General features: G+C 60.0%; 81 protein-coding genes and 3 tRNA genes (2 of these 84 only partly in view). 7 read left to right on the top strand and 77 right to left on the bottom strand.

Annotated elements, in window-relative coordinates:
• The 4 genes in view from AB0J29_RS19650 to AB0J29_RS19635 are tightly spaced (at most 30 nt apart) and all read right to left on the bottom strand, a layout consistent with a single transcriptional unit that may run on beyond the window.
• Window positions 1-192 carry the 5' portion of a hypothetical protein gene (locus AB0J29_RS19650; RefSeq protein ID WP_364787737.1) on the bottom strand. 150 nt of this gene lie to the left of the window's left edge, so the window shows 192 of its 342 coding nt (coding positions 1-192); it begins with the start codon at window positions 190-192; its stop codon lies off the left edge, out of view.
• Between the two features lie 30 nt (window positions 193-222).
• The gene (locus AB0J29_RS19645) at window positions 223-1,956 is read right to left on the bottom strand and encodes a glycoside hydrolase domain-containing protein (RefSeq protein ID WP_364787734.1); all 1,734 of its coding nucleotides are present in this window, start codon (window positions 1,954-1,956) and stop codon (window positions 223-225) included.
• Window positions 1,956-2,636, bottom strand: coding sequence for a DUF2744 domain-containing protein (locus tag AB0J29_RS19640; protein ID WP_364787731.1), 681 nt, complete (start codon window positions 2,634-2,636; stop codon window positions 1,956-1,958). The genes AB0J29_RS19645 and AB0J29_RS19640 overlap by 1 nt, the downstream gene beginning before the upstream one ends.
• Window positions 2,637-2,643: 7 nt before the next feature.
• Complete coding sequence (locus AB0J29_RS19635; RefSeq protein ID WP_364787728.1) at window positions 2,644-4,353, bottom strand: phage tail protein; 1,710 nt, start codon at window positions 4,351-4,353, stop codon at window positions 2,644-2,646.
• Between the two features lie 57 nt (window positions 4,354-4,410).
• On the opposite strand from AB0J29_RS19635, the gene AB0J29_RS19630 reads away from it, so the two are divergent.
• Window positions 4,411-4,941 (top strand): NUMOD4 motif-containing HNH endonuclease, encoded by a 531-nt coding sequence (locus tag AB0J29_RS19630; RefSeq protein ID WP_364787808.1) that lies wholly within the window; start codon window positions 4,411-4,413, stop codon window positions 4,939-4,941.
• Here the strand turns inward: AB0J29_RS19630 and AB0J29_RS19625 are convergent.
• The 17 genes from AB0J29_RS19625 to AB0J29_RS19545 form a co-directional block, all read right to left on the bottom strand.
• Window positions 4,938-5,864, bottom strand: coding sequence for a hypothetical protein (locus AB0J29_RS19625; RefSeq protein ID WP_364787725.1), 927 nt, complete (start codon window positions 5,862-5,864; stop codon window positions 4,938-4,940). The two genes, AB0J29_RS19630 and AB0J29_RS19625, sit on opposite strands and share 4 nt — an antisense overlap.
• Entirely contained in the window at window positions 5,865-10,844 is a 4,980-nt protein-coding gene (locus tag AB0J29_RS19620) for a transglycosylase SLT domain-containing protein (protein ID WP_364787722.1), read from the bottom strand.
• 14 nt (window positions 10,845-10,858) lie between these two features.
• On the bottom strand, window positions 10,859-11,140 hold the full coding sequence (locus tag AB0J29_RS19615) for a hypothetical protein (protein WP_364787719.1): 282 nt from the start codon (window positions 11,138-11,140) through the stop codon (window positions 10,859-10,861).
• A gap of 173 nt (window positions 11,141-11,313) precedes the next feature.
• Complete coding sequence (locus AB0J29_RS19610) at window positions 11,314-11,691, bottom strand: hypothetical protein (RefSeq protein WP_364787715.1); 378 nt, start codon at window positions 11,689-11,691, stop codon at window positions 11,314-11,316.
• Window positions 11,692-11,716: 25 nt separating this feature from the next.
• Window positions 11,717-11,926, bottom strand: coding sequence for a hypothetical protein (locus tag AB0J29_RS19605; protein ID WP_364787712.1), 210 nt, complete (start codon window positions 11,924-11,926; stop codon window positions 11,717-11,719).
• A gap of 85 nt (window positions 11,927-12,011) precedes the next feature.
• Window positions 12,012-12,926: an IPT/TIG domain-containing protein gene (locus tag AB0J29_RS19600; RefSeq protein WP_364787709.1), complete on the bottom strand. Its 915-nt coding sequence runs from the start codon at window positions 12,924-12,926 to the stop codon at window positions 12,012-12,014.
• Between the two features lie 78 nt (window positions 12,927-13,004).
• A complete protein-coding gene (locus AB0J29_RS19595) occupies window positions 13,005-13,352 on the bottom strand; it encodes a hypothetical protein (RefSeq protein ID WP_364787706.1) in 348 nt (115 codons plus the stop codon).
• Window positions 13,353-13,393: 41 nt separating this feature from the next.
• Window positions 13,394-13,690: a hypothetical protein gene (locus AB0J29_RS19590; RefSeq protein ID WP_364787703.1), complete on the bottom strand. Its 297-nt coding sequence runs from the start codon at window positions 13,688-13,690 to the stop codon at window positions 13,394-13,396.
• Window positions 13,671-14,000: a hypothetical protein gene (locus tag AB0J29_RS19585; RefSeq protein ID WP_364787700.1), complete on the bottom strand. Its 330-nt coding sequence runs from the start codon at window positions 13,998-14,000 to the stop codon at window positions 13,671-13,673. The genes AB0J29_RS19590 and AB0J29_RS19585 overlap by 20 nt, the downstream gene beginning before the upstream one ends.
• A gap of 32 nt (window positions 14,001-14,032) precedes the next feature.
• On the bottom strand, window positions 14,033-14,452 hold the full coding sequence (locus tag AB0J29_RS19580) for a hypothetical protein (protein ID WP_364787698.1): 420 nt from the start codon (window positions 14,450-14,452) through the stop codon (window positions 14,033-14,035).
• Between the two features lie 327 nt (window positions 14,453-14,779).
• A complete protein-coding gene (locus tag AB0J29_RS19575; RefSeq protein ID WP_364787695.1) occupies window positions 14,780-15,001 on the bottom strand; it encodes a hypothetical protein in 222 nt (73 codons plus the stop codon).
• Window positions 15,002-15,003: 2 nt separating this feature from the next.
• Window positions 15,004-15,930, bottom strand: coding sequence for a P22 phage major capsid protein family protein (locus AB0J29_RS19570; protein ID WP_364787692.1), 927 nt, complete (start codon window positions 15,928-15,930; stop codon window positions 15,004-15,006).
• 24 nt (window positions 15,931-15,954) lie between these two features.
• Window positions 15,955-16,710, bottom strand: a complete 756-nt coding sequence (locus AB0J29_RS19565; RefSeq protein WP_364787689.1) for a hypothetical protein — start codon at window positions 16,708-16,710, stop codon at window positions 15,955-15,957.
• Window positions 16,711-16,847: 137 nt separating this feature from the next.
• Entirely contained in the window at window positions 16,848-18,506 is a 1,659-nt protein-coding gene (locus tag AB0J29_RS19560; RefSeq protein ID WP_364787686.1) for a phage portal protein, read from the bottom strand.
• 57 nt (window positions 18,507-18,563) lie between these two features.
• The gene (locus AB0J29_RS19555; protein WP_364787683.1) at window positions 18,564-19,706 is read right to left on the bottom strand and encodes a hypothetical protein; all 1,143 of its coding nucleotides are present in this window, start codon (window positions 19,704-19,706) and stop codon (window positions 18,564-18,566) included.
• Between the two features lie 319 nt (window positions 19,707-20,025).
• Window positions 20,026-21,327, bottom strand: coding sequence for a PBSX family phage terminase large subunit (locus AB0J29_RS19550; RefSeq protein WP_364787680.1), 1,302 nt, complete (start codon window positions 21,325-21,327; stop codon window positions 20,026-20,028).
• Window positions 21,324-21,830: a hypothetical protein gene (locus tag AB0J29_RS19545; protein ID WP_364787677.1), complete on the bottom strand. Its 507-nt coding sequence runs from the start codon at window positions 21,828-21,830 to the stop codon at window positions 21,324-21,326. Before AB0J29_RS19545 ends, AB0J29_RS19550 begins: the two co-directional genes overlap by 4 nt.
• 221 nt (window positions 21,831-22,051) lie before the next feature.
• Here AB0J29_RS19545 and AB0J29_RS19540 point away from each other — a divergent pair, with 221 nt between their 5' ends.
• A complete protein-coding gene (locus tag AB0J29_RS19540) occupies window positions 22,052-22,327 on the top strand; it encodes a hypothetical protein (RefSeq protein ID WP_364787674.1) in 276 nt (91 codons plus the stop codon).
• Between the two features lie 186 nt (window positions 22,328-22,513).
• On the opposite strand, the gene AB0J29_RS19535 is transcribed toward AB0J29_RS19540, so the two are convergent.
• The 56 genes from AB0J29_RS19535 to AB0J29_RS19260 form a co-directional block, all read right to left on the bottom strand.
• Window positions 22,514-22,696, bottom strand: coding sequence for a hypothetical protein (locus tag AB0J29_RS19535; RefSeq protein ID WP_364787671.1), 183 nt, complete (start codon window positions 22,694-22,696; stop codon window positions 22,514-22,516).
• A 31-nt stretch (window positions 22,697-22,727) separates the two neighbouring features.
• The gene (gene nrdH / locus AB0J29_RS19530; RefSeq protein WP_364787668.1) at window positions 22,728-22,985 is read right to left on the bottom strand and encodes a glutaredoxin-like protein NrdH; all 258 of its coding nucleotides are present in this window, start codon (window positions 22,983-22,985) and stop codon (window positions 22,728-22,730) included.
• A complete protein-coding gene (locus tag AB0J29_RS19525) occupies window positions 22,985-23,617 on the bottom strand; it encodes a cutinase family protein (RefSeq protein ID WP_364787665.1) in 633 nt (210 codons plus the stop codon). Before AB0J29_RS19525 ends, nrdH begins: the two co-directional genes overlap by 1 nt.
• Window positions 23,618-24,144: 527 nt before the next feature.
• Complete coding sequence (locus AB0J29_RS19520; protein ID WP_364787662.1) at window positions 24,145-24,423, bottom strand: hypothetical protein; 279 nt, start codon at window positions 24,421-24,423, stop codon at window positions 24,145-24,147.
• Window positions 24,424-25,293: 870 nt separating this feature from the next.
• The gene (locus AB0J29_RS19515; protein ID WP_364787659.1) at window positions 25,294-25,482 is read right to left on the bottom strand and encodes a hypothetical protein; all 189 of its coding nucleotides are present in this window, start codon (window positions 25,480-25,482) and stop codon (window positions 25,294-25,296) included.
• A gap of 15 nt (window positions 25,483-25,497) precedes the next feature.
• Entirely contained in the window at window positions 25,498-25,716 is a 219-nt protein-coding gene (locus tag AB0J29_RS19510; RefSeq protein WP_364787656.1) for a hypothetical protein, read from the bottom strand.
• A gap of 46 nt (window positions 25,717-25,762) precedes the next feature.
• Window positions 25,763-25,836, bottom strand: a tRNA-Gly gene (locus tag AB0J29_RS19505).
• A gap of 53 nt (window positions 25,837-25,889) precedes the next feature.
• Window positions 25,890-25,962: transfer RNA gene (locus AB0J29_RS19500), tRNA-Ile, on the bottom strand.
• A gap of 387 nt (window positions 25,963-26,349) precedes the next feature.
• Window positions 26,350-26,415: transfer RNA gene (locus AB0J29_RS19495), tRNA-OTHER, on the bottom strand.
• A 289-nt stretch (window positions 26,416-26,704) separates the two neighbouring features.
• The gene (locus tag AB0J29_RS19490) at window positions 26,705-27,046 is read right to left on the bottom strand and encodes a DUF6378 domain-containing protein (protein ID WP_364787653.1); all 342 of its coding nucleotides are present in this window, start codon (window positions 27,044-27,046) and stop codon (window positions 26,705-26,707) included.
• Window positions 27,046-27,735, bottom strand: coding sequence for a tRNA(His) guanylyltransferase Thg1 family protein (locus AB0J29_RS19485; protein ID WP_364787650.1), 690 nt, complete (start codon window positions 27,733-27,735; stop codon window positions 27,046-27,048). The genes AB0J29_RS19490 and AB0J29_RS19485 overlap by 1 nt, the downstream gene beginning before the upstream one ends.
• Before the next feature lie 271 nt (window positions 27,736-28,006).
• Complete coding sequence (locus AB0J29_RS19480; RefSeq protein WP_364787647.1) at window positions 28,007-28,264, bottom strand: hypothetical protein; 258 nt, start codon at window positions 28,262-28,264, stop codon at window positions 28,007-28,009.
• Window positions 28,265-28,568: 304 nt separating this feature from the next.
• Window positions 28,569-29,123, bottom strand: a complete 555-nt coding sequence (locus tag AB0J29_RS19475; RefSeq protein ID WP_364787805.1) for a hypothetical protein — start codon at window positions 29,121-29,123, stop codon at window positions 28,569-28,571.
• Window positions 29,124-29,164: 41 nt separating this feature from the next.
• A complete protein-coding gene (locus AB0J29_RS19470) occupies window positions 29,165-29,344 on the bottom strand; it encodes a hypothetical protein (protein ID WP_364787644.1) in 180 nt (59 codons plus the stop codon).
• On the bottom strand, window positions 29,331-30,284 hold the full coding sequence (locus AB0J29_RS19465; RefSeq protein WP_364787641.1) for an AAA family ATPase: 954 nt from the start codon (window positions 30,282-30,284) through the stop codon (window positions 29,331-29,333). Before AB0J29_RS19465 ends, AB0J29_RS19470 begins: the two co-directional genes overlap by 14 nt.
• Window positions 30,281-31,372: an RNA ligase gene (locus AB0J29_RS19460; protein WP_364787638.1), complete on the bottom strand. Its 1,092-nt coding sequence runs from the start codon at window positions 31,370-31,372 to the stop codon at window positions 30,281-30,283. Before AB0J29_RS19460 ends, AB0J29_RS19465 begins: the two co-directional genes overlap by 4 nt.
• A 33-nt stretch (window positions 31,373-31,405) precedes the next feature.
• Window positions 31,406-32,161 carry a metallophosphoesterase gene (locus AB0J29_RS19455; RefSeq protein ID WP_364787635.1) on the bottom strand — a complete coding sequence of 252 codons (756 nt, stop codon included), beginning with the start codon at window positions 32,159-32,161 and terminating at the stop codon, window positions 31,406-31,408.
• A complete protein-coding gene (locus tag AB0J29_RS19450) occupies window positions 32,148-32,450 on the bottom strand; it encodes a HigA family addiction module antitoxin (protein ID WP_364787633.1) in 303 nt (100 codons plus the stop codon). Before AB0J29_RS19450 ends, AB0J29_RS19455 begins: the two co-directional genes overlap by 14 nt.
• Window positions 32,447-32,653 carry a hypothetical protein gene (locus AB0J29_RS19445; protein ID WP_364787630.1) on the bottom strand — a complete coding sequence of 69 codons (207 nt, stop codon included), beginning with the start codon at window positions 32,651-32,653 and terminating at the stop codon, window positions 32,447-32,449. Before AB0J29_RS19445 ends, AB0J29_RS19450 begins: the two co-directional genes overlap by 4 nt.
• Entirely contained in the window at window positions 32,650-33,015 is a 366-nt protein-coding gene (locus tag AB0J29_RS19440) for a DUF4326 domain-containing protein (RefSeq protein WP_364787802.1), read from the bottom strand. Before AB0J29_RS19440 ends, AB0J29_RS19445 begins: the two co-directional genes overlap by 4 nt.
• Window positions 33,015-33,317 carry a hypothetical protein gene (locus tag AB0J29_RS19435; RefSeq protein WP_364787627.1) on the bottom strand — a complete coding sequence of 101 codons (303 nt, stop codon included), beginning with the start codon at window positions 33,315-33,317 and terminating at the stop codon, window positions 33,015-33,017. The genes AB0J29_RS19440 and AB0J29_RS19435 overlap by 1 nt, the downstream gene beginning before the upstream one ends.
• A gap of 120 nt (window positions 33,318-33,437) precedes the next feature.
• Window positions 33,438-35,024 (bottom strand): TROVE domain-containing protein, encoded by a 1,587-nt coding sequence (locus AB0J29_RS19430; RefSeq protein ID WP_364787624.1) that lies wholly within the window; start codon window positions 35,022-35,024, stop codon window positions 33,438-33,440.
• A gap of 332 nt (window positions 35,025-35,356) precedes the next feature.
• A complete protein-coding gene (locus AB0J29_RS19425; protein ID WP_364787621.1) occupies window positions 35,357-36,016 on the bottom strand; it encodes a hypothetical protein in 660 nt (219 codons plus the stop codon).
• Window positions 36,009-36,581 (bottom strand): hypothetical protein, encoded by a 573-nt coding sequence (locus tag AB0J29_RS19420; RefSeq protein ID WP_364787619.1) that lies wholly within the window; start codon window positions 36,579-36,581, stop codon window positions 36,009-36,011. Before AB0J29_RS19420 ends, AB0J29_RS19425 begins: the two co-directional genes overlap by 8 nt.
• 322 nt (window positions 36,582-36,903) lie before the next feature.
• Window positions 36,904-37,305: a hypothetical protein gene (locus tag AB0J29_RS19415; protein ID WP_364787617.1), complete on the bottom strand. Its 402-nt coding sequence runs from the start codon at window positions 37,303-37,305 to the stop codon at window positions 36,904-36,906.
• A 298-nt stretch (window positions 37,306-37,603) separates the two neighbouring features.
• Window positions 37,604-38,872 (bottom strand): transposase, encoded by a 1,269-nt coding sequence (locus AB0J29_RS19410; protein WP_364787613.1) that lies wholly within the window; start codon window positions 38,870-38,872, stop codon window positions 37,604-37,606.
• A gap of 125 nt (window positions 38,873-38,997) precedes the next feature.
• Window positions 38,998-39,237, bottom strand: a complete 240-nt coding sequence (locus AB0J29_RS19405) for a hypothetical protein (protein WP_364787610.1) — start codon at window positions 39,235-39,237, stop codon at window positions 38,998-39,000.
• The gene (locus AB0J29_RS19400) at window positions 39,234-40,022 is read right to left on the bottom strand and encodes a nucleotidyltransferase domain-containing protein (RefSeq protein WP_364787607.1); all 789 of its coding nucleotides are present in this window, start codon (window positions 40,020-40,022) and stop codon (window positions 39,234-39,236) included. Before AB0J29_RS19400 ends, AB0J29_RS19405 begins: the two co-directional genes overlap by 4 nt.
• A gap of 14 nt (window positions 40,023-40,036) precedes the next feature.
• Window positions 40,037-40,507 carry an RNA methyltransferase gene (locus AB0J29_RS19395; RefSeq protein WP_364787604.1) on the bottom strand — a complete coding sequence of 157 codons (471 nt, stop codon included), beginning with the start codon at window positions 40,505-40,507 and terminating at the stop codon, window positions 40,037-40,039.
• Window positions 40,504-40,689, bottom strand: a complete 186-nt coding sequence (locus tag AB0J29_RS19390; RefSeq protein ID WP_364787601.1) for a hypothetical protein — start codon at window positions 40,687-40,689, stop codon at window positions 40,504-40,506. Before AB0J29_RS19390 ends, AB0J29_RS19395 begins: the two co-directional genes overlap by 4 nt.
• 193 nt (window positions 40,690-40,882) lie before the next feature.
• Window positions 40,883-41,242 carry a hypothetical protein gene (locus AB0J29_RS19385; protein ID WP_364787598.1) on the bottom strand — a complete coding sequence of 120 codons (360 nt, stop codon included), beginning with the start codon at window positions 41,240-41,242 and terminating at the stop codon, window positions 40,883-40,885.
• 83 nt (window positions 41,243-41,325) lie between these two features.
• Complete coding sequence (locus AB0J29_RS19380) at window positions 41,326-41,553, bottom strand: hypothetical protein (protein ID WP_364787595.1); 228 nt, start codon at window positions 41,551-41,553, stop codon at window positions 41,326-41,328.
• Window positions 41,550-41,867, bottom strand: coding sequence for a hypothetical protein (locus AB0J29_RS19375; protein ID WP_364787592.1), 318 nt, complete (start codon window positions 41,865-41,867; stop codon window positions 41,550-41,552). The genes AB0J29_RS19380 and AB0J29_RS19375 overlap by 4 nt, the downstream gene beginning before the upstream one ends.
• A gap of 259 nt (window positions 41,868-42,126) precedes the next feature.
• Window positions 42,127-42,483, bottom strand: coding sequence for a hypothetical protein (locus AB0J29_RS19370; protein ID WP_364787589.1), 357 nt, complete (start codon window positions 42,481-42,483; stop codon window positions 42,127-42,129).
• On the bottom strand, window positions 42,476-42,721 hold the full coding sequence (locus AB0J29_RS19365) for a hypothetical protein (RefSeq protein ID WP_364787586.1): 246 nt from the start codon (window positions 42,719-42,721) through the stop codon (window positions 42,476-42,478). The genes AB0J29_RS19370 and AB0J29_RS19365 overlap by 8 nt, the downstream gene beginning before the upstream one ends.
• Entirely contained in the window at window positions 42,714-43,229 is a 516-nt protein-coding gene (locus AB0J29_RS19360; RefSeq protein ID WP_364787583.1) for a hypothetical protein, read from the bottom strand. The genes AB0J29_RS19365 and AB0J29_RS19360 overlap by 8 nt, the downstream gene beginning before the upstream one ends.
• Window positions 43,226-43,375 (bottom strand): hypothetical protein, encoded by a 150-nt coding sequence (locus tag AB0J29_RS19355; protein WP_364787580.1) that lies wholly within the window; start codon window positions 43,373-43,375, stop codon window positions 43,226-43,228. The genes AB0J29_RS19360 and AB0J29_RS19355 overlap by 4 nt, the downstream gene beginning before the upstream one ends.
• Window positions 43,375-43,659 carry a hypothetical protein gene (locus AB0J29_RS19350; RefSeq protein WP_364787577.1) on the bottom strand — a complete coding sequence of 95 codons (285 nt, stop codon included), beginning with the start codon at window positions 43,657-43,659 and terminating at the stop codon, window positions 43,375-43,377. The genes AB0J29_RS19355 and AB0J29_RS19350 overlap by 1 nt, the downstream gene beginning before the upstream one ends.
• Window positions 43,656-44,003, bottom strand: a complete 348-nt coding sequence (locus AB0J29_RS19345) for a hypothetical protein (RefSeq protein WP_364787574.1) — start codon at window positions 44,001-44,003, stop codon at window positions 43,656-43,658. Before AB0J29_RS19345 ends, AB0J29_RS19350 begins: the two co-directional genes overlap by 4 nt.
• Window positions 44,000-44,284 carry a hypothetical protein gene (locus tag AB0J29_RS19340; protein ID WP_364787571.1) on the bottom strand — a complete coding sequence of 95 codons (285 nt, stop codon included), beginning with the start codon at window positions 44,282-44,284 and terminating at the stop codon, window positions 44,000-44,002. Before AB0J29_RS19340 ends, AB0J29_RS19345 begins: the two co-directional genes overlap by 4 nt.
• A gap of 11 nt (window positions 44,285-44,295) precedes the next feature.
• Window positions 44,296-44,700: a hypothetical protein gene (locus tag AB0J29_RS19335; protein WP_364787568.1), complete on the bottom strand. Its 405-nt coding sequence runs from the start codon at window positions 44,698-44,700 to the stop codon at window positions 44,296-44,298.
• Window positions 44,697-45,311, bottom strand: coding sequence for a hypothetical protein (locus tag AB0J29_RS19330; RefSeq protein ID WP_364787565.1), 615 nt, complete (start codon window positions 45,309-45,311; stop codon window positions 44,697-44,699). The genes AB0J29_RS19335 and AB0J29_RS19330 overlap by 4 nt, the downstream gene beginning before the upstream one ends.
• 150 nt (window positions 45,312-45,461) lie before the next feature.
• Window positions 45,462-45,716, bottom strand: coding sequence for a hypothetical protein (locus AB0J29_RS19325; protein WP_364787562.1), 255 nt, complete (start codon window positions 45,714-45,716; stop codon window positions 45,462-45,464).
• Between the two features lie 611 nt (window positions 45,717-46,327).
• Window positions 46,328-46,522, bottom strand: coding sequence for a hypothetical protein (locus AB0J29_RS19320; protein WP_364787559.1), 195 nt, complete (start codon window positions 46,520-46,522; stop codon window positions 46,328-46,330).
• Window positions 46,523-46,527: 5 nt separating this feature from the next.
• Entirely contained in the window at window positions 46,528-46,653 is a 126-nt protein-coding gene (locus AB0J29_RS19315) for a hypothetical protein (protein WP_364787556.1), read from the bottom strand.
• Window positions 46,650-46,943, bottom strand: coding sequence for a hypothetical protein (locus tag AB0J29_RS19310; protein WP_364787553.1), 294 nt, complete (start codon window positions 46,941-46,943; stop codon window positions 46,650-46,652). Before AB0J29_RS19310 ends, AB0J29_RS19315 begins: the two co-directional genes overlap by 4 nt.
• Window positions 46,940-47,311, bottom strand: a complete 372-nt coding sequence (locus AB0J29_RS19305; RefSeq protein WP_364787550.1) for a hypothetical protein — start codon at window positions 47,309-47,311, stop codon at window positions 46,940-46,942. The genes AB0J29_RS19310 and AB0J29_RS19305 overlap by 4 nt, the downstream gene beginning before the upstream one ends.
• A gap of 542 nt (window positions 47,312-47,853) precedes the next feature.
• Window positions 47,854-48,387, bottom strand: a complete 534-nt coding sequence (locus tag AB0J29_RS19300) for a hypothetical protein (RefSeq protein ID WP_364787547.1) — start codon at window positions 48,385-48,387, stop codon at window positions 47,854-47,856.
• Entirely contained in the window at window positions 48,384-48,545 is a 162-nt protein-coding gene (locus AB0J29_RS19295) for a hypothetical protein (RefSeq protein WP_364787544.1), read from the bottom strand. Before AB0J29_RS19295 ends, AB0J29_RS19300 begins: the two co-directional genes overlap by 4 nt.
• Window positions 48,542-48,697, bottom strand: a complete 156-nt coding sequence (locus tag AB0J29_RS19290; protein WP_364787541.1) for a hypothetical protein — start codon at window positions 48,695-48,697, stop codon at window positions 48,542-48,544. Before AB0J29_RS19290 ends, AB0J29_RS19295 begins: the two co-directional genes overlap by 4 nt.
• On the bottom strand, window positions 48,694-48,924 hold the full coding sequence (locus AB0J29_RS19285; protein ID WP_364787538.1) for a hypothetical protein: 231 nt from the start codon (window positions 48,922-48,924) through the stop codon (window positions 48,694-48,696). Before AB0J29_RS19285 ends, AB0J29_RS19290 begins: the two co-directional genes overlap by 4 nt.
• Window positions 48,921-49,160 carry a hypothetical protein gene (locus AB0J29_RS19280; RefSeq protein ID WP_364787535.1) on the bottom strand — a complete coding sequence of 80 codons (240 nt, stop codon included), beginning with the start codon at window positions 49,158-49,160 and terminating at the stop codon, window positions 48,921-48,923. The genes AB0J29_RS19285 and AB0J29_RS19280 overlap by 4 nt, the downstream gene beginning before the upstream one ends.
• Window positions 49,157-49,348, bottom strand: a complete 192-nt coding sequence (locus AB0J29_RS19275; protein WP_364787532.1) for a hypothetical protein — start codon at window positions 49,346-49,348, stop codon at window positions 49,157-49,159. Before AB0J29_RS19275 ends, AB0J29_RS19280 begins: the two co-directional genes overlap by 4 nt.
• Entirely contained in the window at window positions 49,345-49,704 is a 360-nt protein-coding gene (locus AB0J29_RS19270) for a hypothetical protein (RefSeq protein WP_364787529.1), read from the bottom strand. The genes AB0J29_RS19275 and AB0J29_RS19270 overlap by 4 nt, the downstream gene beginning before the upstream one ends.
• Before the next feature lie 13 nt (window positions 49,705-49,717).
• Window positions 49,718-50,011, bottom strand: a complete 294-nt coding sequence (locus AB0J29_RS19265; RefSeq protein ID WP_364787526.1) for a hypothetical protein — start codon at window positions 50,009-50,011, stop codon at window positions 49,718-49,720.
• The gene (locus tag AB0J29_RS19260) at window positions 50,008-50,133 is read right to left on the bottom strand and encodes a hypothetical protein (RefSeq protein WP_364787523.1); all 126 of its coding nucleotides are present in this window, start codon (window positions 50,131-50,133) and stop codon (window positions 50,008-50,010) included. The genes AB0J29_RS19265 and AB0J29_RS19260 overlap by 4 nt, the downstream gene beginning before the upstream one ends.
• Window positions 50,134-50,322: 189 nt before the next feature.
• Here AB0J29_RS19260 and AB0J29_RS19255 point away from each other — a divergent pair, with 189 nt between their 5' ends.
• The 5 genes from AB0J29_RS19255 to AB0J29_RS19235 all read left to right on the top strand — a co-directional run.
• The gene (locus AB0J29_RS19255) at window positions 50,323-50,601 is read left to right on the top strand and encodes a hypothetical protein (RefSeq protein WP_364787520.1); all 279 of its coding nucleotides are present in this window, start codon (window positions 50,323-50,325) and stop codon (window positions 50,599-50,601) included.
• 298 nt (window positions 50,602-50,899) lie between these two features.
• The gene (locus AB0J29_RS19250) at window positions 50,900-51,160 is read left to right on the top strand and encodes a hypothetical protein (RefSeq protein WP_364787517.1); all 261 of its coding nucleotides are present in this window, start codon (window positions 50,900-50,902) and stop codon (window positions 51,158-51,160) included.
• Between the two features lie 50 nt (window positions 51,161-51,210).
• Window positions 51,211-51,669, top strand: a complete 459-nt coding sequence (locus AB0J29_RS19245; protein ID WP_364787514.1) for a hypothetical protein — start codon at window positions 51,211-51,213, stop codon at window positions 51,667-51,669.
• Between the two features lie 75 nt (window positions 51,670-51,744).
• On the top strand, window positions 51,745-52,227 hold the full coding sequence (locus AB0J29_RS19240) for a hypothetical protein (protein WP_364787511.1): 483 nt from the start codon (window positions 51,745-51,747) through the stop codon (window positions 52,225-52,227).
• Between the two features lie 191 nt (window positions 52,228-52,418).
• Window positions 52,419-52,554, top strand: the beginning of a protein-coding gene (locus tag AB0J29_RS19235; protein ID WP_364787508.1) for a hypothetical protein. The gene runs 245 nt beyond the window's last position; the window shows 136 of its 381 coding nt (coding positions 1-136); it begins with the start codon at window positions 52,419-52,421; its stop codon lies off the right edge, out of view.

Here is a 52,554-nt window from a genome sequence, read left to right as displayed (position 1 = left end):
ACGCCACGTCGAAGTGCTGTTCGCGCCTGCCATGGTGAAACCAACGACCGCGGCGACAGCAGCGACAATCAGAGGCGCGTTCGAGTCATTCAGCAGGCCGAACGAAACCAGCGCGACCTGAAGCGGCGCAAGCAGGTAATAGATGCGGGCACGCGCATCGGCAGTGAGATCGCGCAGAGAATCAAAAGACATAGTCGTCTCCTATTGGAATGGAAGGTGTTGTCAGCCCTGGGTGTCAGGCACAGGGACATCGGGGCCGTCCGCGTCGAGCAGAGCGACCGTGGCCCGCTTGCCAGGCCAGTAGATGCAGCCCTTTTCGAACCGCTGCCGGGCGCCGCCGTCAAACGGCTCCTCATCGCTGACAGGCCAACCAAACGGGCCGGACTCGAAACCGCTGCGGTTCCAGCGATTACGGATCTCGCCATGCACCCAAAAGCCAGGACGGCCAGTCTGGCGATAGATAGCGCCACCCTCGAAGCCCTGAACCACACCCGCAGGCAAGTCCGTGTGATGGCCGATCGGGTAGCCGAGAGCCTCCCAACCCAATCGAGCCCACGCCTCGAACACAGCGAGCGGAACCGCGAACGCGCCTGTGCGCGGATGCCAGTACACGTAACCCGAGTTGAACTGTGCGAACCGGCCGACACCGTCAGGGCACGTGTTCTCCCCCACCGTCACACGGTCGCCGAGCCAAGTGTTGACCCCAGCGCAATCGTTGATCGCATTGCCCTGCGGGACAGCCGCCGCGACCGGTGCGGCACCGCTGTAGACACCAGCCCAGTGCGCGGCGACGTCCCACGGGAAGTTCGGGCCGACGTCGGTATGGGTGCCAATACCCAGCGCTTTCGTGACGTACTTGTGGTCCGAGATGCCGTCGCGCACGTCATACGGTGGTGCGATGACATCGGTGGCGAAGCCGTACTTGCGGGCATCCTGCACAGCCAGGTAGCAGGCGATCTTGATGTCGTCTTCGATCGCCATCCACTGATCACGCGACCACGAGGCGCGTGAGCCAGCGAAACACAGGTTGATCGTTCGGCTATTGGCATCGAGCACAGACCATGACGCGTAATCGGTATCCACCACATCGCAGACGACCCCATCACGCACTGTGTAGTGGTAAGAGGCGTCATTTGCGGAGTTGTTCAGATAGGCGGCGAGGCTTTCCGCAGTGCCATCGCCCTCCTGCGTATGCAGAAGAAAGTTCGTGATCCGAGCACCGAACCGGTTAGAGCGAGAATCGCTCATCCGGTCCAACTCGGTGTAGTCAGGCTTGTCAGCCACGGGCGAATCTCCTTGTGCCGGAGTAGGACTCGGCGCGACAGCGGCAGCTTTAGACCACTGGCCGTAGTCGTCCCGAAGAGTCACGTTCACGTCCACACCGACCCCAACGACGGTGTCCGAGTCGATGCGGATTTGGTGGATATGCGCGGCGGGATGATGCGCGCCGTCAGACGGGTAACCGAGGTTGTTGTGCTGCCAAAACCAGGTCGCGACACCGTCTTCGATCGCGTTGTCGATCACGTCGGCGTTCGCGTAGATACCGGTCCATTCGACGCCGACGACCGATGCCCAGCCGCGCACGTAGTCGACGACAGTCGAGTTCCACATGTCGAGGGTCGGCGCCGAGTCGATCGCGCAGTACAGCGGGCGATTGACGGGACCACCAGCCGCGTAATGCAGTTCGAGCGCACGACGGGCGTTCGACTGGCCTGCCGCGAAGCCGCCACGCCAATCGGAGGTGGCATTGCCTCCAGCCGCGAACTGGAAGTTCGTTACGATCTCCAGCCCTGCGGCGAGCAACCGATCGCAGTAGTCGCGGGTCAACGGCTTCGCCTGCATCCACTCGGCGCCTGGACGACGATCCGAGAAGTAGCCGATCACACCGTCGTAGCCAGCAGCCTTGATCGCGGCAGGGTCGATGAGTGCAGCGGAGAAGTCAAGGAGTCGAGCCATCAGACACCGATCTCCTTGTAGCGCTTAAGAATCCCGGAGCGTGCGGCGCCGAGATTGCGTTCGATGACTACGACGCGTTCCTGCTCTGTCGGGTCCGCGTTGCGCAGGTATGCCAAGACCTCAGTGACCGTCGCTGTTATGGGATCGAAGGGGCGTGGCTCGTTACTGACGGTCGCACCGTCACGTGCCGGCTTCCCGTACTTCGTTGGCGGTGGCTTGCCCTCGTAGCCGTCGACGATCTGTTGATCGGACGGAACTGCGGCAGCCGGATCAAAGCCCAACGCTTCCGCCAGTTGGCGTTTCGCGTCCTGTGGGAGGCTGCCGACGAACTCTTTGATGTTGAACTGGTTCCTGTCGGGCTCGTTGATGTCGACCCAGATACCCGGTGAGGTCAGCCAATGCGGGTCGGTTTGCTGCGGGCGCTGATACTTGATCAGGCGTTCCGGAGGAACTACCGAATCCATCGCGCGCACACCGCAATCCCACTGCCGCCGACTGACCATCTTCAGGTACTCGACAGGGAAAGCGAGCGGTGCACCGGACATTCCCGGTAACCCGGAGTACGTGTGAAGCAGGGCCTCTTCCGGGCAATTTGGATTGGTATTGGCCAACGTAGGAAACTCGCCGTCTTTCAGCCACGGCGAAGTGTCGATTTCTGGCTGTTCTGGTTCCTGGTCCATCACTCACCTACCGGCCGAGAGCACCAACATCACGCATCAAGGCGAACAGATCACTGATCATGCCTAGAGCGCGTTGGCCTCGGTCTTTGTTCTTTTCTTTCTCGCCGATGGTGCATTTCCATTCAGCGAATGAGTCCCGATCCCATGCGAGGGTCAGTTCCCGTACACGGTCGACATAGATAGTGAAATCATCGAAGCCGTATTTGGCGGAGAAGTCACCGAGGACTTGCGCGCCGATCCTGTCACCCAGAAAGAAGTGACCCTTGCCGTTGTCGCCAATAAACCATGGTGCACCGTCACGGATAAGCACTTCATGCGAGAACCAAGAACGCGTGTCATGGAATGCTTTACGCAGAGAAAGCAGCGCTTCCAACGTGTACGCGCGGTCCCCATCAGACGCCCGGTATTCAAATAGATGAGCCCATCCAGAATGCGCCTTCCGACCCGGACTTCTAAAATGCATCCAGGCTGCTACAGTATCCCAATATAAAGGCTGAAGCACCGCGTCCAATGCGCCGCCAATGGGCGGGACAAATATCGCCATGGCGAGGAGATCGCCTAGGGTCTGAATTGTAGCTGAAATAAGTTCGTTGACGAATGGAAAACTGTGTCCACCGGCCACCATTTGCACTGCGGTCGACGGAGTAAACGTGAACTTTGACGACTCTATACCGGTCTCTTCGCCCTCAAGATAAACCACGTACGGGCAAATCTTGTCAGTGAGTTTCAGGCCAGGAGTTTTGTACGAATTCGGTACAGCAGGGTCGACGACGTCTTCGATGATTTCGTCGATGAAGTCCTCGGCGATCTGCGCGAAAGTGCGCTTCAAACCAAGGAACGGGTCGCCACCATTCGACGTGTCCGTGTAGTATCCGGACTTGTCGACAATATCGACAACGAGGCAGCCGTTACGCAGCGTTTGGCCCGCGATCGGCTGAGCATCGTCATCAGCGATGTAACGCCGCACTTGGATAGACAGTTGGGCATCTTCCAAGATGTCCTTGGACATGTCCATCCAATACTTGAACCGCGAGTTCGGAATCGACCAAATCGTTCCCGCGTTCATGTCGTCCATGAACGTAGTTGGCTTAATCGCCACCGACCAGTTCGACATCATCGTCGCCGGAGCCGAACCCTGATTCATGGGATCCGAGGGCAGTTCCCACCAATTTTCCTGCTCGCGCATTACGTTCAAAAAGAGGGCCGTCTTCAGGCCCCAAATTGACGGACCGGCCAGGAAGAAAACGCGCGGAAATTGCACGAAGTCAGGTAAAAATGGATTACACCACGCCAGATAATGCTGGAGCGTGAACAGGTCGTGCATCCATCGAACGACTAATACATGGGTGCCGTCTGCTCTTTTTTCAACAGTGTGGTCGAAGAGGATTCCGGACCAGCGTGCACCGTCTTTATCGACGGTGATGAAGACGTTCCGTTTTTCACCCGCGTTGATACGGTCTTTTACCTGCCAGATCCATTTAGCGAGCGGATCCCACAACGGAATCTCAGTCAGTCCCGTTCCGGCCTCGTTGTCGAGCCAGGTGAACTCGGCTGTGTACTCGCTAGAAAGCACTCCAGCTAGTGCGAAGTCACCCGTCCATACGCGAACCAATGGCGGTTCCAGGCGGGCGCGTGCTTCGGCTTCCTCGCGGGCTGTGGTGGCACCCCAAATAGCGCGGCATTGGTCTAGCAACGAGAGTTCGCTGAGGGCAGGCAATACAGATCACATCCGTCTGTGGAAATAACGAGCGCAACAGGAACGCTGAACTGATTGATGAACGAGAATGCGGACAGCTCCGCCGAAGAACGATGGCTTCCGGTAGTCGGCTACGAAGGTCGATATTCGATATCAAGCCGGGGACGCGTGCGCTCCGAGGACCGGTTCTTTCTCCGCAATGGATACCAAGTGCGGGTGCGCAGCAGAATCCTGAAGCCGATCGTTATGAAAAGCGGCGGCTATCATAGCGTTGGCCTGTGCGCGAACGGGTCGGTCCAATCACGCAAGGTGCATGCTCTCGTTCTTGAGGCATTCGTAGGACCACGACCGTCGGGCATGGAAGTCTGTCACAATAATGGCGTGCCAACTGATAACCGTCTCGAAAACCTGCGATACGATACAGCTTCGGCAAACCAGCTAGACAAGGTAATCCATGGCACCCACCACAATGCTCGAAAGACGCACTGCAAGCGAGGACACGAATTCACTCAGGCCAACACCTATTATTCGCCGAATAAGGTAAATGTCAGAGAATGCCTCACTTGTAAACAAGGCAGAGACTTCCAGCGATCCGCACGAGCAGCCTAGAAAAGACCCCACGGACGGCCCCAGCGGTGCGGGCAGTAAATCTCAACGCGAGCGCCACCAGTTGGCGCGTTCTCAACTCGTACGGGTAGCTCCGTAGCAGGCGTATACGGCGGAATGGCGTGAAGAAAATATATTCCATTCATACGGCCGATTAAGTTCGAATCGTTGAAGTCCCTAACCATGAGCTTCATCGGGTTGAGGTCGACCTTCGCCCCGCCTTCGATGTCGCCGAGCGCTGGCAGCGTTATTTTGCGGTTGGACCACGCACCGCCAGGCACGCGATGGTACTTCTTGCCGGTCCAAGAGAAATCCGGAAGCGTCCATTTGCCGCGTGTGACTACCCATTTCAGGTACATGGGTTGGTCGGTGGGGTTGGCGACTGTTACGAAGCCGTCTGTGGTGCCGGATGCGCCTGTTTCGAAGTAGTCGAAATAGGTGTCTTCCCATTTGTCTTCGAACCAAAAAGGCTGGGCGGCCGTGACCGCCATAGGCACGACCGAAGTGCGCGTGAGATGCGGGTCATGCTTCGACTCGAAAACAATGCTTTCGGACAGCGCGAGATACAGTGACCGTTTACCTGAGCGATCCGTGGTGATCGACATCTTGGTTAGTTTTGATGCCGGGTCCCACGGATCTTTCTCGTAATCCCACGCCGCCCGCCACCGCGAGTCGAGGTCTTCCCAATCCTCCGGGGTTTCCCCCTTCAGATGGACACCGAAAGTGATGTCCCGCTGTTCATACTTTTTACCCTGATATGTGGAGCCTTTTTGGAATGCCGACGACTTGTATTTCGTTGTGACCGGGGCGTCATAGATGCCTTTGACGTCGGTTCCCATGAAGATCCGTTCAGACATTCCGGGACCGGCGATAATGAAATGTGAGTCGTCGTCACCAAAGATTTCCACCTTGGCGGACTGACGCAATTAGTTTCCTCTTGCAGAGCGGCTGAGTGCCCGCAGTTCGGCAATCTGCTGCATTTTGCGGCCCGCGTCGTTGACGTCAGCCGGGTAAATGTTGACCGTCATCCGGTTGTCGTTGACAAGCCGATCAGTCGAATCAGTGCCGGATTGCATAGCGTCAGCGGTGCCGACAGGTGACACAGTCGCGGCCCGATAGTTTGCGTTCGCGAGTGCGGCGGATGCTTCAGCAGATGCTTGGCGGGCTTTCTGCCACGAGTCGAGTTTCTGCCCGTATTCGAGCCCAGCTTTTACGACCGGGATTGTGGTTGGATTCGGTATACCGAGGGCACCGAGGTTGGAGTCCCAAAGGTCGGACAGCCCGGTTTTGAATGCGTTACCGAACCGGTCTTGAGCGTTCTTACCGACCTGTTGAAGTGTCTCGACACCGGGATTCGTGGGCACACCAAATAGACCTGGGTTACCGCTGGAGTCGGTGCCGCCATTCAACGGCTGCGGCAACGCCTGCAACCCATTGTTGAATCCGGGAATGTGGTTGATGAAGTCTTGGAACATCTTCCACTGCGGGTTCGTGAGAACCGCTTCCGGAAGCCCGGAGAGGTTCCACCCGAACGTTTTGTGCGGGAAGATGCCGCCCTGGTCGTAGCCGTGGCCTTGGCCCCATGTGGTGGTGAGGTCGTTGCCGTAGCGCGCCCGGTAGTAGTTCAGGGCAGCGACCATGTTCGCGAGCGGGTGAGTTCGGTCATTCGGCAGGCTCTGGTCACGGTAGGTCGCGAACGTGCCAGGGATAACCTGCAAGAGCCCCTGCGCCTCGTTGCCGCCAGAGTTGACGTCTATGACCTGCTGGAGAATGTTCGGGTTACCACCCGACTCGCTGTTGATTTGCGCCAACATGGCGTTGACTTGCTGCGGGTCATCGGCATTGAAACCGGTGCGGCGCATCGCTTCTTGAGCGAGGCCACGCCACTGCTCAGCGCGGGAGGTGGGGTCGTAGTTGACCGTTCCTCCGCCTGCTGAACCGCCTGCGCTGCCTGCTGCAAGGTTGATCAGCTGGTCAACCATCTTGCGGGCGAACGTTTTCGGGATACCACCGAACTGCCCCAAGGCGGGGAAGTCGGGCACCCGGTCAGCGAGCGAGCGAAGTGGCCTGCCGAGCAGGTTTTCGACCGCGAAGTTCCGACCGGAGTTGACGACGTTGCCGATACCGGAGCGGATCCGGTCAAGCAGCGACTTCTTATCGTCGCCGGACAACTCAGCGAGCGGTGCGACGTTGGCCCAGTGGACGTGATCCATATGGCCCGCGAGATCGTTGGCGTAGATGCCTGCCAGCTCGCCCTGATTGGCGGGATCCACGGACTTTCCGCGAGCGTTGTACAGCAGCGGCCCAGGACCATAGATGAGCTGGGTGCTCTGCGGGAACGATGAGAAGATCCAGTTGGCGATCTGCTGGAGCGGTCCAGCAACGTCGACAGCTTGGCCCTTGCCGTGGAACCCTGAGTCACCAGGCCGGAGCGCAGACGTGATCGTCGCGTCCTTGAATGCGGCCTGAACAACGTCAGCCATCCAACGGTCAGCATCCGAACCGAATTGGACGCCACCACCGATCGCGTAGTTGCCGTCACGTGACTGCTGGCCACCGCCACGGAGGACGGATTGCCGCATCCGGTACATCGCCTCATGGCCACCAGCCGCCTTGACCTCTGCCGCGGTCCACATGTGTTCGTCGTTCGACGCCATGATCGGAATCAGGTCGTCTGTTGGCCCGCCTGGCCCCTTGATCGGGCCACCCATCCAACGCCCGACACGTGCGGGTCCTTCAGGGCCGGTTTGTGGTGCTGGCGCGGCTGGCGGTTGGGCACCGATTTGACCGATCGGTTCCCACTTGGGGAGGCCCAATTTGTCGGCTACCTTGTTCCAGATATCACCAAAGCTGTTCAGAACACCGATGACTGCGTTGATCGGGCCTTGGATTGCGCCGACCAGCCCGGACCAAATGGAGCCGATTCCGGATACGATGTCGCCGAACCAGTCTTTGACCCGGTAGAATCCGGTCCGCATTTTCCCGAGGATGTTGTCGCCGATGATGTCGCCGATCGCATCGAACAGGAAGTCTTTGAACGAACCGAATTTGTCTTTCGCGCTGTTAGCGAACGAGGTAACCGATTCAACTACATTGGGTAGGCTGTTTTTGAAATTGTCGAGTGCGCCGCCAGCTTTGGTGGTGACATTGTCGACGATCGACTTTCCGAGATCGACCGCGCCGGTACCCATCTGATACCAGAACGAAGTGACGTCCTTCGCCATGTCTTTGGCTTTGTCACCCAAGTCGGACATGATCGACTTGACGACGTCCACTTGTGCGTGCTGAGCACTATCGATGCCGCCGCCGATCAGTTTCCACGGCGCAATGAGCACCTGCCCTACGCCTTTAGCGGCGCCGCCGACACGCTGACCTGGTGTTTTGCTACCATCGAGCAGTCCGGCAACGTTACCGAGTGGCGTGCTACCGAAATTGAACGCGCCTATTCTGTCCAGCAGATTCGCGACGAGCGTTACCGCGTCCGAAATGCCTTTTACAACCTTCTCGACCTCAGTGAAGAAATCACGGATCTTCTGCTGTCCCTCGGGAGTGCCCAGGAAATCAGCGAGGTTCCGCGAATTCTGAACGAGAGTATCCATCCAGGACTCCCCGGTCTGGTCAGACCCACGGAAGATTTCCCTGATGACATCAATAATGTTCCGTCCGAGACGCATAAACTGCCCGAACGTTTTGATCGACTCTTCCAGGAAGTTTCGAAACTTGTCCTGCCCCTCGGGCGATTCAGCCCATTTACGGAACCGTTCCGTCAGGTTAACAAACCCGTTCGACATACCCGGCAGGAATTCGGATGACACACCCGTCAATGACAGGATTCCTTGCACAAGGTTTTCGAGGCCATCAATGAGCGGGCCGATAGAATCCTTGATGTTGTCGAAGATCTTCGAAACCTTCGACCGCGTCGCATCATTATCCAAATCTGCGAACGCGCGCCGCAAACCGCCATTGATTTCGATCGCGATCCCACGCAAACCCTGCGCGAGAGTCGGCAACCAGTTGTTCGCCAGTTGCGTGACAGTGTCGCCCATCCGATCAAACAGGCTTTGCTGAACCACGGCACGCAGCTCACCGAGGGCCGGTTTCAACGCCAGCATCTTCCGCACAAAATCCTGTGCGGACGGCGACAGCTTCCCCAATGCCTTCTCGAACGCTTCAGCGGCATCCGAGGATTTGGTCATTTCATCGGCAAGGTTCTGGTTAGCTTCAGCTAATGCCTGCTGCGCGTCAGACAGTCGGGTGTTCGCATCCGCCAACGCCTGTTCTGCGTCGATCTCCCCCTGAGCGGCGGACTCCACACGCTCTTTCGCAGACACGACCTGGTCGCTACCTTCAACGCCCTTCGCGTTCGCCTCGGCCGCCTGCTCCGCCAACTCTTGCGACTTACGGATCGTGTCCTGTTGATCGACCAAAGCCTGTTTGACCCGATGCTGCGCCGAAGCACGCTCGACAGCGTCGGAGTTCGGGTCCGAAAAGACCTTGAACAGCTCTTTCTGAGCCTCAGCGACCGCGATCGCAGCGCCCTCTTCATTCAGCGCAGTCCGGCCGAGCGACCGGTTCAGATCATCGATCTCGGTCTTGGCGTCTTTGCGGGCCTTATTCAGCGCCCTCTGCGCATCCAGGGTTTCTTTCTGCGCGGACCGCACACCACGTTCAGCGGTAGCGATACCGCGTTCCGCGTCCTGCACACTGCGCGCCGCCGAAACCTGCTGCTTCTGCGCGGACGCAACAGCCTTCGCATGAGCCTCAGCGTCTTTCGCCGCCGACTCAGCAGCCTTGGCACCGGTCGAGAACGCATCCCCAATGCCCTCGAAACCGACACGCAAGGTGGCAAACGCACCGATAGCGCCAGCGAGCATGCCCGGCAGGAGACCGACAACGCCGAGCGCCTGCGACAACTGGCCAAGCAACGGCACCAACGAGACCACCGCAAGCCCGATCAGCGCGACCTTGGCGAACCCGAGAACGTTGCTGAGTGATAGAGCTTTCCTCGCCGCGTCACCGAGAGCGCTGGAGAACGCCCCATATGCGGCTTCCAGCTTCCCGACGATCGAACTCTGGTCACGGCGCGCACGCTGAAGACGGTTGTCCGCGTCGGCTTCCTGCCCCATAAGACCGGTGACACGGCCCGTGGCGTTAGCGAATTCCCTGCGCGCCCTCGTGAGAGCGTTGGTGGCGTTAATCCGCTGTGACTCAGTCGCATTCGACCGGGCCATCACTTCGGAATGCCGCGCTTCAGCTGCCCGCAGCCTGCCCAGCGCATCGGTTTGCCGGTCCCGTGCCTGTGATAGCCGGGTAGCGATGTTCGCGACCTCAGCTTCAGCACGCGCCACAGACGCACGGTCGATTTCGACTTGCAGCCTGACAGCGCGAATGGGGCGCGTAATAATGTTGCCCGTCAACCGGGTTGCCGCGCGCCCTGCACCGCCTGCACCGATACCGTTGACCTGGTCACCGACAGCGCCCGCGAGAGCACGCAGAGCCAACAACTGAGCGACAGCCGCCGCAGTGTCGACGTTCGCATTGAGCGTCAACGGAATCGCGGCCTGCTCGCGGCGGAACGTCTCCATTTGAGCAGTCGCGCGCGCCAGGTCGATATTGACGTCGACCTTCACATCCGGCATGCCCTTGGTGGCATCCTTGACGCGCCTCCGCAGTCCTGTCGTATTGAGCTTGATGCCGATCTCGGCGTTGATGCCCGCCGACGCGGTCTTCACCAACTCTTTGAGGTCAGTGCGGAATCTGTTCGCCAACTTCGGGCTGGCAGTAACATCAAGCGATTGCTTGATCGGCTCCAGCAAACCCTTCAGATCGGTGCGAAACGTTTTACTGAGCTGCGGTTTTATGGTTAGCCGAGCTTGTCCAGCGGAAAACGTCTGGCCATCAGCCATGCGGCACCGCCCTTTTAGTTTGTTACGCCGAGATTCGCCAGCGCCTCATAGACATTTGCGGTTTCGATGCGGTCCCGGAATATGTCTTCCATCGTCATCGGACGCGGTTCCGGTTTGAACGGAGGCGGAAGTTTCCCGCTAAGCCCTGCGGCATATGCGCGCATCTGCTCTTTAAGAATGTCGATCATCCGCAACTGCAAAAGAATCGACAGCGAATAGCCCTGCGGTGTCGGCGGGCCAGCGACCTCATCAGGCCGTGGTTTTTGTGCCCGCTCCCAACCGATCTCGGGATCCATCGCGACCGCCGAGTGGTAGCGCCCTTCTGGTGGTACACGGTTTGCGAGAATCCGGTACAGCTGTGGCCAGGGATGGTTGCCACGGAAGAAATCCAGCAGATCCCACCCCGGGCCGTATTCCCATAGGTCGCCTTCGATTTGTGCCCCGTAGTCCTCTATGAGGAGTACGAGGGCTAGGCGCCCCCCGGCAGATCAGCGCCTTCCTCGCCGGGTACAGCGTTGAAGTGGTCGTTGATGTCGGACAGCAGCGAGAACAACACCTCGAAGGGTTCGTCTTTCACGATGCCCCATACGATCGGAAACGCTGCGCCGCAAGTGGCTTCGAGCAGCTTCCGCAGATTCGCGGCCTCGAAACTGCCGTCGCTGTCGATGAGCATGGCCATCGCGGTCACACGCTCAACACTGTCGGGAGCAGTGATCTCGGTAGGCGGCTCGGTGCCGTCAAACATGTACGGCGGGCGTGGCTTGTGCTCTTTGCGAGCCTCGTCACGCAGCGTCGCCCAACGGGACTTGGGTGCGACGGTCTTCTTGGGTGCAGTGGGTGCAACCATGCTTGTTCCTCCTGGCGGAACGGGATTACTTGGTGGGCTTCTTGACTGCGCTGGCTGCGGGCTTGTCGTCTTCGGTCACCACAGGGACCGGTGCAGGCGCAGGCTTCGGTTCGGGTTCCGGCTCGGCAGGCGTGATGCGGTAGCCGTGCGCGAGCAGGTGTTCACGCTCAGTAGCCGAACCGACCAGGCACGTACGGCCGTCCGGTGCGGTCATGCGGATAGGTTCAAATGCCATGACGTTCTCCTGGCTGTTCCTGGCAAGGCGTGAGCCAGCCCCGTGCGCGGCCAGGAAACACGCACGGGGCGGCGATCAGGGGGAATTAGGCGTAGATGACCGCGAACGGAGCAGACGCGCCAGTTGCGTTGGTAACCACGATGTTCTGGCTACCGGCGGTCTTCGCCGGGGTGACAACCGACAGAGTGGTGTCGTTGATGACGACAAAGTCCAGAGCCGCAGTACCGCCGACAGTGACACCGGTCGCGCCAGTGAAGTGCTGACCGGTGAGGATGATGTTGTCCCCACCCGCAATCGCGATGGTGCCGGGCGGTACGTAGGAGGCGATCGTCGGCACCGCGGCGACCGCGGTCCAACCCATAGCCGCAAGCAGACCGGAAACACCGGGACCGCAAATGACATTCTTCAGCGAGTAGCCGAGAGTCGAATCAATCTTGGCCTTAACGGTCATGTTGTAGTCGACCGCCTTTTCCTGCGACCAGGACTGCTCACCAACCTCGGTGATGGTTGCGCGTGGCAGGATCTTCAGAATGTAAACGGCATTCGAACCAGCGCCGTCCACCATGCCGAAAATCATTCGGTAGTAGCGGGTTTCCGGCGAAGTCGGATCGTTGTACTGAATTTCGGAGGTAGTGCCGTCAGCGACGTTCGCCGACAGGTCGATACCCGAATACAGTTCGAGAGTCTTCTTCTTCGTTTCCTGCGCGGTAAACGACACCGACAGGTCCCGAGTCAGGATATCTGTACGGGTTGCTTCAAGAGCACCCCACGACTCGATATCATTGCTCTTGACATCAGGCTTGAACGACGGCGGGGCGTCCTTAGCGATGAGACCAAGGCTGGTGAAGTTGTTCAGCGCCTGGAAATCGGCGGACACACCGGAAGTGAAAGCCGTAGGGATAGCGGTCGTTGGGTCAGCGACGAGAACGAATCCCTTATTCGGGCGCCGAATCAGCTCCGAGTGCCAATTAGCGACCTGCTCATAAGTGACAGCAGCCATGTGGTTTTCCTTTTTTGGGCACACCCAGAAACCCGGCAACCGTCACAGGTTCGGGTGGTGTGAAAGAAGTTGAGAGAGTTAGGCGCGTGGCCTGCGATACGACAACCGGACAGTTGCAGTCACGGCGCGCTGATCACGCTTACGGGGCGGAATGTATTGGCCACCGCCACCAGGGTTTTCCTCGGCTACATCAATCAGATAGCCGCCCGGCTCGGTATTGCCAGCGAACCGGATGCGTTCCTGGCCAGCCGTTTTCAGCAACTTGGATGCGGCGCGTGTTACGGCAACATACTCGACATCGATAATCGGATTGTCCGCAGTGCCGTCTTCACGTCCACCCACACGGGTCACGTAAATATACGGCGGATCGATCTCGTCGGATTCCGCAGTCACCACGGGCGCGATGTCGTCGAGCAGAGCCTTCATAACGTCATCGAATTCAGGGTAAGGAGGTAACGACATAACACCTACCCGTCAATATCCTGAATGAAGTCCCGCATCACATGCTCAGGACGATTCCAGCGTGTACCGCGCTCACGATATTCGGCATAATGCCCGTAGGCGTAGACGTAGCCTTCTAGAACACCGTCTTCACCTGGTTCAACACCCTGCGTCACGTGAGTAGCATTAAAGCCCGTCCGCCAATGGCTTCGCGCGGTCCAACGATCCGCGCCCTGCTCAGCGACTTCCAGCAGAAAATCACTGAGTTCGGAGCTTTCCCGCAAGTACAACTCAAGATCGTTGTCAGCGCCGTCGTACTCCACTACCGCCGTCCTTCGCGATCACAAAACGGACGCCAGTCGAGAACCCGGTAAAAGGGTTAGGGGTTTCACGGACTTGGCCGTCGATGACAAACAGTCGGCCGTTAGGGTGGCGAATCTTGTCGCCCTCCAACACATCAGATCCATGCGGGGCAGTCACCTGGGCCGCCAACATCAAAAGCTCACCCGTGCTGTTGTCCTCGGAGTCGGTCAACCATTTAAGATCACACGGGCCGATAGTGTGGGTTGCGACAGAACCATTGACCGGGTCGCCCTCCCAGTTCAGGGCGGCACCCCGCTCCACCGTCAGCATGACTCCAGCCGGGTATCTGCGGCGCGCGTAGTTCACCATGTGTTCGGCCTGGTGGACGCGAGTCCAGCGTTGCGAAGAATCAGCAGCGCGGCCGAAGAAAGCCGTGAAACCGACGCTTCGACCTCTTCCCGTTTGACCGCATCACCGTAAGTAACGCTGCCGCCATCCGCACTCTCGGAAGCAATCCCGATCTCACGGCCGATAGAACCGGCAGCCGGGTCGACTCCCGCGAGCACCCACATGGCGGCCTGCGCGCACGTCGCATGTCGCATCGCCTCGGCAATGTCGAGGTCGATCGGCAGCCCGGACGGGTACGTGTCGTACAAATCCAGGCGTGTCGCGTTCCGGACAAGCTGAGACGCGAACCGAATATTTTGGCGCGCAACGGCTTCCGGAGGTGCCTCAGTCAGCCAGCCGTCCATCAGATCATCAGGCACGGCATAGGTCAGCACAGCGCGTTACTCGCCTTCCGCAGCCTGGATAGCCTTAGCGGGAGCCTTCTTCGCTGGCGCCTTCTTCGCGGCGGGCTTCGCCTCGGGTGTATGCGCTGGCTCAGCTGCGGGAGCAGGCTCCGGCGCGACGACCGGTTCAGGCTTGGCCTTCGGTGCGGGCGCTGGGACCTCAGTCCAGTAGGCCCACTCCAGCAGATCGGGCCGCGGCTCCTGTGATTCGATAACCCAAGTCGGGTCATGCAGATACTGGTAGTAGTGCAAAGTTAACTCGCATTCGAGGTGGCAGTTCGGGCGCACCAAACGATTGGATGCGCCCGAACTGTGAGATCAGACTTCCCAGAACACGCCCAGGGCGATCTGTTCGACCACTTCTTTGGCGCTATCGGCGTCGGCGTAGGTGGTCGACCCCGTGATGGCGTTGGGCGAACCGCCATCAACAACGACGGTGACCGTGTAGCCGCTACCGGTGTTCGCGTAGTGCACGGTCACGATATGGTCAGTGTTCACGACGATGGGCGAAGGCGCAGCCTTGATCCGGATCCAACTCACGGTTACTGCTTCAGGGCGCCACGCAGCAGCACACCGCGGTTGGCGTCGAGAACCTTGGTGCCGAACAGGATGTCGAGCGAGATGATGTCGCTCTTCTTGTTCATGTCGTACTGCTTCACCAGGCGCAGCGACAAGCCCTTGTAGGACTCGATAGCCGCCCAGGTGTTATCGGTCGGCAGGTCCAGAGTCGCCGACGCAAACGCAGTCGAAGACCGGTGGTAAGCCAAGCCGACCTCAGTGGTCGGCTGACCGGTCGCCGGGGTGTCCGCAGCCTGCACGATGTTCTGGGTCATGTACGGGTCAAAGCCGAGCAGGCGACGACCGAGGTAGCCTTCGCGCAACACATCAGTCGAGCCGGAGTGCTCGGCGAACTTCAGCCAGTCAGTGGCCTGCCACTTGGCGCGAGCGGACGGACCGATCACGGCAGACCGCTCACTGGCAGGAACATTCTTGATGTTCAGCAGCCGATCGGCTTCGATCAAAACCTCAGGCTTGTCCCACGTATTGGTGCCGGTGTCGCCTGCGACCTGCGTGAAACCGCTAGCGCCCTTCATGGTCGCGATGATCGCGCGGTCAACCGACTGAGCCAGAGCTTCCGCAGCAGGCATCAGGAACTGCTGATCGAAGTCCTCAAGACGCAAGGTCAGATCCTGGACGCTGATCGCGAAGCTGACGTCCTTGTGGGTGTCGAGAGTGACATCCACGCTGGTCTCAGTCGCGTTCTGCAAAGTGATCGACGGCGACGCCGGATTGAAGTCGTTGGCGACGAAAGTCGTAGGCTTACGGATCTTCACCGTCGCGCCGATCTTGCGACCGGTCCATTCCTGCGAGACATCGGTGTACACGGTCGGGACCATGCACAGGTTCTCGTACAGATTCGCCAGAGCCTGGCGGGCGATCACCGAAGGGGTGAGGAGAGTGTTAGCCATAAGAGTTGGCTCCTAAAGAAGGATTCAGATCCTGTCGCCACGGCCGCGTCGTTCGCGCCGTTCACGAATCAGGTCTTCAACGGATTTCGGCGAATTCGGCTTAGGAGCCGCATTGCCGTTCGAGAGATCTCCGCCGCTTCGAGGAGCCGACACCCGGTCGACTGTTTTCTTCAGCTTCGGATTGTTTTCGACTGCCGCAGAAACGATCGCTTCCACCTGGGATGCGAAATCGTCGGCAGCCGGGTCAAGGTTTATCAACGCACCCGTACCAGCGAGATACGGTTCGAGAATGTCTATGTCGCCGTCACACTTTCCGGCAGCGGCATTGAGTGCCTTTTCGACACGAAGCGCCCGCAATTCGGAAGCGACGCTGTCACGTTCGCTCGACAATTGGGCTTCCCGGTCCTGTGCCTGCTTGAGCAGTTCAGCCGGGTCAGGTGCGACGTCGTCTTTGATCAGGCCGAGAGCACGACCGATCTGTTCAGACAATTCGCGAGTCGCTTTCTCGGCCGCCTCCTGGGCTGCCTGAGTCGCTGCTTCCTTGCCCTTCACACGGGCGGCAGCGGCTTCGTCGCGAAGCTTCCTCACATAGGCTTCGTCATAGGTTTTTGCAGGCTTTTCCGATTCCTTTTCGGAATCGGTCGCCTTCTCGGTTTCGGTGCCCTGTACATCGGCACCGCTTACCGCGGTATCCGCCGTTTCAGTCGACGTCGTATCGACATCATTGACGGCGCTATCTTCAGTTGTGCTGTTTTCCTGGGGGGTGGCTTCGTCGGCCATGAATGTGCCTCCTGGACACTGAGAAACACCCAGACGGCAACCTGGCCAGAAAGGGTGCGAAATGACGAAACCCCCGCGGCAAGAAAGCCAGACCGGGGGTCAAATACCCGCGAAAGCGGGAAGAATAAGGGAGCGGATCAAGCCGCTAGTTGCGCGGCACCGTCACCCATTTGAGCGGCGGAATCTCCACTATCGCCCTGAAGATCACTGTGCGCGTCCGGCTGGAGGTTCGCACTCGCGTTGTCGAAACTGCCGCCAGGCGCGGCAGGGGCAGCCATCGAAGCGGCTTCTTCCTTGATGCGGGCGACCTCTTCGTCGACCTCGTCGGACGACCACGTCGGATGGAACTCGCGCACGGCTTCTTCGGTCGACATCGCTTGCGCGGCACGAAGATTCTGGATCGCGATAGAAGTTTGAACCGGGTCCTGATCGACGCGCGGCGGGAACTGCATCTCCGGATTGGCCTTGATGCCGTAGCTACCGCCATACACGGCCTCATCGAGTTCGAGCATTGTGCGGGCAAGCGGAGCCATCGAAGACGCCCAGTACAGTGCCTTCTTCGCGCGAGTCTGATTCGACAGGCTCTTGCGGGCGGATACCTCGGTCGCGGTCATCGCGCCCGACAACTGGTCATCACCGAAATCGCCAGTGCTGTAGCCCGCACCAACAAGAATGCGGTTCAGCAAGGCTGCGCAGGTCGCTTGGTGCTCGGCATGGCGGATCGCGAACTGTTGTGCCTGTACGAGGTGAGATCCCTTGTCGTCGTTCAACGAACCGGACTGGTCACTCGGAACAGGCGTAAAGATCTCCTGCTCAGGATCCCAAGACGCGCCACTGCCAGGACCGTTGTCCTCCAACAGCGCTTGCGCCACAAACAAGCGGGCCTTCGCCAAGTCCAGGTCACGCATCCACGACGACCACGACTCGTCCAACTGGTCGAACAGCGACTCCAAACCCTCGAAGTCACTGCGCCCCAACGGACTCAAACCAGGGACGTTGCGCCACTTCCGGGCCGGTCGAACATTCGGCACATAGCAGGCGGTCAAACCCTTGACCTTGGTGTCGATGGCCGAGTTCTCGTCGTCAACCAGATCGGCAGCCCATTCAGTAGCGGGCAGCGAATTCAATGGCATCAACCGGCCGATAGTGCCGCGGTCACCCAGATAGAGGGCGTGTTCGATCTTGCCGGGTGAGTGGTGCTCCAGGTGCCGCCAGACCCCCGCCTTGTCTTCCTGCACGACAGTCCAAAAAGTGACCTCAGCCAGCTTGCCGTACTTCCACACCGGGACAGCCGCATCAGGCGCGACAACACCGAGCATCACCTTGTCGGAAACGGATTCGTCCCACCACAGCCGCAGATAGACACCGCCCAACGCGGATTGAATCTCGGCGGCCTCCAGCAAGGTCGCGACAACGTCAGCGCCTTCAAGCAACTGGTTCAAACGATCCTGCGCTGCAACCAGATTCGTCGCGTCGCCCTCGTTCAACACCCACGCCGGGGGCTGACCGAACAACAGGTCCGCGCTCGTACGCGCGACATCCGCAGGCGCCGGAACGTGAATACGCTTCGTCTGCTGCCTCGATGGTCTTCCCCAGAAGAAGCGGGCGAAGCGACCCACCAGCCCCCCGCGGTACTGCGACGGCCGGTTCGGCGGTATGCCGTCACGCCACAGCCCGTACAAAACAGCGAGGGCGTCAGTGTTGCCTTCGAGCCACGCCGAATACAACTCGTACTGTTCCTGAGCTTCGTCGAACGGTTTCGGCGGAAACTCGCCCTTGAACTCGGGCAGCGCCATGCCACCTCCAAGAGTGCACGCGCTAAACCCGTTGCAGCGCTGTAGAATTCAGAAAGACTAAACGAGGCTCATGCTGGAAACTTCGCCAGCGCGAGTGAGATAGATGAGACCACCGCGCTTCGCTTCAGCGCCGGTCAGGTCTCGGTAGTAGTTGCTTCCGCCGTCGAAGGTGGGGCTGCATATGCGGGTGCGGGTCTTCGCGGTTTCGACAGCCCACGTGTGATAGTGGCCGTGCGCTAGCACGTGCGCGCCCGCAGGGTTCTGCTGATGGAACGCTTGATCAGACCACCAGGTGAACGCGTTGCTTTGCTTCGCGCTGCCGCCACCACGCCACTGATGCCCGTGGGCGATCGTGAACACAGTGTCACCGCGGGCGACGGTCATGAACCCCTGCTCAGGGTCAGGCACTTCTACCGTCACGTGACCGAACGCGGCCTCGTTCATCTTCAACGCGTCAGCGACGCTGATCGCGCACTCGGTGGCCCACCCATCGCCAGGGTTCGTGTTCTGGAAACGTTGGGCCTGATCGTGATTGCCGTTGACTGCCGACAACCACACCCGATCCGTCAATGGTGCGAATCGCTCCACCGTGTGCAGCATCAAGCGCCGCAGGATCCGGGTTTGTGCTGTGACGCCGTATTCGGTGCGCCACATGTTACGGCCGTCCTGCGACTGGTTCCCCTCAATGCAATCACCGGGGAACATGACGTGCACGCCAGCGATGCCGTGGCGGGCGAGCGAGCGGTATTCGTCGACGGCCCGATCGACGGTTTCCAAGAACTTGTCGACGATCGATTCAGTACCGCCGTTGTCAACCTTCGCGATCTGGAGATCCGAGCACTGAAGGTTGAACACATGCGGGCCGCTGGCTGTAACAGGCTGGTGTGCGGTCCATTTGTCGACACGCGCAATCAGTTCATCGATGTCGGTTTTCTTGCCGCGGGGCGCGATTCGGAAGCGGTAGGCAGCTAGCCAGCGCTCATCGTATGTCTGCCATCGAGAGATGCGCGGACTACCGACGATCTGAACTTCATCCGGGTCATAGCCGAACTGCCGCAACAGATCCACGAAGGACGCAGGCGGTTCATCGAGCGGGCCGGTCTGAATGTAGCCGCCCGCTTGAGAATCGAATTCAGTCCGCGGTCGGTACTCGGATTCAGTAGCCGTGGGCTGCTTCGTTAGGTCGTCAGCGAGGCTCACGCGGCGCACTCCCCTACCGTGTAGCAGGTGCATCGTCGTGTGCAGTGTCGCCGGAAAGTGGTTTCGCCGCCCTGGAATCCGTTTTTCAACGCCGTCCGCCACAACACGGCTGCGTGCCCACCGTCTGCAAGGAATGCGTCGAAGGCTGCCTTGTCTCGGTCGGGCAGTGATGCCACCCATATACCGATTTGGCATGGTTTCGGCGCATTCTTTTGGCGGGCAAGTTCTTGCACGTCATCGGCGAGGGACATTAACGCCTCCTGATCATTGTGTTCGATAATGATCATATCGGCGTTGGCAAACCCAACTTTTCTATCGATCAGGCATCTACGAGTTCAGGATTCGATTGACTGGCCAGCTTTACCCGTCTCCGCCACTTACGTTCAGTCGAAAGCAACGTATATCTAAGACTGTCGACGCCATGATCGTTCAGCTTAATCGGCTGGTCTTTGCCCTCGTCGGTGGCTTTCGTGTCCCAGCAATAGCCTGGTATCTCTTTGATGAGTTCCGGGCAGCGGTCAGAGATTTTCAACTTGTCGACGCTCAATAGTGCCGACACTGTGCGGATTCCGTACAGAACGTCGTTCTGTGCGGGGATCGTGCTCAGGCTGTCTTGCTTCAGTTGTACGCGGAAGTCTGCGGCAGCGGGGTCGACGGCCACTGGGCATGTGATGCGTGGCGGGTTGTCAGGGTCGTCCGATGGATGATGCGGGCTGGCGAGCCATTCCCGGAGCCCTTCGGACAACTGCACGTTCGTCTTCCGGGCTTCCCGGTTCGACGGCGTGTACCGCCATTCGTCCATCGCATACAGGACGTTGTCGACACCGAGGCCAGCCATGATCGCATGCGTCGGGTTGGTGGTGCCGTGGTCGACGCCCACACCGATAAGCCATTGCATATCAGGCAGATCGGACCATGGAACAACATGCCGGTCTGGGTCGAAGCAGTCGTAGACGGCGCCATCGGCGGCTACCCATGCGCCGTTGATGTTGCGCAGGTAGAACAGTCCGGAGAACTCGGCTTTGATCGCGGCAACATACTCGGGCGACAACGATGGGTTGTCGTCGAGTGTGAAATGCCATGCACACAGGTCGAGTTCATGCTGACGGTCAATGTAATTGACCTTCAGATAGTGTGCGGGACTATCCGGGTTCGTTGTCGCGAAGCACCGTGCACCTGGCACCGAAAGGCGGGCAAGTAGCTGCGTCCAAAATGACTCAGGCAGAAGCGTCGCCTCATCGACGAGCGCCAAACAAGCCGTGAGTCCGCGAAGCTTCCCCTCAGCCCGTACATCCGCTGCACCTATCAAATGCACAGTCCGGCCGAGAATGACCGCGATATTCGAACCGCGGGTGTGGTGCACTTCGCTCGCCCAGGGACCGAATACCGCTGGGTCCTGCATCGGTTCGATAATGTTGCGTTCGATCGTTTGCAGGGTGCGCCCGCAAATCAGGATCAGACCGCTATCGGGGGCTTCGAGTACAGCACCGTAGAACGCGAGGATTGATGCGATCGTTTTGCCGGATCGGACGGCGCCGGACCAAATGGTGATGCGATGCCTGCGGGATTCGACAATCGAGGCGATCTGCTTCCGCGACAGCGGTAGCGTGTCGAGGTTCACTCCTCAGCGTCCGGGTCGGTCTGCTCAGTCTCGGCTGTGTTGGCGGCGTCATATACCTGGTCCAACGCAGTGAAGAACCGGCCGATCATCGACGACGTTTCAGAACTGATGCCGCCCTTGGCGTCCGCGATGGCCTTCAGTTCGGCAGCCTTGTAGGTGCCGGTCAGTTTCGCCCGCTGCTCCATAATCGCTAGAGCGCGGTCGATCTTCCAGGTTTGCCCGCGGCGTTCCTCATCGGATGCCGGATCAACGATCTGTTCCCAGATCGCGGCCCACATCGCGTCGAGCCGCTGGAGTTCGAGTTCGAGGTATTCTTGCGCGTTCTCGCGGGTGATGTCCGCGATTGCCTCTTTGATGTACAGGGAGACGGACTGTTTACTCCACCCGGTTTCCGCAGCGATCTGTGCCTGCGTTTTGCCTGCGAGCCGCATTTCGAGCGCTGTATTGCGCTTGCGTTGCGTCTCAGCGAGCTTTTCCGGGGAGTGGGTTCGTTTGCGTGCCATATGGGGGACCTCCAAGAGCGCGTGGGGCTCCTGGCCGGTCCGCGTTCATGTGGTGGGGACGGCTGACACCTGGTCTAGCCGGGACAGGGGTGCGACGTGCGCTGCCCCTCGGGTGATCGGCAATAAGAGCGCCTTGCCGTGGGCGTTTCGAACGACCCAAACGAGTCGTATTACACACTAGACTCTAGTTTACGAGCGCAACTCAGTGTATCGTCGCTTGCATGGAAGACATTGAAGGCAACACTCGGTTGCGGCGCATTGCCGAACTCATCGAGCACTTCACCAGGCAGCGTGACAAGGAGATCTGCGCCATGCGTGGGCAGATCAACCCAGACACCGGCAAGCAATGGACGTGGGATCAGATCGCGGCCGAAGCGGACCTGTCCCGCATGGGCGTCATCAAGATCTACAACCGGACGGCTCCAGCCGACGAGCCAACGCCCGCTTCCCCTTCTGAGTCAGTCCAGGAAGATATGCATACGGATCAAGTCGGGTAGGAAGCATATTCAACAGGTGTCCTGCGGTGATGAGGATCGCGGCGTGCACCAACACTGGGTGGCGCTCCAGCCCGCGATCAACACCTTCAGACAGCAACTGATCTGGCGGGGCAATCAGCTCGGCCGCGATGACCACAACGCCGATGACAGACCAAAGATGCCATGCCTTGATACGGGACCGCACAGTTACTCGCCGTCCGTGTCATCCTCGGCGTGATCGTGCAGACAGTGCACACAGATACTCATCTCACGCTCCCCTTGCGACATAGCCGAGAAGACCGTTGCAGCAACGTCCGCGGTGCTGATCTGCACCGGTTCAGGGGTTTCGATTTCGAGGGTAGGCGGCCACAGACTCAGCCGGAACTTCATGCGCCGCTCTCCATCCGGCTGCCCGCACGGGTCAGTCTTCGTCTTGATATTCGCTGAGGGATTGCTTCAGTTCTTCGAGCCTGTGTGGCCTATACCCTGTCCAGTGGTCGTCTCCAGCAACGACAACTGGCGCCTGTAGGTAGCCGAGGCTCTTGATGTAGCTGAGCGCGTCCGCGTCTTCGCTGACGTCGATCGTCTCGTGCTGGATACCGAGCTGGTCAAGCTTCTTCTTGGTAGCGTCGCATTGGACACAGCGCGGCTTGCAGTAAACAGTTACACCAGTTGGCATTACCGGAACCAAACCCCTGACACGTCGTCACTATAGTGTTGCGAGCTGTAGTCGTAGCGGCCGTGCGCGCCCGTGAGATAGCCGAACCAGCCCGCCTCTTCGTTGCAGATCACGTCGTCGTGGTTGCACACCTGGAGCACCGGGAAGTCGCCGAAATCATCGTCGACGCCCGCGAGAGGGTAGCCAACCAAGGGGGCAAGCGGGTCACCTGAAAGCCCTGCACTACCAGGCCCAGCAACACGTTTCGGATCAGACAGCAAGATCGCATTCGCGTTCTCCACGTCCTGATGCGCTGTCACCCAAGCGTGAATAATGCCAGCACCTTCCGAATGCCCGATCAACGTCACCTGATCATCAGGACACGCATTGCGATGCTGCCAGAACAGGCGATCCAACTCACGCAGACCCGACATCGGGTCAGCCGAGTTGTAGCCAACCGGCTGATCCGCCGCGAGATAAGTGGAGTCCTCACCGAATCCGAACAACCCGATCGCCAGACCACCGACGCCGATAGACCAACTGCCGATGCAGCCATCCGCGCGGGCAGGCGCAGCAGGCGAGACAGTGAAAGCTGTTGCCGCGGCGAAGAGTACGAGCGCGGACAAGGCAACCGATGCGCGAGCACGGAACATGGGCGCCTCCAGGGCGAGGGGAGGTACTGCCCGCCGGACTCCGAGGTAGCGACAACGGTCCGGCGGGCGGGCCACGGCGCCGATGAAGGCTGCCAGCGACCCCGCCACCTGACGCCCTGCAACCGCGGCAAAATGGAACCAGCGGCGGCCCCGACCGAATGGGGCACGAGGGTGGCGGCGAAACTTGATATGATGGCGGCAGAACGCCCCCGATTTACCGTCGCCTCTGCATTGCATGCGACGTCGCCTCTACCGTGCAGGTATGCGGTCGGGGGCTTTCGCCATGATTGCGGTATATGTTCTCTGGGCAGCACCGCCACTACCCATATCTGCGTTACCTCAAGTCACAGAGGTCGCAACTACGCACGCGCGCAGTAAGATGTTTTATCGCGCAGCGGCGATAATGTCGATCAGGGCCTTGATGACGATCAGACCGATACGGCCAATCAGCTCAAATGTGTTGATATCTACGCTTCCCATGGTTTCTCCTATGTTGTTCTGTTGATTGAGTTAGGTGCTGAACGGATTCACTCGCGCCAAAACGCGAACAGCCGCGCAGCCTCGTCGACCCTGCGAATCTCGATTCCGTCCAGGCGTTCAACACGGCGCGAATCGTTCTCATCGGTCGTCAGGTAGGCAGCGCCACCGTTCCGTGCTGTGCCAGACAGGAACTCGGCTGCCGGGTGATCCAACGGCAACCCGTTCTCGAACACCTCGTCCGGGCCGAATACGTGGATGAGGTTGAAATCCTTATCCCACACGCGGGCAAGCTTCGTTGGTGCGGCTTCAACAGCGTTCACGTTCACTACCTCCCACCGCGACGGCGGTGCTGTTTCGATCCGGGGTAATAGCCGAAATGCATGAAGAAGTACTCTGTGGCTAGGCCGTTGGCCTTGCCGATCGACATATGCTGGAGCAGTTGACTCCGCAACGCCCGCCACGGCGTCGGGCTATCAGCCCACTTCGCCAAACCAGGACCAGCGAGCCAGTATTCGTTTAGGTCTTTCGACGCACCAACACCAGGGTTCGGGTCAACTGCCATTGCGCCACTCCCCCAACGGATCAGGCGGCAAATCCCACAGCTGATCTGGCCTCGTAGCGATATTCGTCAGCAGGATCTCAATAAACGCAAGCTTTGCGGGACCACACAGGCAACTGCGTGCATGCGCAGAGACCATGCCATCCACCCACACGCGTTGCTCCGCGGTTAGTTGATCAGCCAACGGTGAACCCTCCCTCGCATGGGGTCAGATCAACGCTGCGTTGCCGCCATGGATCACACTCGATCGGGTCCCGGTTGCAGGTGCAGCGCAGGCCATCGTTCGGGCACTGGTCGCCGGGAAACTCCGACTCCTGGTACTCCTCCCGCCACGCCGCAGTCTGCCGCTTCTCACGGGTGCGCTGAGTCTGCTTGTCTGGCTGATAACCGCAGCCGTCCCAACACCCAAAGCACTTCTTCGTTCGACCGGTACCGCGCCCATAGACAGTGGGGCGTCCGCCGCTGTCACCAAGCATCCGCGCCATAGTTCAGAAAGAAAGCCGTGACACCGGAACCGAAATCAGAGCACCACGGCTCGTACGGCACTCCGCATACGGAAACGGCCACTGCCAGCAACGAACCACAGTCACCGGGTCATCATGATCAGGGGCAAACGCCAGCGTGCCAGGAAGAGGAATCACTGAGCCTCGTTGGCCTTCCATTCTCTGGCTGCGGATGTGACATCCCTATACAGCGGGCGCAACGCCTCGTCGACCGCGTCAGCGAATGACGGAATCCCAACAGCCTCAGCGAGGAAGTCACTCGTAGCGCGAACCACGTCACTGACGCCCTCCACGCTGGCAGGAAGGTCGGCAGACGGACTCATTCGATGCTCCTGGAATCAGTAATGCTCAGTAGAAGCGGAATGTCGATCGAGCACGATCGGGTCGCCGATCACGGCGCCGTCCTCGTCACGCTCCGCCCAGAACAACGCTGGGGACTCATCGGCATCAAGCCAAAGAATCCACCGCGAGCCGTCCTTCCGGACACCTTCAACAAGCCCCGACCAGTCGCTTGTGATGGACGGGTGGCTGTAACGTTCGACATTGATATTGCGCATGGGGATGCTCCACAGTTCGTAGGAACCGGAACATCCATCCGGGTTGAGGAAGTAACGGGATTCGAACCCGCTCCGTCTGCTTGGAAGGCAGAAATGCTAGCCAATTGACAACATACTTCCGAAAGCCCGCCGAAGTAAGGAAGCCGAAGCTCTAGCCTTGGCGGGAATCGCTGTCGGTCCAGCAAGATTTGAACTTGCGGCCTCCGCGTTATCAGCGCGGCGCTCTCACCACTGAGCTACAGACCGTGCCGCGGTGACGTGTGGCTGCCGTAGCTACACCACGCGCCGTGAAGGCCGCCGAACGTGAGCCGGGGGGACCTTCTACTGTTACCACAGAAACCTCACGCAGGGCCTATCAAATCCGGGCGGCGATACCCTTTACGCCGGACATCTGTTTTCGCGTGAGGAAGTTAGTTGGTGGGGAGTTTCCTACGCTCCGACCGGGGCACGGGCCGTAAGGCTATGTAATCCCGGTGCTGCGACTTTCCCGCTAAGGATCGGTTTCCACCCGCTAAGGCTTCCCGTACCAGCCACTCGGCCGTCAGGTTCCCGACATCGCACACATTCGCGGCCCGACCACGCGATAGCCGCTCACTCTGTCACCACCAGCGCAGCTAGCTAGGCCGCGCTTTGCTTCTCGTGCGGGATTTGAACCCGCATCTCCCACGTCTGGCGCTCGTTCCGTTGAGCTAACGAGAAACCTTATTCAGTTATTGGCGGATTACCTGGGCCGATCCACTTAAGGAGAGCGATGCAGCACCGCAGGCTTTCAGGTCAATGTTACCGCCGTCTACCCAACCAAGCCGGGTCGCCGACCGGATTTTGGGTATGAAGAAGATGAGTCGATTTAATCATATTCCCCTGCCGCCGTCTAACCAATTTGGCAATTTCAATCGGTTAAATATCCAAAACTCGGGGCAATTACCCGATTTACCTGCGGAAATATTTGTTTTGTGAATTACATCACATCGCACACAATGCAACGCCATCAGGCAACCTCAGCCGCAATAGCCGCATAACCAGCAATGTCGACGCACGAATCTTGCTTGTGCCCCGCGGCTTCTCTCGCGACTTTGACGAGCACCATCATCAACGCCACATCGCGCGGTGCGAGCGGATCATGCGGGCCGAGCGCGTCAGTCAGGTACCGGTTCCAATAGTCGGCTATCCGCTGGAGGTTTTCGCCGGGATGCCCGTACTGCTCTTCACGGTCACCGCACACGAGGGTTTCGGCTTCACGCAAGACTTGCGCACGAACAGGCAGTGGAGCTGACGCCTTGATATCGGCAACCAGCTTGTGAGCGTATTCCGGGTCCAGAATGTCTGCCATTATGCCGCCTCACGTTCAGCCTCGATCATCCCACCGAGGTACTCATCAATATCGGCATAGCTCCACTGCCGATGATGTGTCGTCTTATCAGCGAGGATGAATGTGCCGTTCTTTTCTTGGTCGTTGTAGTCGGTCGCCCAGTTGACGCCGATCTCGTGCAACATGTCATGCATCGCGGCACGAATCTTGCCGAACAGCTGCTTGTGCGAGAAGTGGGCGCGAGCAACCATCTGAAGACTGTTGCGTGTCCAGTCCTGTTGGCGCCACACGAACACATTCGGCACATCCGCACGCGGTACCACGAAAGCCCGCGAATCGAACGCAGCCGGGCCAGGATCGTTGTGCATCGCGAGATTGAAATAGCCCGTGAACAGCGACGCCGACAACGACACCAGCTTGTTGACCTCGTACCCGAACCAGCCCGCCGTGTCATGGGTGTCGAAATCGGTGAGCAGGAACGTGGCCTCATCCGACTGCACGTAGCCGAGCTTGAAACCCTGCATCTCCCGCGCGGTAGCTACTGCCGCGTACACCATGCGGTTCATGAGCACGTAGTCGAACGGACGCTTCATCCCCCGTGTGTAGGTGTGGAACGCGCGGCCGTCGACACGGATGATGACCGGTGAATTCGGTGTCAACCTGTACTGCGAGGCTGCTTCGTACGCTTTCATACGATCAGCGAGACTCATGCCGCTGCCTTCCTGATTGGTTTGCGGGTGCCTTGTTTCTCCCGCACTGCGCCAACACCACGCGGACCGTAGAATTCGGCTCGTGTCACTTCACCTGACCGCACTTCGTCCGCCAAATGCCCACCGTGATAAGCGCCCCCGAAATGAGGGCACGGATAGCCTTGGATATTCTCGTTCGGGAACCGGCGACGACACGCATTCTTCGCGGCCTTCCGGGTGCGGAACAGATGTTTCTGGCAGTGCTGGCACCAACCGAGCGAAGGATTCAACTTCATGCCGCCTCACCTTCGATAAGGACTGCGGTTAGCGCCTGTTCATTCGGACGCCACGGAGCTGGTTTGAGGAGAAGATACGTCCAGGTGCCGTTGGAGCAGTGGAGGGTGAACGTGTCTCCGTCTCGGGTCAGGAATTCAGGATCGGAGTCGCGCAGGAATTCGAGGGTGACCGGAATCCTGCATTGCGGATTGACGCATTCGATGTCGACACCGCCATCCTCGCGCCGATGCTCCCGGAAATATATGACGCTCACGCCGCCTCCCGGCCATGCACTCGATCCAGGTAGGCTCGCGCCTCCTCACCTACCAGGCCAGTACGTGCCGCCGACTGCTCCGCCCGCTCATACCAAGACGGCAGGCGTCCACAATTCCCAGGCCGGACAGCACGCCCGCACAAGCAGAACGTGGCATCCGCCAGGTTGTTGTAGAGCCGTCCCTCATGCCGGGCTTCGATGCACCGATACCGGGTCTCAATCTCCCAGGCCAATGGCAGATGGGATAAACCGATCCGTCGCTGACGAAACACCGGTCGGCCAGCCGCCAACTCTTCACGCACTGTCATGCCGCCGCGCTCCAACCGTGTGCAGAGAGAACGCCAGCGATATCGGGAGCCCGCCAGCCGGTCGGCTTCATGATCTTGTTGGTTTGCGGGTGCCGAATCACCTTGCCGTCAACCAGTTTCGCGAGGTTCGACCGTTGAACTTCCGCCCACGTGGACATCAGTGGGATACGCAGCATCAACGCCAGTTCACTCAGCAGGTACATGAGCTGATGCCCAGTCACGTCGACGTCGATCAGGTTCCGGGACCACATGGCGTCGAACAGTTGCTCGTGCCGGTCACGCAGGTTGCCCATGATGCTGGGGTTGAAGTGGATCCAGGTCGGTGGCTCGATCGGTTCGCGCAACAGGTCATTGATGTAGGTGCGCGCCAGGCCGAGACGGAGCAGCAGACCCGATGTGACGTACATTCCGTCTGCGATCGCGTCGGCCACCTCGATCATGTCGAACCGATGGATAGCGAGCTTCAGTTCCTCGAACTCTTCGTCGATCAAGTCGACGGCGAGCTGAAGTTCGTTGTCGGGCACCCAACCTGGTGTCGGCCGCATCCTCACACCAACGGCGTCATTCCAGGCCGCGACATCAGACCACAGCGTCACTCTGCTACCTCTTCCGACAGATCATCATCTAAATACGTCATTGCCCGCAGAACCGCCTGATGCAGGTGACCGAGCAACATGCGCGCACGCAACACATCCCCACACAGCCAGGCAGATTCGATATCGGCGCCGAGACTGGCTATCTCGGACGGGCACCACTGGTCAGAAGTCGTCATGGTCTGGTTTCCCCAGTCGCATCAGCGGAAGATTCATGCGAGCCCATGCCCGGCAGACGCTCAGGCGATCATCGAAGACACCGAGGACATGGAACCGGTAGCGGATGTGCTCGTCGAAGATCTCTGTCTTCATCTTGTAGTCCGGGCGCCCATCACCGGTCCGCCGCATATGCAGCTCCGTGAACGGGACACCGTTCGCACGTAACCAGTTGGCGGTCTCATCCCGGCAGTCGTCGGTTCGCCCAGACAGGACGATGATCGCCGCATCCGCCGCAAGCTTCTGCAACACCATCACCGTATGAGCAATCGGGGTGTCCTCATGGACGCGCGTGTAGTCATAGATGTCACGCGTAGGCGACTTCTCCGCGAGCGTCCCGTCAACATCCGCGATCCACGCTCGCGACAACGACTCATCCGGCACATAAGGCTCCGGATAGAAGAACAGATCCGGTGACGGTTCGATCTTCGGCCATGTCTTGCGCGGGAACCTGCGCGCGGTCTCGCGTATGACCTGCTCCCCCACCATGCGCCCACCAGCTGCACCGCGGGCAGCGTCGCGACGTACGCACTCGTCGACTGGCACGTCGAAATCGATGACTTCGAAGTCGGCGCCGTTCAACGCTGCGAAGTCAGCCCAGCCTTGCGCCCACTTCTTACGAAGGTTTAGGGCATCTACGAAGATGTCATAGCCAGAGTCGAGCAGCGCTTTCGCTTGTGCTCGTTCGGCTTTCGAGATGATCTCTTCTTGCTGGAAGGTGAGCCGCCCCGACTCGCCGAACAGGTGCAGGCGCAAATGGTCACGTGACACGCACGCGAGGAGCGGGTTCTTGCGACGCCTGTCCGCGCACTCTTCGGACTTGCCAGAGCCTTGATAGCCCCTCGCCAGGTATATCGTTGGGCGGTGCGGAGGCTCGATGATCTCGATTGGGTCGATGCTCACGCTGCCGCCTCGTCGTCCTGGTTCCACATGCGCGTGTCGCCTTCGGGACGAATCTGCTTCCAAATCTCCTGCTCAAGTTGGTGCATCGGGAACAGAACGTTCTTCATGTCGTCTGGCTGGTCAGCGATGCTGAGCGCGAACTCTTTCCGTGCTTCCGAGCGTGGAAGACCGGGGGTGCCGATGATGTCTCGGCGAATGATTTGGGCCGCGCTGAGGATGTCGCTGTGCCGCATGTGGAGGGTGCTCCACACGCTGCGTACCCAGCCGTGGAATTCGTCCGGTAGATCACTAACCAGTTCCCGCAGTGAACGACCCGCGGCTGCGTGCTCCCACACGACTCGTTCGGACAGGCCGGTGACGATGTGGTGCAGGCGGACATACTCCGCGAGTTTCGTTTTTACACGCAGGTCAGAGCCGTCGAGGAAGCGGATCACGAACCCTTCAGCGTTGTCGCGCACCGGGGCGGCGAGAGCTTCGCGGAGGGTAGCGTACTGGAACTGTCGCACCTTCCCGCCAGGCCAGTCGAGGTCGCGGGCAGGAATGAATTCACCGGTCTCGGTACGGATGCCACCAAGCAATACCAGGTCCGACCAGCCGTAGTTAACGACGATCCGATTGCGAGGGAAAATGATCTCGCAGAGATAGGTCAGGTCTGGCCGTGGTGTGAACACGGGAGCGTAGTTGTAGCGGTAGAACTCGGTAGCCCAGACCGCTTGTTCAGAGGTGAAGCTCCCTCGCGTGGCGATTGCCATGCCGTACGGAGTGGGGTAACCGATACCAAGCGACCCGTCCAGCTTGTCCGTGACCTCTACGGGCGCATCGAGATCCAGCGGGGGCAGGTTCTCGCCCTGGTGTTCGGAGTCGTTGAAGAACTTCCGAAAGGGCCGCGCAAGCACGGTGCCGTTCTGGTCGATGATCAGCCCGCGACACTGCAATGTTGCTTCGTTCCACACGCGGTCGTACTGCGCCTGGTCGGTGTAGTTGAGGATCCGGTACGGGTAGTTGGGGTGTGTCTGCACCCGCACATAACCCTGTTCGATCATGTCGGACAGCAGCGTCGGGTCTATCAGCTGCTCAATGTGGACCATGCGATGAGATTACACCGCAAGCATGAGTTTTGTCTATAAACTCAACAGGTCGACGACGGTCATGCTATCGGCCAGCGAACCGGAGTCATCCGCGAGGATGTCAACAACAGTCCGGTAGTTGCCGCCGTTCAACTCGCTGGTTTGACGGCAGTGGTAGTGACCCGCGAACAAACGGTGTGGCCGGACCTCATCGACGACTGCCCGCAACTGTTGCCGGTGGCATTCAGCTGCATAGATTTCGGCTTGCAGGAACCCGTGCGGGTTGCCTTCAATGCTGGGGATGCGGACGCCCTCAGGTACGTCGTGACAGATCATCACATCGGCGGGGCCGTCGTTGATGGCCTGCAATGCTTGCTGGTAGCTGATGGTTTCACCAGCCCACCATTCGCGGCCTGCTACCCGCCAACGTCGGTCGACGGAGTGGGCGCCACCGAGCGCGAGAAACTGAACGCCGTTCCAAGTCCAGCGGTAGCAGCGTGGGAGGTAGAACAGGTTGGGGCGGATCGCGATCGGGGTGACACCCTGCTGTTCAACGAGGACGTGCAGACGTTCATGATGGTCATGGTTGCCGTCGACCCAGCCGAGCATGAGCCCGGTGTCTTCGAGCGCGCGCTGCACGCCAGCGAGGAACTTCGGGGACAGATCGTACGCGAAGTCACCGACATGCAGGACCGCTTCCGCGCCTTGTTCTTTCGCGTAGCGGATGGCGCGGACGGCGTAGTCCTTATTGGCGTGCCAGTCCCCCGCCACCGCGATGATAGTTGGATCGAGCGATTCAAACGCGGTCATGCTGCGGCCCTTTCTCCTGATCGGTGATGCGTGCCAGGTCGGCCTGGTAGGCGGCCTCGTACCGGAGCCACGAGTCGGCGGGAATGCCCACGACGCGCTCCAGGCGGATCGCAATGTCATTGGTGACGGGCGCGCGGCCAAGGATGATGTCATTAAGCCGCTTTCGCGTGTATCCCAAGAGGTCTGCGACTTGCTGCCGGGACATGCGCTGTTCGCAAATCCATTCCACCAGGTATTCACCTGGAGCGACGGCGTAGTTGGTCGGGTTGATGTCGGCCCAGGCGGTCACTCGTCGTCTCCTGCTGGCTCATACACGCCGTACCACTGCCCGATCTGTACCCACGTAATCCGGTGCCGGACAGTGTCGTAGTCACCTGTGCGGTGCATTTCGGCCAACTCGTTGAACGTGCAGCCGAGCAAATCGAGCGCGTCACGGATCCACGCCCGGCAGTCGTCCTCGGTCAGTACGATCAGCGTGTCTCTGTCGGTCACGGGTTCGCTGCCCGAAGTAGTGCGTCTACGTGACAGGGAGCCGACAACGGACACCAGCACGCAAGGTCTTTGCCGCGCAGCCAGATTGACGCTTCATGTGCCATGGTCCACCCGGATTCGCCGATCTTGCATCGGATCCACTTCTCGTACGCGTCGATACACTCTTGCGCAGTGAGGACGTGTTCATCATGCAGATCGCGCAACCCACCCCAGTCCCACAACGTGGAGTGAGTGTCGAACACAGAGCCGACTGTGGCGCCGACTCGATAAGGGTTGCCCCAGTACCCCGGACGGCCCACGTACACCGCTCCCGCGGGCATCTTCCAACCAGCCGAGCGCTTCCGCTGAATGCGTTGCGGCATCAGCTCCCCCACCCCAGTTCGTGGATACGGCGGGCACGGGCGACTATCGCGTCCATGTGCGCTGTCGTCTCGGCGAATTCGGTTAGCCATTCGGCGCGTTGTTGTTCGTTCTCGGCGTACCGGATGCCGACCCGTTCCCCCGCTTTGTGGTGCCAGCGGTATGGCCAGTCAGCCCAAGTGGTTTCGCGGCGTAGCATCCAGTGCGCGACGTTGTCCGCGAAACACGGAACGAACATGCCTGTGCAGTGCATGAACACGCCGCGTTGATGGAAGTAATACCACCAGTCTCGTAATCGCCCCATTAGTCCTCCGTGGAGAGTGCATCCCGCAGTTCGGTCAAGGTGTCGCGCCGAGGCACAGGTGACGGGCCAACTTCGCTACTGCGTCGTCGAACCCGTCACCGTCAAGCTATTCCGGCATGTTTACGCCGCGGCCTGTTCACCGAGCAGCCACGGCCAGTCACCGTTACGCCCCTGTTCCAGTTGTGGAACCAGCCGGAACGTCGAATCGGTAAGCGAACCGAACTCATGGCGGTTCGCACCCAACTCGTAGGCTGCGGGGCGGTAACCGCCCAGGTTGAACCCGTAGATCGGCACATGCTTCGGCACAGCGGCCGTGATGTGCGGTGTCTGGGTTTGCATATCCGAGATGATGAACACCCGATCATGCCCGTTGTACTGACGACGGACCGCACCCGCGATATCGGTTCCGTGCCCGACTTCCCCGACTCGGTTGATGAACCGCGCGATCTCCGCAATGGGCGACGCACCCTTACGCACCTCGTGCCGGAACTCACCGTCCGCGAACCCGTGAATGTCCGCCTTGGCGCCGTTGCGAACTCCGAGGGCGACACCGAAAATGGAGGCGGCTTTGACTGCGGTCATCGTCGACTTCGCGCTGATTGTGGCCCGCATTGATCCGGACGTATCGATCAGGATCAGCGAACGGCCGCGCAGTTCGGGAATGTTCTTCAGTGCATGTCCGAGTGCGATATCTAGGGCGTGGCCCCACCGCAGCGACGGCGCAGCCTCGAACGCCGATACGAACCGGAACGGGAACTGACGCGACCGCGCAACCTCATCCGGGTCAGACAGCTTCGCCATCACCTGCGCGGCAACCTCATCCGAGACACCAGCCACATCGAGGTTCTTCAAATTCCTCAACAAGGCCATGAAGCCCATCGACGGAACGACCGCTTCCCAGCGCTTCGCGGTCCACACACCGAACGAGCCAAGCTGTTCCCACGTCATGCCAGCGCTCGCCAATGCTTCAGCGAGTTCGCCACGTTCGGCCGCGCCATCGATATGCGCTGGAGTCACCAGCTTAAATGCAGCATTCGCGCGCAGAACAGCCAGCGATTCGGGAATGACATTGTCGCGGTTGTGGCGTCGGTCGAGGGCATGCGCGAACAGGTCGTGCTGCCAGGCTGCACTAGCCTTCGGGTGGGTGAGGTCGATTACGTCACCGAACCGGAAGCCGTGAGATGCGGTGTCGTACTTCAGCAAACTGCGCTCGCTGTACAGCCGGACGGCAGCATCAGCCACACCCCGCTTGACAGGCTTGGGGATGTTGCGCCCGTAGTGCGACACCCAGTAGCCGACCATCTCACCTGGTTCGTCTGCGCGCTGCAACACGCTGGAGATGACGTGACGGTTACCGCCGTCGATGCCTGCGTCGAGGCGCGCTTTCACGTACTCGGCTGCACCAACCAGCGACGCGGAGCGCATGTTGCCTTCAGGGCCACGCAGCCACGCCAACAAGGCAGCGGTCCATTCGCCGTCTTTGACGGCCATCTTGTGAATCAGCTTGCGGTATCGGTCATCACGGTCACCGCTCGATTCGTAGAAGGTGTTTTCGCCAACGAAGTTGGACACGGCGAGCAAGAACAGCTCAGAGCGCGCGTCGCGGTTGAACGCTTCGGCACCTTCGTGGTTGACGGTCTTCTTCGTCTTGGTCTTGATCGGTCCTGTCACGGCCGGACGTACCTTGGTGTCGTTAAATTTGCTCACGACAAAGCCTCCCAACAAGTTCCTGGATTGCGTTGGGAGGCTTTCACATAGGGTGCGCTGAGAACGAAGCGAAGTAGGTGACGTTACGGCGCTCTGACAGTTGAGCTACACCCACGCCTTGCGCGGGTAACGGGACTCTAACCCGCAACCTCCGGCTCCAGATGCGAAGTAACCCACTTCTACACACCAGCGCACCCCTGTGAAGTTGTCTCCCGAGAACAGTTCCACGTTGCGGTGCTATTTCGCCAAATGAAGTAACCGCGGTTGTGGTTCACACCGGGATCCGATGTTGATTTACATTCTAATCACAACTCACGTTTGCAGTCAAATCACTACTCCAGCACGCCGGGCGGAAGAGGTGCGTTGATCAGCGCAGCCAAGAGCCTGTAGTGCTCAGGTCCCCAACTCGTCTCGCACGCAATGCATTTCGCGCTCGACTTGTCGGCTTGCAGCACGTAGGTTCGCACCTGCTCCCCCGCCCCGTCATCAACGTTGACAGTGGTTTCCCCGCACGCCGGGCAGGCTGCACGCAACTCCCAACTGTGGGTTTCCTCAGTGGGCAGAAGGTTGTTCGCGGTCCGCACCCATTTGCTGACTTGCTTGGTCATGCGCCGCAACAAACCAACATCTTGCGGGCGCCAACCGTGGTCCAGGAGCGCGTATAGGCGGCGTACTGTCACGTGACGGTTATGACTGTCGTCAGGGACAGTCGGCCACCACGCCTTCACTGTCTGGTCGATCTGAATTATCAACGACAGCGCATCAGTCCAACCAGGTGCACGAGATGCTGCGGGTGGCCTGCGTATGGCTTCGCCGCGGCGTTCACCGTGGCGTGCTTCGCACAGTTCGATGTACAGGGAGTCGAGCACGATGGTTTCGCGGGTGAAGTCGTCGCGTTCGATGCTGTCGGGTCGCAGGCCGATCAGGTCGTGCACGGCGTCGGAGAACGCAGTGTAGGCGCCGGCGACTAGCTCTGCGGTTTCTTCACTCACGCAGTTCGTCCCCCTCGTCGTCGAACATGTCCCATTCCAAGAGGACGCGCATCAGGTGGCGGGCATCTTCGAGCGCGTTATGCTGGCCTTCGGTCTGCTCGACAGGCTTGAAGGTCGGCGTCAGCTTCAACGCCTGCTGAAGGTCGTTGGTGTACATCGGGATACCTTCGGGGAGGTCGATCATCCGACCCCACAACTGGCACAGCGCCACATGGTCATAGGCTCCGTAGTCGGCCCAAAGGTCTGGTTTGCCTTCAGCTAGCAGGAACTCTCGAACCTCGTTGGCGATAACCCACTTGGGCTTCACGGCCGCGTTCGTGCGGTCGAGCTCGAACGGTCGGCCAGTGCCAATTGCAACGACCATCGTTTTGGGGCGAGTAGGCAATGATGGGACGACGTTCTCCATCAGCCACCGCTCATGCCGGATCTCATCGACAGGCATGTCAGCGTTCACCGCGTAATATTCACGCCCGGTCTCACTGACGATCCCGATAGAGATCAGTTCGATTGTGCGCCCGTCCTCCAAAAATTCGAGATCGTAGGCGTACATGGTCGTGTCACTCATCGCTGTTGTCTCCGTCGTGTTCACTGCGGTCCCATTCGAAGTCGGGGATGTCCCATGTCGGTTCGTGCATCCAGTTGCCGGGTTGAGGTGCCTGCTGCCAGAAGCATTTGTCGGGCGGCATCGGATCGGTTCCGCCGCCTCGGATCGTCCACACGCTGCCGTCGACGCCTCGGATGTGGACTTCACGGCCCTTTTTGGTGCGGTGTTCGCGGTTCCGTTTCCGGAACGGGTTCAGCATTCGCAGTCCAGGAAGTGCCGCCCGCAGGTCACGCACACGTCGGATTCGTCCAACCAGTCGAACTCGTCACCGGGGTCGTCGTAGTCAACGTCCATCGAAACGAATCCCCCGCAGCTTCTCGTACTTCTGCGCATTTTCCTGCGCCTTGCGGAACGCCTCGTTGGCGTCAGCAACGTTGATGGTGACCGCCGTCGCGGGGCGATAGACAATCCCGTTGTCGGTTTCTTCAATGGTGCTGTGAGTGCGGAACTTGCTGGGGTCATTAAGGCATGCCGCGTGCCAACGGTTGAGTTCGACGGAATTCCGCATGTATCCCCATTGCCAACAGGCGAGCCACGTCGCCAAGATTGCGTCGACCCAGTCAGTGCGTAGTGCCATTGCGGCAACAATAAGCGCCTCGAACCCGATGAGAACGCCCCGTTCGAACCAGTTCGATTCACGCCAGGTTTCTATAGCGGTGGGCTGCATGCTCTTGATCACGCTCATTGCTGGTTCTCCTGGTCGCCGAATAGATCGACAATTGTTACGGCTCTATTGCTGTGGATGAGGGCGTGCACGGTTCGAAGTACACGGATCTCGGTGGCGTTTAGGGGGCGGTCTTCCCTTACTTGGGCGGATCGTTCTCCCCACATGAGGCAGCCGTGCGATATGCATCCGAAGGGTTGCACGCTGACGGGGTTACGTTTCGGCACGGCTGCCGCCTCGTGGCGTGTGAACCATGCCAGCCAACACAAAGCGAATGCACATGCTCCACGCAACGACCAGGACAGTAACCGCCACACAATTAATCGCAGTCCGGCTCATCCGGCTCAAACTCCTCTTGACGTCCTCTCCGATTTAGGCGGAGATCTTCGACCGCGTGACTTTCGCCACGCTTCGTGGTACCTGTTTCATCGGCAACTGCATGACCGTGGTCGCGTCTTACATCGCCTCCGCAGGCGTTTAATCTCTCGGCGCGTCCCGCCGCGAGGATATTGATTGCCGCGTTCAAATCGCGGTCGTGGGTGACACCACACGTGCATGTCCACTCTCGAATTGAGAGTGGTTTCTTCCCGCCCACAGCTCCGCATATGGAGCACATTTGCGTGGAAGGAAACCAGCGGTTCACCTTGACGAAGGTCCGTCCGTATCGGGCGGCTTTCTCCTCTAACATGCGGGTGAACATGCCCCACCCGGCGTCTTGAATCGACTTCGCCAACCGGGTACGAGCCAAACCCTTGACGTTCAAGTCCTCCACGTACACCGCTTGGTTCTCGCGGATGATCTGCGTGGAGTTCTTGTGCGCCCAGTCTCGGCGCGTATCGGCTACTCGGGCATGAGCTTTCGCAACTCGAATGCGCGCTTTCGCCCGATTCTTGGAGCCCTTCTCCTTGCGGGACAGGGCTTGTTGCGCCTTGCGGAGCTTGCGTTCCGCCCGCCGCAGGAAACGTGGATTGTCGATCGTCTTCCCATCCGACATCACCGCAAATGCGATCAAGCCGAGGTCGATACCGATTTCGCTGTCGATCTCGGGCAACGGTTTCTGATCGACCTGCACCACGAATGAAGCGAAGTAACGACCGCTCGCGTCCTTGATGATCGTCACCGACGACGGGGCGGACGGGAGTTCTCGTGACCACGCGACTTTCAGTTCCCCGACCTTCGCGATATGCAGTTTCCGATTCGACCGCAGCGAGAAACCGTTGCGCGCCAACCGGATCGACTGCCGATTGTCCTTGCGGGAACGGAAGCGGGGTGGACCGACCTTCGCGCCCTTTCGCTTCCCGCTGACCGAGGCGAAGAAGTTGCGGTAGGCGGTGTTCAGATCCGCCAAGGCTTGTTGCAGTACCACCGACGATACATCACCCAACCACGCGCGTTCTGGAGCCTTTTTCGCCTCCGTCAGCGCTTTCGACAGGTCGGCGTCCTTGACGTATGGCAGCCCGTTCGCTCGCGCAGCTTCCCGAGTTGCTAGTGCGTCGTTGTACACCACCCGCGCGCATCCGAATGCCTTAGCCAAATCCCCCTGCTGCGTGGCAGAAGGATAAAGGCGGTAGTTATATCTCAGATGCACAGACTAATCATATCGATCAAGTCAAACCCGACTTTCCGAAGCCGTTAACGTCGCCCCGTCGACGATTGAGCGCGCAAACAGATATGCCCGAGCGCGAACCCGGGCTTATCGATGCGTCAGGGAACTTATGCCGCGTTTTCGCCGTCAGCAAACAGGCGCGCAACAACCGCGGCTGCTTCCGCGCGATGCGCGTCCCGCCAATCTTCCTGGTCCTGCGCATCCATTTCCGCGAGCTTCTTCGCAGCTAGTGGGGACAACATGAGTGCGCCGTCCGCGCGTTGCAGGAAAATCTTCTCCTCGGGCATAACCTCCCGCAGACGATTCAGTTTCGCCATCATCGCCGCACGATCAAAACCAGGGATCACGCCGCCACCTCATTTCGTGCACCGATCAGCCCATTGCTTTCCCACCACGCCGTATAGGTATCCGTCAGCCAGCGGTTAATCGCGCCCTGGTCGGGTTTCGCAGGTAGGTCCGCAGTCTTGGCGAGCGTGTTGAGCTGGTTCAGCAGGTCGTCAGCGCGGTCGAGCGCTTCTTCTTTCGTGTGCTCGCCGCGGCGCAGCTCTAGCAACCATGTGCGGTCCGGCTCGGGCATCGGCAGCGTGATTCGGCCTGTGGTCAGCAGCTCGACGCCCTGAATACCCAGGCGCACCATGTGATAAGCGAATTTCCCATCGAACCCCATCTGTTCGATCAACTCCGGCCGGTTCGTCCGCTGGGATCGCAACCCGAGCATCCGTTCCTTCTGTGCCTGCAAGTAGCCACCAAACCGGAAGGCGGCGTCACGTGACAGGAACCGTTCGGGATGGGCTTGGATGTCGCGGCCGACGTCGTTGATGTACACGATCTCCTGTGGCGGGATGTACATCAGCAACAGCACGGTCGGATTGCCCTGCGCTGCAAGCCTTGCCCACTTGCGCAACGAATAGATGACCAAGTCAAGGTCACCCTTGCCAGACCGCACGCCCTCCGGCTGCGTCCGCCACTGGTATTGCTCAAACTTCGCATTGCCGATGACGTAGGCGGGAGGTTCGAGTGCGACGCCCATTTCGTCACGGTCATCGTTACCGGTCGTGACACCGTGCAGTCCGGAGCCAACTTGCCCGCGAAGGACGGTGTTCTCGTCGGCGATCTGCTTGAACGTCGGCAAGCTGTGAGGGTTTGTCATGCTGCTTCTCCAGTGGTTTTCGACCGTTTCGAGAACCGATCGAACATGATCAGGCTTCCCGCCACTGCGACGTTCAGTGACCATGCTTCTGGTGACGGGATCTGTACGACGTGATGGCATTTCGCTAACACATGGTCGGGGATGCCTCGGTCTTCCGCCCCCAACAGGTAGACGGCCTGGTTCGGGTGCTGAAACCTGGTGAGGCTGACTGCGCGGTCGGACAGTTCGACCGCGATGAGCTGGCAGCCGTGCGGCAAGTGTGTGATCAGGTCATCGATGTCGGTGAACTTGATCAACGGCAGCGACTTGTGTGTCTTGCATGTGTCGCTGGACTGGTATTCGTACCGGCGTGGCCCGACTGTGGCGATCATGCTGGCCTGATACGTTTTGGCTGACCGCCAGAGCGTGCCGACGTTAGCTTCGGTCTTCGGATTATGCACCGCAACCCCAAAATAGCCCGCGGTCATACCGCATCCTCCTGACGTTTCGCCGCCCATGCCGCGAGTTCTTCGACGGGCATCTTGCACATCACAAAGCGGGCGTACTGGTCTTCGGTCATGCCCAGGAATTCGGGCAGCGAGACACTGAGCCCGTTGCCGTGCTGCCATTCGTCGATCAGGTCGTCGATCAACTCTTCGGGGTAGGTCACAGCCAATCCACTCCCGCTTCACCGAATTCCCACTCGGCGCGTTGGATCACCCGTACGACAAGCCCGGACGAACTGACCTCTGCGCAAATCCCGTCGTGCTCGTACCTGAGGTCGCATCCCCGCCCGCAAACGCCGGTTCTGCGGTCTGGCAGCAGTTCGGGCGGGCACTGCATCAACGGACCCAATTCGACGGTCATGCGGCTTGCTCCTGGTCGGTCGGTAGCGTGTAGATGATGTCGAGCCACATGCGTCCGCCTTCACCTTTGACGGGCGGGTGAATGATCGGCTCTGGCTTCGACATCCATTCCGGGGTGTCATCCGCGACCAGCCCGTAACCAGGGACAACCCGCGTGCCGTGCACCCGTGCGGGTGTCATGGCATCGGCAAGCGGTTTGAGCGTCGCGATTAGGTTGTCTGTGTCTCGGCGGCGACTGTCCCGCGGCTGGTAATGCAGTTGCAGGACAGCGAAACTCGCATGCTGCGGCAGGTTCTCCGCGACAGCGAGCGCGACCATCGTTTCCCGGATCTCACGCGTGAGTGCTGCTTTCGCCATCGCGGCGCCACGTGTCAGGCCGCGGTCGTTCATCGAAAGCGGGGGCGCAGTCCAAGGCAACTCAATCGTCACAGTGACGGGTGTCAAAGCGTCACCACCTTCGTGAAGTCCCCGAATCGGGTGAACGGTGCCCAGCAGACGAAGCAGTTCGTCTTGCCGTTACGTGCGACCTTGTCGTTGAACTCATCACGGTTCTTTGCGATGCATCTCCCGCACGCAACAGCTTCCCCGCACCCGTGGTTGTCGACGTGGAACTCAGCACGGTTGCCGCATTCAACGCAAGTCTGTTCGTTGGTTGTTTCAGCGTTCACAGTGGCATCACCTGAACGAACTCGTCGTACTTGTTGAACTCGCGTGGACACGCGAAGCAGCCGATGACGCCGTCGAGTTCCAGAATCCAATCGACGTAGTCTTGATGGTCGGCAAGACACTTCCCGCACATGTAGGCGTGTCCACACCCGTGGCCATCAGCGAAGAAGTGTGCTGCTTTCTGGCACACGTCGCATTCGACCGAATACTCAAGTTGTCCGATGCTGGCGACGCGTTCGTCTATCTGGGTGCTCATGCTGCGTTTCTTTCGCGTGCAGTGGATTTGGTGGTGTGCCAGTGCTGCCCGGATGGGCATTTGTAGGCGCGTGCTGGTCGAGCGCCAGGTACTGACCGGTTCACGAACCGCGCTATCGCGTTCTCGGCATGCACCTGGTTCGGGTACACCTTTTTATGTGGTGTCGGGCATTTCGGCATACTCGCGTGGATCGTGTGGCTGTACAGGTTCGCCATCGCATGCGCCTTGCTGTAGCTGACCGTGTGGAATCCGCACAGGCAGTACGCTGTGTAACTCGCAGCCAAATGGTTGACCCTGACGAGGACATGACCGGTCGGGTTCACTGCGGCACCTCCCCCAAGGCGTGTTGCACGTCCGCCACGGCCCGCTTCCACCCGCACGACACGGGACCGGTATCGGGGTGAACATCGCAGCGGGGATGCCCGGACAGGGCTGAGCGCACACAATCGGCCAGCGATTCCAGGTCTTCGATGCGTTTCGCGTCCCGCTGTTGTTTGGCTGCGATTGCCACGAGTTCCTGTGCCCGATCCGCCCGCAACACGTCGAGCGCGATCGTCACCCGGTCAAGTTCGACGAGAACAGTTGGCAGGGAATCTATTCCGGCGATAAGCCCAAGCCTGCCCACAACGCCATCGAGTTCACAGCGCGCCTCTTCAACCGTGATCAGTTCATCCATTTCGTTTGCCTTCCAATGCGTCTCGCAATGCGGACGCGAACGCGCCGCACACGATGCTTCGGTTTCCGGTGTCGAGTTCGGTGGTGTTGTCCCAGGTGTCGGCGAGAGCCGTCACACGAGCGATGGCCGTGCGGAGTTCGAGCAGTTCGGCGGCCATGGCGCGCTCGCCCGCGTTGGTGCACACGCGCCAGTCGTCGCGGAGTTGGCTCAGGCGCTCGTCGGTCAGGCGATCAGTCATCGTCTTCTCCCCACAGCAGGATGCTTGTCCCCTCGGGTACGTCGAGTTCGATGGCTGGGTCGCTGTCGCGGTCCGGGCGCACGTTCAACCGCACCGGATATGTCCATGCCGGGTCGGCATGTTGGACGGTGAGGACCCAGCCGTCACCAACGTCCGTCAACGAGCTACCGACCGGACAGAAATCCGCTTCGATCGCAAGCTGAGCACCGCTGGGAGCAGTCAAGACGAGTGTTGTCGGCCTGTATACCTCATACTCGTCGTGGATGTAGTCTTCGAGTTCGAGAAGGTCGTCGGATGCGCCGTAGATTCGGAGGGTGTGCAGGTCTGTCCCGATTTCCGAGTGTGGGGTAACCGCGAACTCTTTGGCGATCAGGTCGGCAACGTGTTCGGCGTGTTCAACACTGTTCATGAATTCCAGATCGGGGCAGGCGCGACAACCCATGCACACTCGGCCTGTGAGTTGATGCTCATAGAGCAAGTGCACCAACGCTTCTCGGGTGTCACTCACTGGTTGCCTCCGTTCTCGGGCACTTCCCAGTCGGCAGCGAGGAACAGTTCAACTCGGCCGGTCGTGCGGTCCCATTCCCAATCGACTACGGGCCGCCCATCGACGTGGAGCTTGCCCTCTACGAGGGCGTCTTCGAAGGTGCTCATCAGTCGGTCTCCTCAGTTGTTTGGGTGCGTCGCCATACGGATGCCACTCCCCCGTGTGATCGGGCGGTGGTGGCCTGCACGCCTGCTTTTTCGATGACACCTGCACGGTTGAGTCGTTGCAGTAGCGGCCCGAATACGCGTGGTTCGGTCATGTCAGGCCAGCCCGCGGCACGCATCCGCGCGTAAATGTCGGCGTTGACGAATTGGGTGCCAGCGGGGAGTTCGCGTATCAGCGTCTCGGCACGCTGGAGGTACACGAACGCGGGCGGAACGGTGGCGGTCATTCGGTGCCCGCCTCGGTCGGAGTCCACAGGACGATGACGCCTGCACCTCGGGCGTGTGCCAGTACGGTCGCGCTGCTCTCGGTGCACTGGGCGGCTGGTCTCACCCAGACGGGTGTGTGGTCGTCGAGGTCGGGCACCGCCTGGTGGCTCACGCCGAAGGCGAGGATGATGGACATAAACGGCAGCGCGTCCAGTTCCTCGGGTGTTTCGATCCTGCGGGCGGGCGGCTGCCAGCCAGCGGCGATTACGTCACCTGCTTGATAGCGGTCGTTGTCGTTGACTTTCGCTGTGATGCCGCGCCGGGATCGAGCAAGTAGGGCGGCGAGCTGGTCGCGGTCGCTCATCGGATGAAGTCCTGTTCGTCAGCGAAGTAGGCTTCGGTTGGGTTGTTCGCTTCCACCAAGATCAGGCGGCGGGCGTGGGTGATCCAGTTGGGCGAGATGTGCGATCCCAAGCCGTATCCCCCAGCGGGCGGCAGGAATTCGAACAGCAAATGCCCGTCAGTGACGTGAAGCGGCAGCACGAGCGCGAGACAGTTCGTGAAGGTGCCGCCGTACGGGTACTCGCCTGTGATGTCCCAAATGGATTCAGGCTCAGCAGCAAGCCACGGCTTACGCATCAACATTTCTGGACTAGTCACGCGGCTTTCTCCCATTCGCCCATTTCGGCGCGCTCGATATGCGCGTCACAGCCCCACGCACGCAACTCTTCGAGACGAGCGGGGAGCCTCCCCCGCGTCAAATACCGCTTCGAGGACACATACGGGACGTACAACATGTCCTGCCGCCAGCCCGGATAACCGGTCTCCCAGTCGCCGTCGTCGCCGTCGCAGATCAGGTAACCGTGCCGCTCTCCCAGGTAGCCGCTATCGGGCAGCCAACGGTCAAGATCTTTCGGCATCCAGTCCGGTACGGGTTCGCCGCCCTTCAACGCGTTGACAATCCTGGCCCAGTAGTCGAAGCCCTGCTCCGCGAACGGCTTTCCATTCTCGGTTGGCCAGAAATCGACCACCAGACGCCACACGTACTTGCGAGCGCTCATGCTGCAACCGCTGCCTTCTCGGCTACGGCGGCCTGGTACTTGTTGATGCCCCACACGATGGCGTGGCAGGCACGCAGGTAGTGGATGGACCAGTCGTTGAGGTCCCACTCCCACCAGTCCTCGAATGTGAACTTGGTGCCGTCGTCGAGGTAGTGGCGGAACTCATCGAGCGCGTGCCGCTCGAAACCATGTCCCGCCTGGTCGAGCAAATCCTCACGGATCGCCCGGAACAATGCGGCGTTCTCGCCGATCGAATCGTCGCGCCGCTCCCAAAAGTCATGCACAACCGCGGACGTGAACTTCTCCGCCGAGACAGCCTCGATCTTCGTTCCCTGCGCGACCAGCTTTTCAGCCCAATAGCCAGGGTTGATGTAGCCGTCACGTTCCTTGAAGAACTCGAACATGTCCGGGATACGTGCGAACGTGAAGGACTCGAAATCGCCTGTGATGGACAGGTATCCGGGCCAGGTAACGAGCTGGAACCAGCCGCAGCTACCGGGCCGCCCAAACCTCACGTGCCGGTACAGGCCATCCTCGTGAAGGATGGTCATCTCGTGTCCACCGACGTAGTTGAGGAAGCCGCGGTACGACTCCTCCATGAGCAGACTCATCGCTTGTTCGCCTTCCTGGATTTGCGTGCGGCTTTGTTCTTGGCGCGCCGTTGCGCTACCACTTCAGGCGGGACAGTGCCCTCGTAGATGTGTGGGAGGCGTTGCAAGCCGATCAAAATCGCTTTGCCCCAACTGGTGTCGTACAGTTCGTCACGAATCACTGTTTTGCTCCGGTGTGTTGATTTTGTTGAGCGCGAGCCGCGCGTATAGGTCGATGTCGATGCCTGCTTTGACGGCGAACGCTGTGGCCAGTGCGGCCAGCGCGAGAACCGTTGAGAACAGGTCGCAATGGGTCAAGATCACCCGGAACCCGTTCGGGTCATCAGCCGCGAACGCGTGTAGGAGAGCGGTAGCGTCTTTCAACGCATCGGCGCACTGGTCGTTCAACTCAGGTCCGCCGTTCACGCTGCTTCCTCTTCGAATGGCAGGGTGTCTTGCCCTTCCGCGGGCGGTTCGGGTTCTTTGTCGGGGTGGATGATTCCGCCCCAAACACCAGGCACGCGAAGGTACTGGCCGTTTTGCAGTTCGGTGTGAAGGTTGCGGCAGCGCAGTCGCACCAGTTCGGGGCAGGCTTCGCACTGTCTGGCCGCCCAATTCCGACGCCGTTCTGCTGCCCGGTCGTCTTCGCCGTCGACGTGCCAATCCCACGCGGACGCATGATGTTTCCGCATCCACGCGTCATGTTCGGGGGTTTGGCATTTCGCCCCGGCAAACGGGTCTACGCGCTTGCTCATGCATGCACCGCCGCGGCGATGGTGGCGACGACAACCCCGACCAGGAGGAGCGGTATGCACGCGATTAACGCTGCCGTTCGCAGTAGCTGTTGACGTGCTGTTGTCACGGGAACCTCCTGGTTTTGGGTCGTGTATCGCCAGCTCACAGCGTGATTTGCTGACCGATTACGTTCTTACGTTTACAAGCGAAACTCTAGCTTGCATCGCAAACAAAATCAACAATGCGAACACAACAAAGAGGGCGGAGAGACATGCTCTCCGCCCTCTCAACACCAACAGCAGCTACCGAACGGCATCCCCCAACGCCGTCCATACCCCAGCAGCGTTCAACATGAGCGTCTGCAACTCGTCACGGTCAAGCGCGACAACGAGGCTGCGCATGCCGTTGCTGATCGTGAGCGCCGCATACGGCTGCCCACTCGGCGTATCACTATCAACATCCAGGGCGACCGTCGCGCCCGTCTCCGTGGTAATCATCAGAGTCAACCCCTAGCCATCAGCCAGATAATGAACGCCCCGAACGCGACGAGCGAAAGAAAAGCGATGACCTCGGGCCACGTCATCGCGTCCGAAGTGTTCTCGGCGGCAAGCAAAATCAAGTTGTTCATGCGGCTTTCCTCCTACTGGTGATTGCGCGTTTCCGATTCCCGTTGCGGGCCGCGAGGATCACAGCCACACTCTTGCGTGTCGGTTTCGGCTGGTACGGGTCGAACGAATGCGCGCCGTCCTCATCGGTCCGTTGCGCTGTGATCGACTCCAGCGCACACAAATACCGCTGCAACGCCTCCTCGGCCTGTACGGAACCGTGCCCGTGGCGACGGGCCGCCCAATCCGCAGCCTCTGCGAGGTCTTCGATACGGGTGTTCAGAGGCGACCCGTATCCACCGATCGCGCTCATGCGGTCACCTCACCGATAGGCCAGTCGAGGGCATCAAGAATGCGGCCGTCGTAGGTGGCGATAGCGTCTTCCAACCAGGCGACAGCAGCATGGTTGTCCGCTACCTGGAACAGGTAATGCGCTTCGTCTGGCACGAGCCCGAGAAGGCGCGCGGCGATGACATCGGTGTATCCGGTTTCACCGGTGCGGAAGTCGAGTACCTGGATGCCTGCGCCGATTTCGGCGTCGAGGCGCAGCAATCCCCAGTGGCCATCGAGTTTGATAGCCCAGCCGGCGACGCACAGCCGGTAGTCGCCTTGGTCATGGTTGTTGGGGTTGCTGATGATTTGGCGGTGGATCATCCGCATGAGCGGGATGTTGTGGGACATTGGTTCTCCTGGTTGGGGTATTTGGTAGGGGCGGCGCCCGAGAGATTTGGTGGTCGATCTCGGGCGCCGCGCTCCTCCTCCTGGCTGGCCGTCGAGCGCGCGCATTTTCCTGGGTGCTGCGGCCAGCGCGGGAGGCTTGTAGGGATATCGGTTAGAATGCGTTAAATCCGGCAACCTCAAGGAGAGCTGAGCGGACCTCTGGCGGGCATGATCGAAGATTTGCGATCTTCCCCACTTCTTGGCGGAGTTCTTCGTAGGTGGTCACATATGAATAGCGAGACGGATTGGTACGACGCCGCCGTCTTATCTTGTTAGCCGAAAAGCGGAGATCACCGAGCTTCGGGTCAGTCATGATGCGATCCTTGAAGTCGATGAGACCGGGTGGAATCGGTAGCGGGAGCGGTCGTCTGTCGCGAGCACGTATGCGCGGTGGAATGCTTCACCCCAGGTGGCGAAATCCTGCACGGGTTCCCACCATTGGCCGTTGCTCTTCTCCGATACCCACCAACGGTGATCGGGTGCGCGGTACACGAAAAACTCGGTCACGACAACACCTCAACGAAACCATTGAACCGTGCGTCGATGTCGTCAGCGGTCACGATGCGCGAGGGTTCGCCCGGATACATTTCGGTGAAGCTGTCGACGATTGCCCGTCTCATCCACCGAATCGGATTCCCTACATGCTCCAAACCGTCCGGCCTGAAAAGGACGTTGCCCCAGGGTGCTTCGACGGCTCTCTTCCACCTGCGCGGCTCGGTCAGCCCCTCAACTTCGGCTTCCACGATCGGATCGTCGACTGCATCCAGGATTTCCATGCGAGTCGTGATCCGTACCTGTACGACCTTCGCCAGTTCCCGGAACGTTTCCGTCAACCCGAAGTGGCTAACATCCAGGCTCAGAGAGTGCAGGGTTGCGGTGGCATCGTCGGCAGCGTCCCAGGTGTATATCCATGTGCCGTCCGGCAAACCGGTGAACTCGGGGTTGTTGTGGCCGGAACCACCGGGCAGGTCGGCGCAGAGTTCCCCGTTGGGGAGTTTGATGGCGAACCAGATGGTTTCGCTGGTGTGCTCGCTCATTTCGTCTCCTGGTCGATCAGTTCCAGGGCCTTGGTCAGGCCGAGGTCGTAGCCTTTGCGGACCGGGTTCTTGTAGTCGTCGTCGCATCGGGTGGAAGTTGCGCGATGTTTGTCCAGTTCGGCGGCGATCTGGGCGCGCAGGGGGGCGAGTTCGCTCATGGTCGGCTGTCTCTCTCGAATCGGTCGGTGAGTGCTTTGATTTGGGCGGCAACCGCGCCTTGGTTGTCCCATCGAAGGTGGTGTTCGATCGCGTGCAAACCGTCGATCAGATGGGCAACCGCATCGCTCGAAACCGTTGTCGTTGTGGTCATTTCGGTTCCTCGTTCACGAGCCGGACGAGCGCGGCAGCGAAGATGCCCAGCAGGGTCGGGTGAACACCCGTTGCCTGGAGGATCGCAGCCACTTCAGCCACGTCTGCGCCGGTCTTTTCTCTGCGCGCGAAGTCGTCCCGCAACAAAGTCAGGTAGCGGTCGAGACGCATGTTCGCTTCTGCCGCGTACTGGTCTGTGCGGGCGATAGTGGCGGGGCTGTAGCTCATTTCGGCTCCTGGTGGTCTTGAAGGAATGCGTCACACCGGTCGCGGAGTTCGGCGACTTCGGTGGGGTTGAGGTCAGCGCGGATCCCTTTGCGCATGCTCGCGTCGAGCGCGACTTTCAAACCCAGAAGGTTCGTGCCGTCCTGAACCGAGGTGTCGACGCCGTACCCGCCGTGGTCGCGGATGGGTGCGTCACCGTAGTAGGTGACGTGTTTCAGGTCGTCGTGCCTGGTTTTCACGGCATCACCTCACTGAGGTGGTCAGCCATGACGTAGAGGACGGCACCAACGGCCGATTCGATATGCCTGGGCATGACACCTTTGATCTCGGCACCGCACGCGCAGTCAACGAGTACGCCATCTCCATCGCCTTGGGTGATGGTCTCTGGCACGTGTTTCCGCAGGATCGCGGCGGTATCGGTGTTCATGCCGCCACCTGGAGCGCGTACCGCAGGTACCAGCCGTTGACTACGACCTTGATGTAGATGTCCTCGTCGTGGGCGAACGGCTCAGTCGCGATGAGGATTTCGGCCAGTTCGGTGCGGGCGTGGTTCCAGCAGAACGCCTCCTCTTCGACGGTCAGGCTGTTGGGCCTGTCGGTGTCTGCGTCGAACCCAACGCGCGTCCAGTCGACGTGGACAGCGGCCGAGTCGTGCCAGCCGTCGAGGCAGCATTCGGAGTCCCTGAATTCCTTGCCGTTCCAGTCGATCTCGAAGTCGACACGCGAGTCTTTGATGGGGAGGCCGAGGGCTTTCCGAGCCTGGGTTTCGGTGATGTCGCGCATGGGGTGGTCCTTCCTAGGCTGCGAGTGCGCCGTAGCTGGCGACGAGTTCGGCGGGGACTGTGACGGTGATTTCGTCCATGACCTGCCACATAAGGAGGTCGACGGCTGCTGTGCCGTGGCCGAGGCAGTAGATGCCGCCCTCGTGGGTCGCGCCGCGTCCTTCGAGGGTGATGGTTTCGGTGAGCATGACCGCCGGTTTCGGGCAGATGTCGCATCCGTCGACGAACAGGTGGTCCGCTCCGATACGTCCGACCAAGCGAAGGTCGTGGATGCGGAGGAGGTCTCGTACTTGCTGGGTGGCGTTCATGCCGCGTACTCCTCGACGTTGATTCGGACGGTGATCTCGCCGGTGTGACCGCATTCGCGGCAGCCTTGGCCGTTGCAGGGGCCGTGGATGGTGGGGATCCATTCGAAGTCGGTGTCGCTCATGGGGTCGCTTCCTGTGGTTCCGGTGCCAGCCGGGTTGGTGTTGTGTTTACACACTAAACATGCGTCTGCGATGCAAGCAAGGATTTCGGGGTGTTTCGGAAATTTTCTTGTTTTGCTCGCAGACTCTTGCTTCGATCGTAAACACAGTGTACGGTCGAAGACATCACCAGCACAGGCAAGGAGAACGAGATGACCGCCAAGGACACCGCCGCCGCGATCCGCGCCCAGCTCAAGAACCAGGGCATCAAGGCCCGTTGCCGCGTCTCCCCCGGCGACAAGGAGTGCGTACAGGTGTACACCCCAGTCTTCGAGATCAACTTCACCGAGGACGAGCAGCGCACCATCCGCACCGTGGCCGCCGATATGGGCTTGACCAAGGTGTACGGATACCCCATCGACATCGAGCGGATGACCGATCCGCGTCAGATGGATTTCTACCTGCCCGGCACATTCGCGCCCCGCGGCTGAACACCTCGAACCTTTCCGCCCCGATTGGAGACACCAATGACTGTCCCAACCCGTTGCCCGCAGTGCCGCAGCCGGATCGCTGAAGAGTGGGAACAGGAGTACGTCAACCGTTTCGGTCGATGCACGGAATGCGCCAGTGAGGCTCGGCCCCGCTGCCGTGAATGCCGTGGCACCTATCTGATGAGCGAGGACCGTATTACGTGCGGTTTGTGCGATGGGGCTTACGAGAACGCCAAGCTCGGCCGCTACTAGCCGTTGACTGCCGCACCGAACCCCTTTGCCTTGATTGGAGATTCAGATGACCGCCCCCGCCCTCGCCGTCGACGATTGGCGACATGTTCGACGCGGAAGTAAGGAACACGCCCGCGTCCGCGCCAACACGACTGCCGCCATGTACTACCGCGACCGTCGAACCCCTGGCGAACCCGCCAACCTCGCGGAGATGTGGAAGAGCTTCGACATGCTCCGCTACTGCCGCTGCAACATGTACGCCGACGCGGACGGCCGTTACCGGCTCGACTTCGGACTGTCGGTCTTCTATCTCACCGTCGCCGACTAGTCGTTTGCGTCGCGCCCGGCACTTCGGGCGCGGTGCTGGCCACTAGATCCGTGGTCATCCGTACCAATGCAAGGGGAGTCATGCGTACTGCATGTCTGATAGTTGCCGCAATCGCCGCAGCCGCGTTCACCGGCATATTCGCCACCGGGATAGCCGAAGCCGTCCCACTGGACTATCTCGCGGCCGATCACGTCACATGCTTTGTGCACGCGATCCCGCCATCGAAGTCAGGCGTTGCTGCGAACGCACCCATTCAGTTCGGCTACGAGGTGCATTGCACGGGCCGACCCGATGGTCGCAACATTGAGTACGTCCTGAACAAGAACGGCTCCAGAGTGGCGTTCGGCAGTAGCAAGGAGACCGACCCCGACAAGACGGAGGTGTTCTTTTACGAGTGCTCAGCTGGCGGAAGTATCAGCCAGTTCACGACTTACGTGGCGATGATCGGCAAGCATGTGACAGTTGACTTCAGCGAAGACACAAGCCTGCCTGTCGCCTTGCAGTGCTAGCGTGACGTCGAGCGAAGGGAGCGACCGTTGACAGCGGTTTTAGAGCATCCAGCCGTGGCCGTAGCCGCTGGCGTGGTGCACGATCTCGATATCTCAGCTGCGCCGGTCGCAGTGTTGGCCCGCGACGAGATCGCGGCGGTACTACTCGAAAGCCACGAGAAACGGTTCGTGGTGTTCGTGCCCCATGAGGGTGGGGAATGGGTTGCGCCTGGCATGACTTCGGGTACGCCGCGACGTGTGTCCCAACCGCGGGCGCAGGTAACAGGCCAAGTGCCGTTGGTGGGTTTGGCGGGCCGCGGGTTTGCGGTGACCGGGCCGGACGGCGAGCCGGAGAAGTTCGGGTGGTTCGCGATGACTGGGCAGGCAGCCGCGGACGCAGTGGAGGTGTCATTCACATCCACCGTGGATGTGGTGACCGAACCTGTTGGCGAGAGCGGGTTGGTGTTTGCGATCGTGCGCACGCAGATGATTGAGAGGCAGGACGGCTTGCTGACGTTCGAGAAGCCGACGATTCTGGTGCACACGCGAGATGGGCGATCGGTGGCGATGCATTCTTAGTAACACGGCCCACTGAACGCGAGAACCCCCGGATTGTCCGGGGGTTCTCGTCGTTTTAGGGGGTGATGAGCAGAGCGGGCGAGGGTCACGCAAGATTGCCGAGATTGCGTTTCTAAGCAAAACTCTTGTCTGCATCGTAAACAAGGTGTACGCTTATCTCATAGCAGGAACCACCACCGAAAGGGCCTACCGTGACCACCACCACCTACAACCCGGCACGCGCCGCCCGCATCGCAGCATTCCGCGCACTCCGCGCTCGTATCGCCCGCGCGGTCGTCCGGTTCCGCAACGGCGCCCAGGTGACCGCAGCCATCGCGTCGGGCGCCC

It is taken from the genome of Nocardia sp. NPDC049707, assembly GCF_040674855.1.
GTDB lineage: Bacteria > Actinomycetota > Actinomycetes > Mycobacteriales > Mycobacteriaceae > Nocardia.
The sequence above is the reverse complement of the archived record's forward strand: the minus strand, read 5'-3'. Positions and strand labels throughout refer to the sequence as shown.

Coding starts and splice junctions, on each gene's coding strand:
- AB0J29_RS19645 (WP_364787734.1), bottom strand. CDS start 1,956: ATGGCTCGACTCCTTGACTTCTCCGCTGCACTCATCGACCCTGCCGCG.
- AB0J29_RS19640 (WP_364787731.1), bottom strand. CDS start 2,636: ATGGACCAGGAACCAGAACAGCCAGAAATCGACACTTCGCCGTGGCTG.
- AB0J29_RS19630 (WP_364787808.1), top strand. CDS start 4,411: ATGAACGAGAATGCGGACAGCTCCGCCGAAGAACGATGGCTTCCGGTA.
- AB0J29_RS19620 (WP_364787722.1), bottom strand. CDS start 10,844: ATGGCTGATGGCCAGACGTTTTCCGCTGGACAAGCTCGGCTAACCATA.
- AB0J29_RS19615 (WP_364787719.1), bottom strand. CDS start 11,140: ATGGATCCCGAGATCGGTTGGGAGCGGGCACAAAAACCACGGCCTGAT.
- AB0J29_RS19610 (WP_364787715.1), bottom strand. CDS start 11,691: ATGGTTGCACCCACTGCACCCAAGAAGACCGTCGCACCCAAGTCCCGT.
- AB0J29_RS19605 (WP_364787712.1), bottom strand. CDS start 11,926: ATGGCATTTGAACCTATCCGCATGACCGCACCGGACGGCCGTACGTGC.
- AB0J29_RS19600 (WP_364787709.1), bottom strand. CDS start 12,926: ATGGCTGCTGTCACTTATGAGCAGGTCGCTAATTGGCACTCGGAGCTG.
- AB0J29_RS19595 (WP_364787706.1), bottom strand. CDS start 13,352: ATGAAGGCTCTGCTCGACGACATCGCGCCCGTGGTGACTGCGGAATCC.
- AB0J29_RS19585 (WP_364787700.1), bottom strand. CDS start 14,000: ATGCTGACGGTGGAGCGGGGTGCCGCCCTGAACTGGGAGGGCGACCCG.
- AB0J29_RS19570 (WP_364787692.1), bottom strand. CDS start 15,930: ATGGCTAACACTCTCCTCACCCCTTCGGTGATCGCCCGCCAGGCTCTG.
- AB0J29_RS19565 (WP_364787689.1), bottom strand. CDS start 16,710: ATGGCCGACGAAGCCACCCCCCAGGAAAACAGCACAACTGAAGATAGC.
- AB0J29_RS19560 (WP_364787686.1), bottom strand. CDS start 18,506: ATGGCGCTGCCCGAGTTCAAGGGCGAGTTTCCGCCGAAACCGTTCGAC.
- AB0J29_RS19545 (WP_364787677.1), bottom strand. CDS start 21,830: ATGGCACGCAAACGAACCCACTCCCCGGAAAAGCTCGCTGAGACGCAA.
- AB0J29_RS19540 (WP_364787674.1), top strand. CDS start 22,052: ATGGAAGACATTGAAGGCAACACTCGGTTGCGGCGCATTGCCGAACTC.
- AB0J29_RS19535 (WP_364787671.1), bottom strand. CDS start 22,696: ATGAAGTTCCGGCTGAGTCTGTGGCCGCCTACCCTCGAAATCGAAACC.
- nrdH (WP_364787668.1), bottom strand. CDS start 22,985: ATGCCAACTGGTGTAACTGTTTACTGCAAGCCGCGCTGTGTCCAATGC.
- AB0J29_RS19525 (WP_364787665.1), bottom strand. CDS start 23,617: ATGTTCCGTGCTCGCGCATCGGTTGCCTTGTCCGCGCTCGTACTCTTC.
- AB0J29_RS19515 (WP_364787659.1), bottom strand. CDS start 25,482: ATGAGTCCGTCTGCCGACCTTCCTGCCAGCGTGGAGGGCGTCAGTGAC.
- AB0J29_RS19510 (WP_364787656.1), bottom strand. CDS start 25,716: ATGCGCAATATCAATGTCGAACGTTACAGCCACCCGTCCATCACAAGC.
- AB0J29_RS19490 (WP_364787653.1), bottom strand. CDS start 27,046: ATGGCAGACATTCTGGACCCGGAATACGCTCACAAGCTGGTTGCCGAT.
- AB0J29_RS19485 (WP_364787650.1), bottom strand. CDS start 27,735: ATGAGTCTCGCTGATCGTATGAAAGCGTACGAAGCAGCCTCGCAGTAC.
- AB0J29_RS19470 (WP_364787644.1), bottom strand. CDS start 29,344: ATGACGACTTCTGACCAGTGGTGCCCGTCCGAGATAGCCAGTCTCGGC.
- AB0J29_RS19460 (WP_364787638.1), bottom strand. CDS start 31,372: ATGGTCCACATTGAGCAGCTGATAGACCCGACGCTGCTGTCCGACATG.
- AB0J29_RS19455 (WP_364787635.1), bottom strand. CDS start 32,161: ATGACCGCGTTTGAATCGCTCGATCCAACTATCATCGCGGTGGCGGGG.
- AB0J29_RS19440 (WP_364787802.1), bottom strand. CDS start 33,015: ATGCCGCAACGCATTCAGCGGAAGCGCTCGGCTGGTTGGAAGATGCCC.
- AB0J29_RS19435 (WP_364787627.1), bottom strand. CDS start 33,317: ATGGGGCGATTACGAGACTGGTGGTATTACTTCCATCAACGCGGCGTG.
- AB0J29_RS19420 (WP_364787619.1), bottom strand. CDS start 36,581: ATGAGTGACACGACCATGTACGCCTACGATCTCGAATTTTTGGAGGAC.
- AB0J29_RS19415 (WP_364787617.1), bottom strand. CDS start 37,305: ATGAGCGTGATCAAGAGCATGCAGCCCACCGCTATAGAAACCTGGCGT.
- AB0J29_RS19395 (WP_364787604.1), bottom strand. CDS start 40,507: ATGACCGCGGGCTATTTTGGGGTTGCGGTGCATAATCCGAAGACCGAA.
- AB0J29_RS19385 (WP_364787598.1), bottom strand. CDS start 41,242: ATGGCGAAAGCAGCACTCACGCGTGAGATCCGGGAAACGATGGTCGCG.
- AB0J29_RS19375 (WP_364787592.1), bottom strand. CDS start 41,867: ATGCCCATCCGGGCAGCACTGGCACACCACCAAATCCACTGCACGCGA.
- AB0J29_RS19370 (WP_364787589.1), bottom strand. CDS start 42,483: ATGGATGAACTGATCACGGTTGAAGAGGCGCGCTGTGAACTCGATGGC.
- AB0J29_RS19365 (WP_364787586.1), bottom strand. CDS start 42,721: ATGACTGATCGCCTGACCGACGAGCGCCTGAGCCAACTCCGCGACGAC.
- AB0J29_RS19355 (WP_364787580.1), bottom strand. CDS start 43,375: ATGAGCACCTTCGAAGACGCCCTCGTAGAGGGCAAGCTCCACGTCGAT.
- AB0J29_RS19350 (WP_364787577.1), bottom strand. CDS start 43,659: ATGACCGCCACCGTTCCGCCCGCGTTCGTGTACCTCCAGCGTGCCGAG.
- AB0J29_RS19345 (WP_364787574.1), bottom strand. CDS start 44,003: ATGAGCGACCGCGACCAGCTCGCCGCCCTACTTGCTCGATCCCGGCGC.
- AB0J29_RS19340 (WP_364787571.1), bottom strand. CDS start 44,284: ATGTTGATGCGTAAGCCGTGGCTTGCTGCTGAGCCTGAATCCATTTGG.
- AB0J29_RS19335 (WP_364787568.1), bottom strand. CDS start 44,700: ATGAGCGCTCGCAAGTACGTGTGGCGTCTGGTGGTCGATTTCTGGCCA.
- AB0J29_RS19330 (WP_364787565.1), bottom strand. CDS start 45,311: ATGAGTCTGCTCATGGAGGAGTCGTACCGCGGCTTCCTCAACTACGTC.
- AB0J29_RS19320 (WP_364787559.1), bottom strand. CDS start 46,522: ATGATTACCACGGAGACGGGCGCGACGGTCGCCCTGGATGTTGATAGT.
- AB0J29_RS19315 (WP_364787556.1), bottom strand. CDS start 46,653: ATGAACAACTTGATTTTGCTTGCCGCCGAGAACACTTCGGACGCGATG.
- AB0J29_RS19310 (WP_364787553.1), bottom strand. CDS start 46,943: ATGAGCGCGATCGGTGGATACGGGTCGCCTCTGAACACCCGTATCGAA.
- AB0J29_RS19305 (WP_364787550.1), bottom strand. CDS start 47,311: ATGTCCCACAACATCCCGCTCATGCGGATGATCCACCGCCAAATCATC.
- AB0J29_RS19300 (WP_364787547.1), bottom strand. CDS start 48,387: ATGAGCGAGCACACCAGCGAAACCATCTGGTTCGCCATCAAACTCCCC.
- AB0J29_RS19295 (WP_364787544.1), bottom strand. CDS start 48,545: ATGAGCGAACTCGCCCCCCTGCGCGCCCAGATCGCCGCCGAACTGGAC.
- AB0J29_RS19290 (WP_364787541.1), bottom strand. CDS start 48,697: ATGACCACAACGACAACGGTTTCGAGCGATGCGGTTGCCCATCTGATC.
- AB0J29_RS19285 (WP_364787538.1), bottom strand. CDS start 48,924: ATGAGCTACAGCCCCGCCACTATCGCCCGCACAGACCAGTACGCGGCA.
- AB0J29_RS19275 (WP_364787532.1), bottom strand. CDS start 49,348: ATGAACACCGATACCGCCGCGATCCTGCGGAAACACGTGCCAGAGACC.
- AB0J29_RS19270 (WP_364787529.1), bottom strand. CDS start 49,704: ATGCGCGACATCACCGAAACCCAGGCTCGGAAAGCCCTCGGCCTCCCC.
- AB0J29_RS19265 (WP_364787526.1), bottom strand. CDS start 50,011: ATGAACGCCACCCAGCAAGTACGAGACCTCCTCCGCATCCACGACCTT.
- AB0J29_RS19260 (WP_364787523.1), bottom strand. CDS start 50,133: ATGAGCGACACCGACTTCGAATGGATCCCCACCATCCACGGCCCCTGC.
- AB0J29_RS19255 (WP_364787520.1), top strand. CDS start 50,323: ATGACCGCCAAGGACACCGCCGCCGCGATCCGCGCCCAGCTCAAGAAC.
- AB0J29_RS19250 (WP_364787517.1), top strand. CDS start 50,900: ATGACCGCCCCCGCCCTCGCCGTCGACGATTGGCGACATGTTCGACGC.